We start from the raw sequence: 57,671 nt of genomic DNA on the forward strand, positions 1-57,671 counted from the left end.
AAAAATGGCAACCAAACCAAATCATATTCCAAGCCTTTGGATTTATGGATAGTTACAATCTTCACTAACTGACGTTCGCTTTCTAAACGAATTTGTGCTTCTTGACGACCATCATCTTGAATTTGCTTTTCAAACCAACGCAATAAAGCTGCTTCACTTTCATTTAATGCCGCTGCTTGCTGTAAAATTTCAGCTAAATGTAACAAATCCGTCAGTTTTCGCTCGCCATCAGGCCGAGATAAGAGTTTTTCTGTGATATTTTCAGCTAAAAGTAAATGGTGCAACATCGGCAATACGCCTTGGCGTTGCCAAATTTGTTGATACTCTGCGAATTTTTCAGCCCAACGTTGCCACTGAATTTCATCATTGTGAATTTGGTGAATTTCAGCTGCATTTAAGCCGAAAAGTGCGGTCGCAATGGCATTTAAAATAGGGCGCTCAGTCACACTCAAACAGGCTTGCAAAATCAAGGCCAGTTCTTTTGCTGTGCTACTCTCAAAGACATTTCCTTTATCCGAAAGGTAAACCGAAGCAATACCAAGTGCTTGCAATTCTTTTTTCACCAATTCGGCTTCGGTATAACCACGCACCAAAACAGCAATATTTTCTGCTCGCAATGTTTGATTTTCCGCTTTACTTTCATTTGGAAAAACAACCGGATTTTCAGTCGCACTTTTTAACCATTGCTGAATAGATATTGCGCAAGCTTTCGCATAATCTTGCTGGGTGGATTTGTCTTTATCATTAATATAAAAACGGAAAGCGGGTTCAGGTTGATTATTCAACTGAAAAACAAGATTCTTCTTGGCTGCGCCGACGTTTAAAAATTTAATATTTTTATAAATAAAAGGCGTATTTTTAAAATCAAATAATCGATTTACCCCTTCCACTAAAGTTTGAGAAGAACGGTAGTTTGTACCGAGATTAAAACGCTCGCTTGCTTCGTCTGCTGCTTTTAAATAAGTAAAAATATCGGCACCACGGAAGCGATAAATCGCCTGTTTTGGGTCCCCGATCATCATAAAGCCAACATTACCAGACGCGTTTTTATTGTGATAAATTTTCGAGAAAATTTGATACTGCAATGCATCCGTATCTTGGAACTCGTCAATCATGGCAAAAGGATATTGAAAACGAATTAATTCCGCTAACTGTTCTCCGCCCTCACCATGTAATGCTTCTTTCAATAAGCGTAATAAATCATCAAAGGATTTTTCAGGATGATTCGCTTTGTATTCAAGAAGTTTCTTTTGAATACCTTGACGATAGTGATAGAGAATGATTTTTTTAAATAAATTACTCGGTTGAAGTTGCTCAATTAAAGCTTCAATCTCTTCAAAAGTTGGATGTGTTATTCTCACACCTTTTTTCTTGAAAGGTGCGTTGACAGCGTTATCCAAAGCCGATTGTGTAAATTTTTTTACTAATGTTTCGTTTAAGGTGAGATCTGCTCTATTTTTTGCCCATGAGGTGACTTCATCTACAAGTGATAAAATTGTTTTGCTTGAATGTGTTTTCCCATTTAAACAAGATTTCTCTTTTTTTACGACTTCTTCATCAAAAAGGTCTCGGATTTTAGCCGCATTTTCTAACCAAGTATCTTTAATCTTTTCAATAATTTCCGCATTCTTAGTGATATCTTTTTGCAAAAATTCTTTTAATGGCAGTTCTAACAGTTCTGGTTTATCAAGTTGTACAGAGAAATCATTTCCAATATTTGAGCCTAAATCATTCAATACCTCTTCTGGCGACTTTAATTCTTTTGAGATAAATGCAGCCAAATGGAAAGGCAAATCATAAAAATGCTCCCGCCAAAATTCATTTGCAAATTGTTTGAGTAAATCAGACTGATCTTTGAGAAGTTTTAAATTGAAATGCACGCCTGAATTGAAAGCATGTTGCATCAGCATTCGGCGACAAAAACCGTGAATGGTATAAATGGAGGCTAAATCTAAATTTTGTTCGGCCAGCTTTAAGCGGCGAAGTGCGATCGGGATATCCTCTAAATAAGGCAACAATTCCGCTAAAAATTGATGTTCCCCAGTAAAAATCGCCTTATCTTTTGTCTCATAATATTCAGAAAAAACAGAAATTGCTGCTGTTAAACGTTCCCGAATTTTACGTTTTAAATCTTCTGTCGCCATTTCAGTAAAGGTTACCACCAAAATTTCTTCCACATTTAATGGTCGAGAAAAACAATTCTCACCTGCTTGTAAAAGTAAACGAAGATAGATAGAACCGATAGTATAGGTTTTCCCAGTACCGGCAGAGGCCTCAATTAAATTGACTTGATTTAAGGGTAAAGAAATGGCATTAAGTGCGGTTGATTTTTGGCTCATTTTTTTATTTTTTTGGAAACATTAGTGTGCTTCTATTGTAGGGATTTAGTGGGGGGATTTCCATAAAAAATGCGGTGAAATTTCACCGCACTTTATTCTTTATCTTATTATTTTAGAACGTTAAAACTTTATCCGCCCATAATGTCCACTCAGATACATCATCTAAAGTACCAAGGGTCACGCCATCAATTAATTTAGCATCTAATAAACCACGAGCTTTTACACAGCTGGTGCATAATTTAATTTCAGCACCTTGTGCCGCTAAAATATCGATAAGTTGTTGGATATTGAAACCTTCATTTGGATTTTGCCCCGCAATACCGCATAAAATCGCATCAGAAAAGCAGAATAATTTAATATTCACATCCTTGCTGTGTTCTTCCTTCATATTGATGGCGAAACGAACAGCGTTGAACGTTTTTTCTCCGCTATATGTGGAATCATTGACAATAAAAAGAATATTTTGCATAACTCACTCCTTGTTACAATACTATAAAAATGAAGGCGTAATAATTACGCCTTTATGAAATCAGCCAACCCAAACGAACTTGGCTACAAACAGTAAAGACACTACCCATACAGGGGCATTGACCTCGCGTATTCTACCTGTACAAGCCTTCATAACGCAATAGCTAATAAAACCAAATGCGATACCTTCAGTTATAGAATAGGTAAATGGCATCATCGCTGCGGTGATAAAAGCAGGCGTTGCTTCAGTTAAATCATCCCAGTGTACACGAATAAGACTGGATGCCATTAAAATCCCCACATAAACTAAAGCTCCAGCTGTTGCATAAGCTGGTACGACACTAGCTAGTGGCGAGAAGAAAATAGTAAGTAAGAATAAAACCCCGACTGTTACTGCTGTTAAACCTGTTCTACCACCGACAGAAACACCTGCACCACTTTCAATATAGGTACTGATCGCTGAGGTTCCAATATAGGAACCAACAACGGCACTCACGCTATCCACATAAAGGGCTTGTTTCATTTTCGGGAAGCGACCTTTTTCATCGCTAAAGCCCGCTTTATCAGTCACGCCTAATAAGGTGCCTGATGAGTCAAATAGGTTTACTAATAAGAATGAGAAAATGATGCCGAGTAATGCCGTGTCTAAAGCACCGGTAATATCCACTTTACCCACAACTGCACCTAAACTTGGTGGCATAGAAACAATGCCGTGGAAAGTGACTTGATCATCAACTAAAAGTGCTAATCCAGTCACTACCGCGATAGAAATTAAGACCCCAGAGAAAATATTACGAGCAGCTAAAACTACGATAATGAAGAAACCTAATACGCCAAGCAGAATTTTCGGATCATGTAAATTACCTAATGCCACTAAGGTCGCGGGATTCGCTACAACTAACCCCATATTTTTAAAGCCAATTAACGCAATAAAAAAGCCTATGCCAGCACCAATTCCCACGCGCAGTGAAAGCGGAATAGAAGCCATTAACCAATAACGGATTTGGAATAGGGTGAGAACAAATAAACCAATCGAGCCCCAGAAAATGGTGCCCATGCCCACTTCCCAAGAATAACCAAGCTTGCCAACGACTACATAAGCAAAGAACGCATTGAGTCCCATCGCTGGTGCAAGTGCGATAGGTAAATTACTGAATAACCCCATCGCAATGGTGCCGAGCGCGGCAATTAAACAAGTCGTCACGAAAACAACTTGTTTATCCATTCCCGCATCACCTAATACGGATGGGTTCACAAACACGATGTACACCATGGTAAAGAAGGTGGTGATACCAGCGATAATTTCGGTTTTGGTGGTACTGCCCTTTTCTTTAATGGAAAAAAGACGTTCAAGTAAAGATTGTTGCATGGTTTTTCCCTTAACTTAAATTAATAACCTTGGTGATAAATCGATTCAAGTAATTTCACACCTAATAAGGCGATATTGAAACGTTGCTCATCGGCAACTGTCCAAAATTCGACGCCATTTTCAACCGCACTTTGTTGGCTAAGATGCAATTTTACGCTATCTTCACCATTTTCGTTTTCACCGTTAATCACGGGGGTAACAAGGCTATCGTTTAATTCAATCAATTCGCTTTGTTGTGGTTGGAAATCAAATTCATAATCTGAAAGTGCGGTCACTTTTTGTGCCATGCCGTAGAATACAGGCACTTGAATTTGATGGAAAATGACACAGTCTAACTGTGGGAAGATTTTTTGCAATTGCAGATTTAAATTAGCGGCTTGTTGTGGAAATACATCAAAAGCAAAACGGGTTTCACCTTCTTCCAATGGCATACCATTCAGTAAACGAGCAGTTTGACCCGCAAGTTTATTTACGGTTTCACCATCTGTATAAGAAGCGGGTAAAAGTGACGTTGCAAAGACTTGAGTTAAATTCGTTTGTTGAATGATTGGTAGTAGAGATAAGGCTAATTGACTCACTTGCGGATCGGGTAAACTCACAATGTTACGTTGTCTTAATTCAGTCAGATTTTCTTCATTAATTGTAGGGACCACAACAGGAACATCAGACAATGCTGAGCAAATTCCTTTTAAATCAATCACGACACAGCCACTTTCTGCGGCTTGTGCTAATAAAGGAGCTTGATCAATTTGGCCTGCGAAGAAAAGATAATTAACGCTATTCCACTCAATCTCATCAGTGGCTAATTGAGCAACCGCTTTATTGCGAAAACGTACCGCTTGCTCTTCTTCAAAAGGATAAATTTCTACGATAGAAATCTTGCCAACATCTAGTTCACTTTGTTCAAGGGCTTCGGCAATTTTTTCACATAGATCAAATTCTGCTGCAATAGCAATATTTAGGCTTGCGTCCATTTTTCTCTCCGCTGTAAAATGTTCTGAACCGATTCATTCTACAGAAAAAAGATGCATAAATACATAAGGAAATCAGATGACACCGGCAATTGATTTACTAAAGAAAAATAAAATTCCTTTTACTCTCCATACTTATGATCATGACCCTAACAATACGCATTTTGGCGATGAAGCCGCTGAAAAACTTGGGCTTGATCCGCACCAATCCTTTAAAACACTTTTAGTCGCTGAAAATGGTGATCAGAAAAAATTAGCGTGTTTTGTACTTTCCACGGCAAATATGTTGAGTTTAAAGAAAGCGGCAAAATCCATTGGTGTAAAAAAAGTTGAAATGGCCGATAAAGATGCGGCACAAAAAAGCACGGGATATTTAGTCGGTGGCATTAGCCCATTAGGTCAAAAGAAACGGGTAAAAACAGTAATAAATTCGACCGCACTTGAGTTTGATACGATTTTTGTTTCTGGTGGAAAACGTGGATTAAGTGTTGAATTAGCGCCTCAAGATTTAGCTAAATTACTGAATGCCGAATTTGTCGATATTATTGACGAAGAATAGAAAAAGAAAAGCCCGAATGAATCGGGCTATCTTTTTTATGATGTTGTGTTTATTTAAATTAGAAACTTGATGTATCTTGGAATAAGCCAACTTTTAAATCAGTTGCGGTGTAGATAACGCGACCATCTACTTCCACTTCACCGTCAGCCATTCCCATCACTAATTTGCGATTAATTACGCGTTTCATATTGATGCGGTAAACCACTTTTTTCGCAGTTGGTAAGATTTGTCCGGTAAATTTCACTTCACCAACGCCTAATGCACGGCCTTTACCTTTACCGCCTACCCAGCCAAGGAAAAAACCGACTAATTGCCACATCGCATCTAAACCTAAGCAGCCAGGCATGACTGGGTCACCAATAAAGTGGCAACCGAAAAACGGTAAATCTGGATGAATATCTAATTCCGCTTCAATATACCCTTTACCAAACGCACCGCTGTCTTCGGTCATTTTTACAATACGATCCATCATCAACATCGTTGGTGCTGGAAGTTGCGGGCCTTCTTTACCAAATAATTCACCACGACCAGAAGCTAATAAATCTTCATAGGTGTAGCTGCTTTTAATGTTTGGTGTACAGGTGTTTTCCATTTTTTATTTCCTTGTATATATAGTTTTGCTTGGTTATAACCAATAAGCAAGAATTCTATGGGGATTTATAAGAAATGTAAACAGCGAACACTTGTTAGCTCAACTTGTCGGATCAGTCAGTGAAATTAAGATAAAAGAAAAGCGAACACAAGGTTCGCTTTAAGAAATTAAGATTTAAAGAAATCTAACCAGCTTTTTTTCGGCGTTTCCGAACGGAAAGCAATTCGATTTTGAATTAGACGCGCAATAGGCTCTTTACCCTTCGCATATTCTTCTTTCTCTTCCAATAAATCGCGGCCAAATAGGATTTTAGCTGTTTGATAAATATCCTCGACTTGATAGATAAAGAACTGCTCATTTTTCACCGCCTCAACCACTTCATCAGATAAACTTAATTGCTGAATTGTTGTGGCAGGAATAATCACCCCTTGTTTACCCGTTAAACCACGACGTTGGCAAATGGTGAAAAAGCCTTCAATTTTATCATTGACTCCACCTACCGCATGCACCAAACCAAATTGATCAATGGTACCGGTAATCGCAATATTTTGCGGCAACGGCAAATCAGATAACGCGCTGACTAATACGGAGAAAATGGCTAAAGATGCACTGTCACCATCAATTTCACCATAAGATTGTTCAAATACTAAAGAAGCTGAAAATGGTAATTGTGATGGCAACTCTAAGATACTGGCCAAGCACGCTTCAGAAATCATCATGCCTTTTCCATGGAGATTGCCCGCTAATTCGTTTTTACGCTCCACATCCACGACTTCTCCATCACCAAACTGCACTAAACAACTGATACGAGAAGGTTCACCGAAACAAACCGGTGTACCGGGATATTCAATCACTGATAAGCCATTAATCTGTCCTACAATTTCACCATTGGTTTCCACATAGATTTGTTCGTTGAGAATATCTGCATAAGTGCGTTCACGTAAAAAACCATGCTGTTCGTTCTTTTGTTTAAAAGCTTGCTCAAAATCAACCGCACTTAAGGTTTGTTTTTGTGACAACGTCGCGGCATTAAGCAACATTTCTGTTGTTTTTAACGGTGAAATGTTAATTAAAAAGCGATCTTCACTCTCACGCACCAATAACTGATAGAGTTTATTTAATGCGGTTAAATCTAAATCAAGCTCATATTTTGAGGCTAATGTCAACACATAATTAGCCCAGTTTTCTTGTGATTTAGGTTGTGCAACAGAATAATAGCTTTCAATTTCCGCGTAATCAGCCAAGCTGTAAAGATCTTCTTCTAACTCACCTAAGGTCGCAATTTCAGTGCGATTGCCTAAAATCACCACTTTTAAATTAAGTGGATAACTTGGAATGTCACAAGGCAAAGTTTTAAATGGATGCGCTGAATACCAATCAAAAGTTTGCGTTTGTAAAATATGTTTTAAACGTTGCCATAAATCAAATTGGCTTAGCATCGTTGCCGCACTTAAAATCAAAACACCACCATTGGCTTGATGCACTAAACCTGGCGTAAGCAAAATATCTTGCGAACTTGGGTGAACGCGCACACTACCAAAAAGGCTAAATTGATCGGCATGTAATGCCTTCAACACATCGCCTTGTGCGGCAAAATTATCCGCTAGTGATTGAGCGGGCTCAGTATAAATACGAGGGAAAGAAAAAGAATCTCCCTGCTCAACCACATAATTCACCCCAAAAACTGACCGCTCTTTTGGCTGTTCTTGGCGAATAAGTTCTGCTAATAAATCAGCATATTCTGCTTGATCATCCGCTTTTAAAACCAACAAAGAACGACGAGGTTGTTTTAAGAATAAAGAAATCGCTTTTGCGGCATGTTTTTGTAATGACCAAAAATCAGCCTTTTCAGCTGAAAGTTCAGTAATCGATAATTCTGGTTGTAAGGCTTGCCAATTTAAGGCTTGTTCCGAAGATGTTGGAGTCACGACATATCTCGCTTTAATTAAATTGGTGGTATTATCGCACACTTCACCCTGAGTGAAAATCCGTTATAAAAATCTACTGGAAAATTTTGTTTAAAGCGCGTATATTTATGAGGTTACCACGTCACTAAAAAGTATAATAAAACGATGAAATATCAAAAATTAGAAAACCAAGAAGCAAACTGGAAATGGATTTATCTCATTCGCAAATATCGCGAAGGAGAAAAAATAACCCATTATGAAGAAAAAAGCTTAGAAGAAAGCAAAGTTCAAGAATTAATAGAATGTCAGAATTATCCTGAAAAAATCGAGGAATGGATTAAAAATCACCTTTCTCTTGATTTACCTATTAAGCTTGATCAGGCGATTCGAGCAAGACGTAAACGCTTTTTTAATGCAGAAAAACAAACAACGAAGAAGAAATCTATTGATTTAGAATACGGCGTTTGGCTTCGTTTGTCTAAATATTCACGAAAAATGAAAATGACACTTTCTGAAACCATCACCTATATGATTGATGAACGTGAAAGCAAAGCATTATATGAAAGTCAAATGACGGCGATGAAAGCCGGTTTAAAAAACTTGCTCAATAAATAAAATGAAAAAAAGCCAAGACCGAAATCTTGGCTTTTGATTATGCTAAATAGAGAAGATTTTTGAAACGTTTTAGCGTTTCGCCTATTCCGCAATCGGAATAATTTTTGTGGCGTGAGATCCTTTGTCGCCGTGAATCACTTCAAATTGCACACGTTGCCCTGCTTTCAATGAACGGTAACCATCCATTTCAATTGCTGAATAATGTGCAAAGATGTCTGTATCCACGCCTTCTGCAGAAATAAACCCAAATCCTTTTGCGTTGTTAAACCATTTTACTACACCAATTTCCATAGTAGACCTCTATTAGGCTTCGCCCTTAATACTTAAAAACAATAAGACTCATGCCTTATCACCTCAATTGGAAATATATTCAAACATTTTATTTTTTTATGCAACAAGGAAACTTTAAAAATGATACATTGATCACAAAAATTTTTATTTATTTACTTGCAGAATTCTCTTTTTCATCTTTTTGATGAATTTCACGCAATGCTTTTGCCACAATTTGAATGGCCTCACCGCTGCTAATTCCTTGTGCCATTAATTCCTGAATTTGTTCTACTGCTTTTTGTTGCTGTTCGTGGGTTAAATTAATATCTAACATGATTTTTTCTCATTAAATAGACCAATTAAATAATTCTATCACTTTCATCCATTGCTCATCTAAACCAGCTTTAATTTCTATTCTTGTTGAATAAATAGGATGTTCAAAAATAAGTGTATCGGCATGTAAAAATAAACGCTGACAGCCTGAATGTTCCGTCAATGCACGATTTTGATGTAAATCACCATATTGTGTATCCCCTAAAATAGGATGAAAGATATGTTTCATGTGACGTCGTAACTGATGTTTTCTGCCTGTTTGGGGAGTTAGCTTTACTAAGGAGTATCTGGTGGTTTGATAACGCCCTGCCGCATAAGGCATTTCCACAATGTTTAAGCCTTCATAATCCGTCACAGCATCTTGTGGTGCTTTATCTTCTTGAGCAAACTTATCTGCAATCTTATCTAATTGGATTTTAAGAGGATAATCAATCTGCCCTTTTCCTTGCAAATACCCTCGCACAATCGCCAAATAAGATTTTTGCACTGTTTTCTGTTCAAATTGCTGACACATTAAATTTGCGATTTCACTATTTAAGGCAAATAGCAATACACCTGATGTGGGGCGATCTAATCGATGAATAGGAAAAACGTGTTGCCCGATTTGATCACGTAAAGTTTGCATCACAAATTGCGTTTCGTGTGTATCAAGCCAACTACGATGCACCAACATGCCCGCAGGTTTATTGACGGCGACAAGATATTCGTCTTGATATAAGATTTCTAACATTTATTGATTTTGTAATAAGGCTTCTAATTCACGTAACGGTGTTAATAATTCAACTAAGAAATCTTCTTCCGCTTCTTTAAATGCTTCCTCTAAATAAGGTGATACCGCAATTTTTGAGGGTAACTCAGCGCCACTTTCAAGTAAGGCAAACATTCTTGGGATGAAAATCCATTGCAACCATTCTTCTGGTGACATGGTATCAATAGCAAAAGGCTCTTCACTTAAAAAAGCATCTTGCGAAGGAGGAACGGCTTGCCATAAATCAAGTTTTTGCATGGCGAGTTGTAATTGTTGAAGATGAAGTTTTGTTTGATTACGCATGATTTTTCCTATTTATAAACAAGCGGCGTATTCTACGAGCATCAATTCATACTGTAAAGTGCGGTCAGTTTTCGCGATGAATAATCGAAAAGTCAGAATACTGTTTATCTTCAATATTATCCACTAAGACCCGTTCAACAGTTGCGGTTCTTGGCCCGACTTTTAACCAATTATAAAAATCCTGTAGTTGTTCGTCATTACCTTCGGCAACAATTTCCACGCTGCCATCGACACAATTTCTGACGGTGCCTTTAATGTCAATTCTCTCCGCTTCTTTCCAAGTAAAATAGCGAAATCCTACCCCTTGAACTCGACCATATACGACAAATCGTTTTGCCATGATTTGCTCCTTTATTACAAAAACTTTTTAAAAATTAACCGCACTTTCCTATTTCCATTTTTTAAAATTTAGCATAGCATTACAACCATCTAATTTCATTCAAAAAATAAAAGGAGTAATTATGAAATTATGTAAGTTTGCATTAGGTGTTGTCGCCCTTGCTGTCAGTGCGAGCAGTTTTGCCGGCACGGTAACCACTTCATCAAACCTTGAGTTTCTTGCAATCAACGGCCAAAAAGCCAGTAAATCCCTTCTAAAAGAAAAAAAATCATTCAATGCAGAAGCTGACCAAACACAACAAGTTGTGGTACGTTTAGGTGAGATCGTGGGTACTGGTTCTAGCCAAGGACTTTTTGAATCTAATCCTATTATTGTAACCTTCAAAGGTACGGCTGATGATGTTGTGGTATCTGCAGAAAAAATTCGTTCTCAAGAAGATGGCGAAAAATTTAATGCACAACCACAAATTACCGTTAAAACAAAATCAGGTAATGTGATTGATGCTAAAATCGATACTTTAAAACAAGAAGGTTTATTCCCATCAGCAAATATTGTTAACGATCTTGCTGAGTATAATGCATCTAATGCACCAGCAGCGGTTTCAGCTTTAGCAGCACCGACAGTAGGTATGATGCCTGCAGCGTCAGGAAAAGCAGCGAAAGGCAAAGTCGTTGTACAAGGTGAAAACGTTGCTGAACAACAATTACAATACTGGTTCCAACAAGCTGATAAAGAAACTCAAACTCGTTTCTTAAACTGGGCGAAAAAACAAAAATAAGCGTTTTTTTACCGCACTTTGATAAGGAAGTGAGCTTTCCCGCTCACTTTTTTATCATCCAATTTTTAGTCACACAATAAGCAAGGATATCAACATGAACCAATGGCTTAATGCAAAAGTAATCGCTTCAATACCTATTTTTATTGCAGTGAATATTGCAGCGTTTGGCGTCTGGTTTTTTGATATTTCCACGCAATCCATGCCGTTAATTTTGGGCATTATTGCAGGCGGTTTAGTGGATTTAGATAATCGCCTCACTGGACGATTAAAAAATATCTTTTACACATTAATTGCCTTTTCTATTTCAACCTTCATCGTTCAACTCAATATTGGTAAACCGATTCAATATGTATTGTTGATGACCATCATCACCTTTTTATTTACGATGGTTGGCGCTGTAGGTGAACGTTATCGCACTATTGCATTTGGTACGCTGGTGGTAGCCATTTATACCACCCTCACTTATACACCGGATAATTCTGCGAGCTGGTTTATCAATCCTGTAATGATTTTATTAGGCACTTTGCTCTACAGTATTGTGACCATCATTGTCTATCTCTTTTTCCCAAACCGTCCTGTCCAAGAAAGTGTGGCAAAAGCGTTTTGTGCCTTAGGTAATTATTTAGATGCCAAATCAGAGTTTTTTGATCCTGATGAAATTGATGAAATCGAGAAAAAACATCTTAATTTTGCAATGAAAAACACCAATGTGGTGGATGCCTTTAACCAAGCAAGAACAGCGCTTTTTTATCGTATTCGTGGACAACATCGCCATGCTCGCACACAACGTATGATTCGCTATTATTTTGCCGCACAAGACATTCATGAGCGTGCGAATTCCACACATTTTGATTATCGACAAATTGCGGAACAACTCAAAAATACAGATTTAATTTTCCGTATTCAACGCTTGCTCGAATTACAAGCACAAGCTTGTCATGATATTACCGCTTGTCTGCGTCAGAATACGCCTTATCACTATAATATTCGCGTAGAAAAAGCATTAATGGGGACAATTCAATCCCTTGAGCTTTATAGTAAAGAACATACCAATCAAAACAATGTGTTGCTTGCCCTTCAAACACTTATTGATAACCTGCAAAGCATTAACTGGCAGTTACGTCAGCTTGAGCAAGAAACTACTGAAAATGAGCAAACTGCACAAATCCATACCGAACAAATTACGGGATTAAAAAATATTCTTTCTGTTATTGGAAGTAATTTCACTTTTGAATCACCACTTTTCCGCCATGCTGTACGTTTGTCTATCGTGGTGTTTTTGTGTTGCGCAATTGTTGAATTTTTCCAATTTAATTTGGGTTACTGGATTTTGCTTACCGCGGTCTTTGTGTGTCAACCAAACTATTCCGCAACCAAAGTGCGGTTACGCCAGCGTATTATTGGTACGATTTTAGGGGTGATTATTGGCTCCTTATTACCATATCTCAATCCAACATTAGAGATGAAACTTGGCTTAATGGTGGTGACCAGTACGCTGTTTTTCTTCTTTCGCAGTAATAATTACAGCTTCTCCACGTTCTTTATTACGCTGCAAGTGTTGATCAGCTTCGATGTGATGGGATTTGATACTCAGGCAGCGCTCTTCCCTCGCCTCATTGATACCGTATTAGGTTCAGCCATTGCATGGTTTGCGGTTTCTTATCTATGGCCGGATTGGAAATATCTCCAACTTGATAAAGTGAGCCGTCAAGCGATTCAAAGTGATGCACAATATTTCTTACACATTATTAGCCAACTACAATTTGGTAAAAGCGATAATTTAAAATACCGTATTGCACGCCGTAACGCTCATCAATATGCGGCAGCATTAAGCACAACGCTTTCCAATATGAATAATGAGCCGAAGAAATATCAGGCCTATTTGCAGGAAGGTTTTGACTTGTTAAAAATGAATTATTCCCTATTGAGCTATATTTCTGCTTTAGGGGCATATCGCAATAAAATGGCGCAATTACAACAAACTACCGAGTTTTTGTCAGACTTTTATCCTGTTGCGAAAAAGGTTTTATATGCACTGGAAAATATCGAAAAACTTCGTCCTGAAATTTTTGAAAAGCTCCAAAATAGTATTGAACAAAGCCTTAAAAAAATTCAGTGGGATGAAACCCAAGCCAAAAACAATTCGGTCTTTGCGTTGCCATACCAGCAACTTAACTTGATTTCTCAGTTGCTACCTCAGCTATATCGCTATTTCCAACATAGCCAGGTAGAACCAATGATCAAATAAAAACAAAGGAAAAACTGACCGCACTAACCCAAATTTTTTATTGTTCTCAAGGCGATAAATAGCGATAATACGCCACTTATGTAAAATAAATTTAGACGCAATGACACATTATATTCTACTCGTTATCAGTACTGCATTAATCAATAACTTCGTTTTGGTCAAATTCTTAGGACTTTGTCCATTTATGGGCGTGTCCAAAAAGATTGAAACGGCAATTGGTATGGGGCTTGCTACGACATTCGTATTAACCGTAGCGTCACTGTGTTCTTATTTAGTCGATAATTATATTTTAATGCCGCTAAACGCCACATTCTTGCGCACTTTAGTTTTTATTTTAGTGATTGCCTTCGTAGTTCAATTTACTGAAATGGTAATCAATAAAACAAGCCCATCACTTTATCGATTATTAGGGATTTTCTTACCACTGATTACCACAAACTGCGCGGTACTCGGTGTGGCATTATTAAACGTCAATTTGGCACACAATTTAACTGAATCCGTCATTTATGGTTTTGGCGCCTCTTTAGGTTTTGCACTAGTTTTAGTTTTATTTGCAGCCTTACGTGAACGCCTTGTTGCCGCAGATGTCCCTATTACGTTTCGTGGCTCGTCTATCGCATTAATTACGGCCGGTTTGATGTCTCTCGCCTTTATGGGCTTCGCCGGATTAGTAAAATGATTTATCTCTTAATGTTTATTACTGTGACAGTGATTTTTCTCGGCTTATTTTGGAATAACACTAAAAAATAATGTTTATCTTAATTTCAGTAACCATTCTCGCTTTAATTTTTGGTGCGATTTTAGGTTTTGCTTCGATTAAATTAAAAGTTGAAGCAGATCCTGTCGTCGAAAAAATTGATGCCATCTTACCGCAAAGCCAGTGTGGGCAATGCGGCTATCCTGGCTGTAAGCCTTATGCTGAAGCAATTGCTAATGGTGACGTTATCACAAAATGCGTGCCTGGCGGTCGTCCTACGGTAGTAAAAATTGCCGAAATCATGGGTGTTGATGTACCTGCAATGGATGATGTCGCTGAACCAGAAGAAATGGTTGCCTTTATTAATGAAAATATGTGTATCGGCTGTACTAAATGTATTCAAGCCTGCCCTGTTGATGCCATTATCGGTACAAACAAAGCCATGCATACAATTATTCCCGATCTCTGTACGGGATGTGAACTTTGTGTGGCACCTTGTCCGACAGATTGTATTTCCATGATTAAAGTGAAAAAAGATATTGATAATTGGAACTGGAAATTTGATCCTAAATTAGTCATTCCAGTCGTAAATACCACAGAAATTGAGAAAAAATTAGTGGTTGGGGAGTCGGAGTCACATGGCTGATGTATTAACGAGATTTAAATCCGGCAAGATTTGGGATTTTAAAGGCGGTATTCATCCTCCTGAAATGAAATCTCAATCAAACCAATCCCCTATTCAGCAATCTGAACTTGCTCATGATTTTTACGTGCCGATTAAACAGCATGCTGGTTCAGCGGGTAATGTATTAGTCAAAGAAGGCGATTATGTGCTTAAAGGCCAACCTTTAACACAAGGTGATGGCTTAAGAACCTTGCCTGTTCACGCCCCAACTTCTGGTATCATAAAATTTATCGGGAAACATGTTGCGCCCCATCCTTCGGGTTTAACCGAGGATATGATTCATATTCAAGCGGATGGCTTGGATAAATGGCGTGAACAATTTCCACTTGAAGAATTTTTCACACAACCTGTCGAACAACTCATTGATCGTATTTATCAAGCAGGGGTTGCTGGTTTAGGTGGTGCAGTATTCCCGACTGCAGCGAAAATCCAATCAGCTGAAAAGAAAGTTAAACTCTTAATTATTAACGGTGCGGAATGCGAACCTTATATTACCTGTGATGACCGCTTAATGCGTGATTACACGGATGAAATGCTCGAAGGAATTCGTATCTTACGTTATATCTTACGCCCTGAAAAAGTGGTAATTGCAGTTGAAGATAATAAACCTGAAGCTATTCAAGCTATTCAACAATCACTACATGGCGCAAATGACATTGAATTGCGCGTTATTCCGACTAAATATCCATCTGGTGCAGCCAAACAGCTTATTTATTTGCTTACCGGCATGGAAGTGCCAAGTGGCGGACGTTCTTACGATATTGGCGTATTAATGCATAATGTCGGTACAGCTTTTGCGGTAAAAAGAGCAGTCATTAATGACGAACCTTTAATCGAGCGTGTCGTCACGCTTACTGGCGATAAAATTTCAGAAAAAGGTAACTACTGGGTACGATTAGGTACACCAGTTGACCACTTATTAGCGCAAGTTGGCTACCAATATGACGAACGTTTCCCTGTTTTTGCAGGCGGACCAATGATGGGATTACAACTTTCTGATCTCAACGCACCCGTCACAAAATTAATAAACTGTTTATTAGCACCCGATCATTTTGAATATGGTGAACCAGAACCTGAACAATCTTGTATCCGCTGCTCCGCTTGTTCCGATGCTTGCCCTGTCAATCTAATGCCACAGCAACTTTATTGGTATGCTCGCAGTGAGGATCACCAAAAATCAGAAGAATATTGCTTAAAAGATTGTATTGAATGTGGCGTGTGCGCTTATGTTTGTCCAAGCCATATTCCGCTTATTCAATATTTCCGACAAGAAAAAGCCAAAATTTGGGAAATTAAAGAAAAAGCGAAAAAAGCCGAAGAGGCTAAAATCCGTTTTGAAGCCAAACAAGCTCGTATGGAGCGTGAAGAACAAGAGCGTAAAGCGCGTTCTCAACGTGCGGCAGAAGCTCGCCGTGAAGAACTTGCCAAACAAAAAGGTGAAGACCCTGTTAAAGCAGCATTAGAACGCCTAAAAGCTAAACAAGCGGGTTCAGCTGCAAATAAAGAAACGAAAACTATTGTATCTGAGAAAGGTGAAATCTTACCGGATAACCATGAACTCATGGCGCAACGTAAAGCTCGCCGTCTTGCTAGACAACAAGCACAAGCAGATACTAGCACTGTGGCGGATGCAACAACGTCACAAACCGATGAAAAAGATACGAAGAAAGCAGCTGTTGCTGCAGCTCTAGCAAGAGCGAAAGCTAAGAAAGCCGCCGCTCAAGGTGAAACGGTTGCGACAAATGCAATTGAAAGTGCGGTCGAAAAAACAGATGAAAATCCAACCGCACTTGATCCGAAAAAAGCAGCAGTAGCTGCAGCCATTGCAAGAGCGAAAGCCAAGAAAGCTGCTGCTCAAGGTGAAACAGTTGCGACAAATGAAACTGAAAGTGCGGTCGAAAAAACGGATGAAAATCCAACCGCACTTGATCCTAAAAAAGCTGCAGTAGCCGCGGCCATTGCAAGAGCCAAAGCCAAGAAAGCTGCCGCTCAAAGTGAAGCTGTTACAACAAATGAAACTAAAAGTGCGGTCGAAAAAACAGATGAAAATCCAACCGCACTTGATCCGAAAAAAGCTGCTGTAGCCGCTGCTATTGCAAGAGCTAAAGCGAAGAAAGCCGCAGCTCAAAGTGAAACGGTTACGACAAATGAAACTGAAAGTGCGGTCGAAAAAACGGATGAAAACCCAACCGCACTTGATCCGAAAAAAGCCGCGGTAGCCGCTGCCATTGCAAGAGCAAAAGCGAAGAAAGCTGCTGCTCAAAGTGAAACAGTTACCACAAATGAAACTGAAAGTGCGGTTGAAAAAACGGATGAAAACCCAACCGCACTTGATCCGAAAAAAGCTGCTATCGCAGCAGCCATAGCAAGAGCGAAAGCAAAAAAAGCGGCCGCTGAAGCGGCCAAAAAAACTGAATAACGCAGGAAAAGATTATGTTTAAGAAAATGGTGAGTTCGCCTCATACCCATTCAGGCAAATTAACCGCCCGTATTATGTTATGGGTGATTGCAGCCATGCTGCCTGCCCTGCTCACGCAGATTTATTATTTTGGAATGGGTGTTTTGGTACAATCCGCTTTGGCTATTTCTTTCGCATTATTGCTTGAGTTTATTGTGACCAAATTGCGCAATAAGCCAAATCTTGTCTATATTTCAGATTTTAGTGTGGTGCTTACTGCCTTAATTTTATCCATGGCGATTCCGCCTTATGCGCCTTATTGGGTGATTTTAATCGGTACGCTTTCCGCTGTTATTCTAGGTAAACACGTTTATGGTGGTTTGGGGCAAAATCCTTTTAATCCCGCTATGGTGGGTTATGTGGTGCTATTGATTTCTTTCCCACTACAAATGACAAGTTGGATGCCGCCTATCTCATTATTAAATGAACCACCAACATTTGCGGATTCTCTTTCTTTAATTTTCACAGGCTTAACCACTGATGGTTTTAGCTTAAGCCAACTCGTCCATTCCATTGATGGGATTACACAAGCGACACCATTAGACAGCGCAAAAATCTTCTATAACTTGCATCAAGGCGATGAAAGCGTATTCCATGATTTTGTAAAATTACCAATTTTATTACAAAACGGGACTGACTTTGCTGAAGGTTGGTGGCAAGTTAACCTGGCATTTATGCTTGGTGGAATTATATTAATCTTAAAGAAAAAAATTCACTGGCAAATTCCCGTTTCAATGCTCGTGACATTTGTGACCTTAGCAACAATCACTGCGATGTCAGGCCATCATCATTTAAGTATGATAAGCCAACTCTTTAGCGGTGCCATGATGTTCGGTGCGTTCTTTATTGCGACTGACCCTGTCACAGCCTCTATTACGCCTCGTGGAAAACTTGTATTTGGTACATTAGTCGGATTATTGGTTTACCTCATTCGTTACTTTGGAAACTACCCTGACGGCGTGGCATTTGCGATTTTATTAAGTAATATTTGTGTGCCACTTATCGACTACTACACTCGTCCTCGTGTAGCGGGGCACTTTGCAAAAGGGAGAAATTAATGGGTATTTTTAAAGTCACCTCCCGTTTTGGTTTGTTATTAGGTTTTATTGCGCTTGTATGTACTGCCGTTTCTGCAGGCATTTATATGCTGACAAAAGACAAAATAGATGAAGCCATGGCTGAACAACAAAAAGCGTTATTGCTCCAAGTCATCCCTCAAGAATATTTTAATAATAACTTGCTTGAAAGCGTTGAAACGCCCGAACAAGATAAACTCAAAGGCATTCAAAAAGTCTATTTTGCGATCAAAGATCATGTGCCAACCGCCTATGCTTATGAAACGACAGCACCAGATGGTTATTCAGGGAATATCCGTTTATTAGTAGGCATCACACCAAAAGGTGAAGTTTTAGGTGTTCGAGTGATTGAACACCATGAAACCCCAGGATTAGGCGATAAAATCGAACTTCGCATTTCGGATTGGATTTTAAGTTTTACAAACCAAGTTATCGTACCGGAAAGCCTAAAAGATTGGGCAGTCAAAAAAGATGGCGGTAAATTTGATCAATTTTCTGGCGCAACGATTACGCCACGCGCGATTGTGAATCAAGTAAAACGCTCTGCTCTCGTGATGCTTGAAAATGAGGCATTACTCAACGAGATGGCAAAAAAATACGCGCAATAGGATATTTATTATGACTGATTTAACCGAAAAAACGACCGCACTTAATGAGCAAAATGCGGTTGAAAATTCAGAAGAAATAACGCAAACGCCTTCTGTTTGGAAAGAAATTTTTATTCAGGGCGTATGGAAAAACAACTCTACACTCGTACAATTATTGGGGCTTTGTCCGCTGTTGGCTGTATCGAGTACTGCGACAAATGCATTAGGTTTAGGTTTGGCGACTATGTTGGTTTTAACCTGTACAAACACCGTTGTTTCGCTATTTCGTAAGCAAATTCCTCATGAAATCCGTATTCCGATTTATGTGATGATTATTGCCACCACCGTAACCGTGGTGCAATTATTGATGAATGCTTATACTTATACACTCTATCAGGCGCTAGGGATTTTTATTCCTTTAATCGTGACTAACTGTATTGTGATTGGTCGTGCCGAAGCCTTTGCCTCTAAAAATAGCGTGGCGCATGCTGCCTGGGATGGTTTTTCGATGGGATTAGGTATGGCATTAAGTATCACCGTATTAGGTGCATTACGTGAAATCTTAGGTCAAGGTACCCTTTTTGATGGGATTGAAAACTTGTTCGGTCAATGGGCGAAATTCCTCACATTACATATTTATCACGCTGATAGCAGCTTTTTACTCTTTATTCTTCCGCCAGGTGCATTTATTGGATTAGGCATTCTATTGGCGATTAAAAACCGAATTGAAATGAAAAAATGAACCAAGCTAAACGAATTGAAATCCTCTCTCGACTTCGGGAGCAAAACCCGCATCCCACCACGGAATTAGAATATAATTCGCCTTTCGAATTACTCATTGCCGTGATCTTATCGGCTCAAGCGACCGATAAAGGTGTCAATAAAGCGACGGCAAAATTATTCCCTGTGGCAAATACTCCGCAAGCTATTTTAGATCTCGGCTTAGAGGGTTTAAAAGAATACATTAAAACCATCGGGCTTTATAACAGCAAAGCAGAAAATATCATTAAAACCTGCCGTGATTTAGTTGAGAAACACAACGGCGAAGTACCTGAAAGCCGTGAAGCCTTAGAAGCCCTTGCCGGTGTTGGCAGAAAAACCGCTAATGTAGTATTAAATACCGCTTTCGGTCACCCGACTATTGCAGTGGATACCCATATTTTTCGCGTATGCAACCGCACAAATTTTGCCCCTGGTAAAGATGTGGTGAAAGTGGAAGAAAAACTGCTCAAAGTTGTGCCAAAAGAATTTAAGGTGGATGTGCATCACTGGCTTATTTTGCACGGGCGCTATACTTGTACCGCGCGCAAACCTCGCTGCGGTGCTTGCATTATTGAAGAACTCTGCGAATACAAAGAAAAAACAGAATATTAAACGAATAAAATCAAACGGAATATATTATGACAACAAACAATCAATCTCGCCAAACGTGGTCTAGCCGACTAACTTATGTGCTCACTGTTGCGGGTGCGACAGTTGGCTTTGGGGCAACATGGCGCTTTCCTTATTTAGTGGGTGAAAATGGCGGTGGTGCCTATGTACTCCTCTTTTGTATCGCGATGATTGTGATTGGTATCCCGATGATTTTAGTAGAAAACGTCATCGGTCGCCGTTTGCGAGTGAATTCCATTGATGCCTTTGGCGATAAAATCCAAGATAAAGGTAAAAATATCTCCAAATATTGGAAGATTCTCGGTTATATGGGGCTGCTCGGTGCATTTGGTATCATGGCTTATTACATGGTATTAGGTGGTTGGGTGATGTCTTATATCATCAGTCTAATGAATAATACCCTTGATATTTCCGCACCAATTACAAAAGAAGTGGCCAAAGATTTCTATGATTTACACATCAGCAACAGCCCATGGGAAATCATGCTTTACACCTTCCTATTTGTAGCAGTGAATTACATTATTTTAGCGAAAGGTATCATTGGCGGGATTGAGCGTTCTGTGAAATACTTAATGCCATTACTCTTTATTTTCCTTATTGGTATGGTGATTCGTAACCTTACCTTACCAGGTGCAATGGAAGGTGTGACTTTCTACTTAAAACCAGATTTCAGTAAAATCACACCTAAATTATTTATCTTCGTATTAGGTCAAGTATTCTTCGCATTAAGCCTTGGTTTCGGTGTATTGATTACCCTCTCCAGCTATTTAAACAAGGAAGAAAACCTTATTCACACAGCGGTTATTACAGGTTTCACCAATACCATTATCGCGGTGTTATGTGGTTTTATGATCTTCCCATCATTATTCACATTCGGTATTGAACCTAACGCTGGCCCAACCTTGGTTTTCCAAAGTTTACCGATTGTATTCTCACATTTATGGGCGGGTAAATTCTTTGCTATCGTATTCTTCGGCTTATTGCTTATTGCAGCATTAACCACATCAATTACGATTTATGAAGTCATCATCACCGCATTACAAGAAAAACTCAGAATGCGCCGCGGTAAAGCAATTTTTGTTACCTTAATGGGGATTTTCTTATTAGGTAATGTACCCTCCATTTTAGGTGATAACCTTTGGAAAGATTTCACCATTTTCGGTAAAAGCATTTTCGATGCCTTCGATTTCGTCAGCGGCAATATTCTCTTTATGCTGACCGCACTTGGCTGTGCCATTTTCGTTGGATTCGTATTAAAAGATGACGCAAAAAAAGAGCTATCACCAACGCCAAATTCACTTTTCACTACAATCTGGTTTAACTATGTCAAATTTGTGGTTCCTGTGATTATTTTGGTGATATTCATTAGTAACATGTAATAAAAAACCGAGCTATTTAGCTCGGTTTCTTTTTTTATCTATACCCTATTTTGCTTCAGCTTGAGTCTTTTTCTCTTCAAGCTCTTCCCAACGAAGGAAAGCTGTTTCAAGTTCGGCTTCCGTATCCGCTAATTCCTTAAGCTTAGCATCCGTTACATCATGGGCTTGTTGGAAAAAGTGAGGGTCACCAATTTCAGCTTGCAATGCGGTGATTTTCTCTTCCAATTCTTCCAATAATTGCGGTAGCTGTTCTAACTCACGTTGTTCTTTGTAAGAAAGTTTAACGGATTTTGGCTTTTGAGAAACAACGTCATTTTTAACCGCACTTTCCTGTACTTTGGGTGCTTCTTTTTTAACTTTTTGCGCTTCTTGCTCTGCTTTCATGACAAAGTAATTGGCTTGTTGTCCTTTCGCATCAAAGAAACCGCCCACATATTTATTCAATACGCCATCGCCTTCAAAGAAATAACACTCCGTCGCGACGTTATCAATAAACTGACGATCATGGCTGACAATCAACAAAGTGCCTTGATAATCGGTGAGGATTTCCTCTAACAATTCTAAAGTTTCTACATCCAAATCATTGGTTGGTTCATCGAGAATCAATAGATTATTAGGTTTCAGTAATAATTTAGCCAATAACAAACGGTTACGTTCACCACCTGAAAGGGCTTTGACGGGTGTCATTGCTCGTTTCGGTGGAAATAAGAAATCTTGCAAATAGCCCAACACATGACGTTTTACACCATTGACTTCGATATCCTGCTTGCCATCAGCAACGTTATCCATTACCGTTTTTTCTGGATCAAGATCAGCACGATATTGATCAAAATAAGCGATGTCTAATTTTGTACCGCAATGAATTCGACCGCTGGTTGGCTTAATTTCACCTAATAAAAGTTTAATAAATGTGGTTTTACCGCAACCATTTGGGCCAACCAATGCAATTTTATCGCCACGTAAAATGGTCGTGCTGAAATCTTTGAGCAGCTGCTTGCCTTCAATCTCATAAGACACATCTTCCATTTCAAACACGATTTTGCCTGAACGACTTGAGTTATCTAATTGTAACTTGGCTGTGCCCATCACTTCACGACGTTGGCGACGTTCTTCACGCATGGCTTTTAAGGCGCGTACTCGTCCTTCATTACGCGTACGACGAGCTTTAATACCCTGACGAATCCAAACCTCTTCTTGTGCTAAGCGTTTATCGAAAAGCTCGTTCTGTAATGCTTCGACACGTAAGTTTTCTTCTTTTGTGGTGAGGTATAAATCATAGTTACCTGGATAAGACACTAATTTCCCGCGATCTAAATCGACAATACGAGTCGCCATTTTGCGAATAAAAGAACGGTCGTGGGAAATAAACACAATACTTCCGGTAAATTCTAATAAGAAGTTTTCTAACCATTCGATTGCATCTACGTCCAAATGGTTGGTTGGTTCATCTAATAACAAGACATCAGGATTACACACCAACGCACGAGCAAGAGCGGCTTTACGCAACCAACCACCCGATAAATCCGCTAATTTGGTATCGGGGTTTAACTCGAGCTTTTGCAATACTTCATTAATTTTATTTTCAAATTGCCAACCGTTAGCATGCTCTAATTTGGCTTGCACTTGAGCCAGTTGATTAAGAATTTGTTCACTGTAATTTTGTGTTAATTCTTGCGAAATATGATGATATTCCTTTAATAAATCCGCTAAATGCTCAATGCCTTCTGCTACATAATCAAAGACATTTCCTTCAGCATGGCGCGGCGGATCTTGTTCTAAACGGGAAACCACTAAATCTTTTTCATACTGCACTTTGCCATCATCCATGGTGACTTGTTGTGCAATAATTTTTAATAGCGTAGATTTACCGGCGCCATTACGCCCCACCAAACACACACGCTCATTTGGTTCAATATGCAGTTCTGCGTGATCAAGTAAGGGATGATCACTAAAAGAAAGATAAGCGTTAGTTAAACTAATTAATGCCACAAAATTGTCCTATAAATTCAAAATATCAATAAAAATAACCGCACTTTAAAGCTGATGATAAACCTTTAAGGCATAGGCATCTGACATGCCTGCGATATAGTCACAAATAATGCGTTTTTTGCCCTGTTCTGGTGCATTTCTCCAGCGATTAGCGGTATTCGTTGGCAATAAACGTTCGGGGTCAGACTCAAAAATCTGAAACATTTCTGTGAGAATGCGTTGGCCTTTATATTCAATACGTTGCGTTTCCACATGACGAATCACGTATTTCCATACAAATTTTTTGAATACATTTAATGCCGCAATCACATCTTGCGGTAGTTCCGCGTTATAACGTAACAACGGTTCATCAAAATTGCCGGTGACTTTCCAACGCACATGGGTGATAAAGAAATTCACTAATGCACCAATCGCATTTTTACGCTCAAAATGATGATTGGAGAACAATCGTTGGCTGACTTGTTCTATATTTTTTGCCAACCAATCTGAAGGAATCGTTTTAAGTTCAATCAATGCTTCTTGCCACTGATGTTGATTTACCACGCCTGTCACAATCGCATCTTCTAAATCATGCACGCCATAGGCAATATCGTCTGCTAATTCCATAATGCTGCAATCTAAAGATTTAAATTGTGTTTTTAAAAACTCAGCGGGATTTGACCGCACTTTTTGAAATGAGCCAAACAAAGTGCGGTCATTTTCAGAAAGGTTTTGCAATAGCCAATTAAACATTGTGACGTCATCACGGAATAAGCCTTTTCCTGGTTTCCAATCGCTAATTTTGACATAACGCGGATCTGAGTTTTCAGCATGCGGCAACAGGGCATATTGTGGTGAAGATAGGTCTAAAATATTCGGATATTTCACCACACCTAAAATAGCACGACGCGTTAAATTCATCCCTGCCGTTTCAGTATAAGGTTCCAGTTTAGTAATAATACGAAATGTCTGTGCATTGCCTTCAAAGCCGCCATGATTGCGCATCATATAATTGAGTGCCACTTCCCCACCATGACCAAACGGTGGATGACCAATATCATGCGCAAAGCACAAACTTTCAATTAAATCATTGCTTGGTAATAAAGGTTTGAGTTGTTTCTGTAATTCACTTTTTTCAATATGAAGCTGGTCTGAAATAGCAACATAACTTTCCGCAAATTTTAATTGGGAAACCAGGCTGCTACCGATTTGTGCCACTTCTAGAGAATGCGTTAGGCGTGTACGATAAAAATCATTTTCACCCACCGCGTGAATTTGTGTTTTGGCTTGTAAACAACGGAAAGCGGCAGAATGTAAAATCCGCCCGCGATCACGACGAAATGGTGGTCGATGATCTTTTTCGCGAGGCGGATCAGGAAGGAAACGTTCAATCCAAAAATCAGCTAATTGGGTTCTCATAAAAATAGACGAATAACATGGAATACTAAGGGCGCTAAAATTGAGCTCATAATACCGCAAAGTACCAAAGAAATCGAACTATAACTACCGGCTTTCGGATCGGCTTCCATACAGCTTACCGTGCCTAATGCGTGAGAAACGGCTCCAACAGATAAACCCACCGCTTCTTGTTGTTTAATACCAAGTTTTTTCAAGATGAGATAACCAAAAACCGAACCTTGCAAACCTGCAACAATCACACCTACGGCTGTAACGGCTGGAATACCGCCTAAATGAGAAGACACTTCCATCGCAATTGGCGTGGTAATTGATTTTGGCAATACGGTCGCCACCATTTCAGGGCTCGCCCCTAAAATAATCGCAAAAATGGCACCGGTAAACATGGAAAACAGAGAAGCTAATGTCACCACAGAAAGAATAATTTTCCACTGTTTCGCAATTTGACGAAGTTGTTCATACAACGGTAACGCTAGAGCAACAATACTCACGCCTAATAAATTATTAATCGGCGCATTGCCTGCCATATAATCGTCATAAGGAATATCGCCCACCACTAAAATCAACACAAGAATTGATACTGTGAGCACGAACGTATTGAAAATCATCGATTTCCAACGTTTACTGATTTGTAATGCGAGCCAAAATCCGAAAATCGTTAAAATGGTATAAAGATAAATTGCATACTGCATAATAAAACCTTAGTCAGCTTGAAGATTGCGTCTTTCCAATACTTTTTTACGTTTATGGGTAAAGGATTGTTTATAAAATAAATAGTTTCCTATAAATGCAATAACTAAAAGTGTCAGAACGGTACTGAGAATATTGGGAATAAGTAAAACTTTCCACTGAGCCACGAGTAAATCATAATATTTGATAATGCCCACGCTCACTGGCACAAAAAGCACCGCCATGTAGCGGATCAATAAGCTCGAGCCGAAATAAATCCACTCCAGGTGAATCACATGAGTCGTTAAACCTAAAAAAAGTAATAACAAGCCCCAAATGCTGCCTGGAATCCCCACTGGGATATAGTGAGAAATCAAATTGCCGAATAGTAACATAATGTATAAAATGATGAGCGAACGAGCGAGTTGAACGCCTTTTTGGAGTAACATATTTCCTCTATCAACTTTTTTAATAACAATTAAAATTTATTTTACGCTTTTTTGTTAGAATTACCCATTCATTTTAGCTAAATTTTGCGATGCAGATCAAAGAAATTCCAAATGATTAAAAAATTCTTCTTATTTTTAACCCTAATTTTTACCGCACTTTGGACGCAATTTTCAGTCGCTACTGAACGCCAAATGGCGTGTTGGGTCGTTGGTGTAAGTGATGGCGATACCTTAACTTGCCTCTTACCCACTAAAAAACAATTAAAAGTGCGATTACAAGAAATTGATGCTCCAGAAAAAGGTCAACCATTTGGAAAGAAAGCCAAACAATATCTTTCACAACTGGTTTTCAAACAAAATGTGACGTTGTCGATTTCTGGTTATGATCGCTACCAACGTATTTTGGCAACGGTTTATCTGCAAGAACAAAACATCAACTTAGAAATGGTGAAGAACGGCATGGCGTGGGTTTATCCGCAATTCGCTAAAAATCCACTCTACTTCCAGGCACAAGATTTTGCCCAGCAACAAAAAATTGGATTATGGCGAGATCCCGACCCTGTTGCCCCTTATGAATGGCGTAAACAGAAAAAAACAGTTAAACACGGAGATAATCATGGCTTTTGATTACCAATCATTTAAAAATGAATTTCTTTATTTTAAATCGCCAAATGCCGTGGTTTATTTGGATAATGCAGCGACAGCATTAAAACCTCAAGCACTAATTGATGCAACGAGTACTTTTTATCAATCGGCAGGCTCTGTGCATCGTAGTCAGTATGAAGCGGCACAAACAGCACAATATGAAAATGCACGTCACTTAGTCAAAACCTTAATTAATGCGGAAGATGAAAAAGCGGTGATTTGGACGTCTGGGACAACTCATAGCATTAATTTAGTAGCCAATGGTTTACTCCCCTCTTTGCATACAGATGATGAGATTTTAATTAGCCAAGCAGATCATCATGCTAATTTTGTTACTTGGCATGAAACAGCAAAAAAATGTGGGGCGAAAATTCAAGTGCTACCTATTTTGGATAATTGGCTAATTGATGAAAATGTCTTAATTGCAGCCTTAAATGAGAAAACAAAATTAGTGGCACTCAATTTTGTTTCCAACGTAACGGGAACGGAACAACATATCCAACATTTAATTCGAGTAATCCGTCAACATAGCAATGCGCTCGTTTTAGTCGATGCCGCTCAAGCTATTAGTCATATACAGATTGATTTGCAGGCATTAGATGCGGATTTTATTGCTTTTTCTGCACATAAAATTTATGGTCCCAACGGGATTGGTGTATTAAGCGGAAAATTAAGCTCACTTTCCCTATTGCAACCGCTTTTTTATGGTGGAAAAATGATTGAGCGAGTCTCCCATGAATGTATTACCTTTGCTGATTTACCTTATCGATTAGAGGCGGGCACACCAAATATTGCTGGCGTGATTGGCTTTGGTGCAGTATTAGATTGGCTTAAAAAATGGGATTTTCAGGCAGCTGAGACACATGCTGTTGAGCTTGCCGAGCAAAGTAAAGTGCGATTGAAAAACTATCCGAATTGTCGTTTATTCAATTCACCGCAAGCAAGTTCTGTTGTATGTTTTGTTTTTGATGGGATTGTGGCTTCGGATCTTGCTACCCTATTAAGTGAACAGAAAATTGCGTTGCGTGTTGGCGAACATTGCGCCCAACCTTACTTAGCCCGTCTTGGCGAGCGTACCACATTACGACTTTCTTTTGCGCCTTACAATAGCCCGCAAGATGTGGATGCTTTTTTTGCGGCATTAGATAAATCCTTAGAGTTATTAGCATGCTAGAAAACATTAAACAGGCAAAAAATTGGGAAGATCGCTACCGTTTTATTATTCAAGCCGGTAAACATCTTTCTCAACCTTCTCCAGATGAATTGACTCAAATGCGATCAATTCAAGGCTGTGAAGCTGGGCTTTGGTTTAAGGCCATTCTACAACATGATGGTACGTTTCAATTTAAAGCTTATAGCGAAGCGCGCATTATGAATGGTTTATTATGGTTGTTGCTGCAAAACATCAATGAACAAACCAATAATCAACTACAACAATTTAATATCAGTCAATTTTTTGATGAACTTGGTATTGCCTCTCGCTTAAGTGAAACCCGCTTAAACGGTTTAAAAAAAATTGAAGAAATCTTGCACAATCTGTAATTATGTATCTGATCGAACCTTTTTTTAAATTGACCGCCTTAGAAAATGATATTGGCCAACAAAGCCGTTTGCTCAATGCAATCATCGACCAATGGCGTTATAACGGGCAAATTATCGGTCGTGAAATCCCGCTTTATTTAACGGAGGAAGACGATCAACAAGGTTTTGCAATGCGCGTTATTTGCCCTGAGCAAGATAGTCTTTTGCCCGAGAACAATAACCAAACTGTGAATCTGGCAATGGAAAATGCTGAAAAGTGCGGTCTACATTTTCAAGGTTTTCAAATTATTGCCGATGATTTAAATTCTGACGGCACTGCAGAATCTAGCCAACCAGCATGGCAAATGCTCTACACCACACATTTACAATCTTGCTCGCCGTTACATAGCGGAGATGATTTCTCCCCAATCCCACTTTATAAACAGCTAAAAAATCAACCGCACTTAAGCCAAGATTTGATTAAATGGCAAGAGAATTGGCAGGCCTGCGATCAGTTGCAAATGAATGGTTCGGCTTTAGAAAAAGAAGCATTAAATGAAATCTCCGAGGTTAATAGCACGCTCAGCAAACATGGACGCTACCTTGCTGCTGAAATCGAAAAAGAAAGCGGCATACCGACCTATTATTATTTATACCGTGTCGGTGGTCATTCTTTAGAATCGGAACAACAACGCTGTTGCCCGCAATGTGGTGGCGATTGGGCATTAAACTCGCCACTATTTGATGTAATTTACTTTAAATGCGACCAATGTCGATTAGTCTCGAATGTGTCGTGGAATTTTTTATAACGCTTTCGTCATTTAGGAAAACACATGAACTATCAAGATAAAAGCCTTCAATCCTTAAAACTCGGTCAAGCAACAGAATATGCGGCGAATTATGACCGCACTTTGTTACAACCCGTTCCTCGTAAACTCAATCGTGATGGCTTGGGCATAACTGAACAGCAGCCATTTACCCAAGGTACGGATATTTGGACTGCCTATGAAATTTCTTGGTTAAATCCAAAAGGTTTGCCACAAGTGGCTATTGCCGATGTGGAAATTGATTACCGCAGTGAAAATTTAATTGAATCGAAAAGTTTTAAACTTTACTTAAACAGCTTTAACCAAAGTCAATTTGCTGATTTTGCTAGCGTAGAACGCACTATGCGTGAAGATCTAAGTGCTTGTGCTCAAGGTGAGGTCAAAGTACATTTGCATCCTTTATCCCATTATCAAGGACAAAGTATTGATACGTTAGCCGGCGATTGCATTGATGATCAGGATATCGAAATCCACAGCTACGAATTTAATGCGGATATTTTGCAAAATTGTACGTCTGATAACGTGGTGGAAGAAACCTTAGTAAGCCATTTATTGAAATCTAACTGTCTTATCACGAGTCAGCCGGATTGGGGAACCGTACAAATTCATTATGTGGGTAAACAAATCGATCGCGAAAAACTTCTCCGCTACATCGTGTCTTTCCGTCAACATAATGAGTTTCACGAGCAGTGTGTCGAGCGTATTTTCTGTGATTTGATGCATTACGCCAAACCAGAAAAACTCACCGTCTATGCGCGTTATACGCGTCGTGGTGGATTGGACATCAATCCATTCCGTTCTAACTTTGAGGCAATTCCACAAAATTTACGCTTAGCAAGACAATAAGTTCCAAAACAAAAGTGCGGTAAAAATCAACCGCACTTTTATTTTATACATGTCGTAAATCATGAGCTTGTTGCAATAACTGTCGGCTCTCTTGTAAGAATTGATCGGAATATTCCCCAAACCATTCTCTCACTTGATGGAAAGCATCAATAAATCCTTGGCGATCACCTTTTTCAAAGAATTGTAATGCCTCTTCATAAGTTTGTTTCAAGCTTTCAATCACATCTAAATTTTCTGGCTTATCCATAATAATATCGGCATAAAGTGCCGCATCTTGGGCAAATAGACGACCAATCATGGCTAATTCCAAACGATAAATCGGGGAAGATAATGCCAATAAATTGCTTAAATTGACGGGCTGTTTAGAAAGATGCAGACCATTCGCAAAAGTGGAAAAGTGACGTAATGCTTGAATGTATGTCATATTGTGATCATGCTCTGCTGCATCAATTTGATAAATTTTTGCACCCCAGATTTGAATTTGCTCTAGCAACCATTCATAACGTTCACTAAAACGCCCATCACAACGCACAACTACTTGTTTTGCCATGCTCGCGATATCTGGGCCAAACATTGGATGCAATCCAACTACCGCCCCTTTATGCACCTCTAACATTTTAGCTAATGGAGCACGTTTCACGGAGGTGAGGTCCGCCAGTAGCATATTTTCCGTTAAATAGGGTTTTAAACGTTCTATGGTTTCTAACGTGTGATCAATCGGTACTGAGACAATAACAACATCCGCATTCGTTAAAATACGTTCTGCCACATCCCAATCATCACGATCTAAAATAGAAATGGGATAACCAGAAGCACGTAAATAGCGGGCAAATAATTGCCCCATTTTTCCGTAACCGCCAACAATAACAATTTTGTTAATGGCTGGATTCAGGGTTTTAAAACCAAATTGATTTTCATTGGAGTAAGATTCACGCATGAAACGACGGAGCACATCTTCAATGAGTTGTGGAGAGATTCCTGCTTTAGCCGCTTCTTCTCGGCGTGCTTGTAACATGGCTAATTCACGATCAGGTGCATAAATTGGTAAACCTTTTTCGTGCTTTACTTCGCCGACTTGGGTCACCAATTCGAGGCGTTTAGCAAAAATTTGAATCAGTTCGCGATCGAGCGCATCAATTTCCTGACGTAAATGATTAAGGACATCCATAATTCACCTGTAATATCTTATTTACATAGATTGCAATTAAAAGGTTACAGGTGAGATTACTGGAATTAAAAAAGAAAGGCAAATAGTTAGAGAGATTGCGTAATCAAGCGTTGCGGACGAATTACATTGTTATCATCTACAAAAGCCACGCCTAAAAAGATATTCTCGTCAGAAAACAACCGCACTTGACCATGTAATTTGGCTTCATTAGCAAATTTGACTCGTTGTCCAAAGCCGATACCTTTACTTTGTTCAGCGTTTAACTGTAACGCTGGTAATTTGCTGACTACGGTATCTGTCGGTAAAAGATGTTGATCAAGTTGAGCAAGATCACCTTGCTCTGCAAGCGCCTGCAATGCATCCCATGTCATCATCTTTTCTGTTGGATAATCCGCAACCGCAATTCGACGTAACACGGTCACATGGGCACCACAACCTAACACTTCACCTAAGTCATCCACTAATGTACGGATATAGGTTCCTTTCGAACAATACACTTCTAAGGTTAGAAAAGGGGCTTGATACTCGATAAAGTTTAGCTCAAAAATCGTGATAGGACGTGCTTCACGTTCCACTGTAATGCCTGCGCGAGCATACTCATACAACGGTTTCCCATTGTGCTTTAACGCCGAAAACATGGTTGGCACTTGCAAAATGTCACCACGGAATTGTTCAAGTGTGGTCAAAATTTGTGATGTTTCTACATTGACAGGGCGCGTTTCGACCACTTGTCCTTCTGCATCTGAGGTATCCGTGCGTTCACCTAATTTTGCTGTAACCACATAGCGTTTATCTGCATCTAATAAGAATTGGGAAAACTTTGTCGCTTCGCCTAAGCAAATAGGCAACATACCGGTTGCTAATGGATCGAGCGCACCGGTATGTCCAGCTTTATTCGCTTGGAATACGCGTTTCACTTTTTGCATAATGTCATTCGATGACATGCCTTGTGGCTTATCTAATAAAAATACGCCATCAATATCACGTCCACGCTTACGGGGTCTCGACATTAGTCATTTTCCTCAACGTGTTTTTTCTCGTCTTCACGAATCACGTTTGTCACTAAATTAGACATACGCATCCCTTCAACTAAGGATTGATCGTAGAAGAAACGAATTTCTGGCACAATGCGTAAGCGCATCGCTTTACCCACTAATGAACGGATATAAGGTGCTGCTTTTTCTAACCCTTTCATGCCTTGTGCAATCGCCACTTCATCATGATCAAACAAAAATGTGACAAACACTTTTGCATAAGCTAAATCGCTTGAGACTTCCACATCAGACACGGTTACCATGCCAATACGGGGATCTTTCACTTCACGTTGCAAAATGATGGCGATTTCTTTTTGTAATTCTTGTGCAACACGATCGCTGCGTTTAAATTCTCTTGCCATAATATTTCTCTTATTAAAAAGCGGTCAAAAATACGTTGAATTTTGACCGCTCTTTTTATCGATTAGATTGAACGTTTAACTTCAACGACTTCAAACACCTCGATTTGGTCGCCGACTTTCACGTCATTGTAGTTTTTAACGCCGATACCACATTCCATACCATTACGGACTTCAGAAACGTCATCTTTAAAGCGACGGAGAGATTCCAATTCACCTTCAAAAATTACCACGTTATCACGTAATACACGGATTGGGTTGTTGCGTTTTACTACACCTTCGGTCACCATACAACCGGCGATTGCACCAAATTTCGGATGTTTAAACACATCACGCACTTCAGCCAAGCCGATGATTTCTTGTTTGAATTCAGGTTGTAACATACCGCTCATCGCGGCTTTCACATCATTTAATAGTTCATAAATGATGGAGTAATAACGAAGGTCAATGTTTTCTGCTTCGATAATACGACGAGCAGAAGCATCCGCACGAACGTTAAAGCCGACCATAATCGCATTAGAGGCTGCCGCTAAGGTTGCATCAGTTTCAGAAATACCACCTACGCCTGAGCCCACTACTTTCACTTTCACTTCATCAGTAGAAAGATCTTGTAACGATTGAATAATCGCCTCCACAGAACCCTGTACGTCCGCTTTCACAATAACATTAAGCTCAGCCACATCACCTTCAGTCATATTGCTAAACATATTTTCAAGTTTCGCTTTTTGCTGACGAGCGAGTTTCACTTCACGGAACTTACCTTGACGGTGTAACGCCACTTCACGTGCTTTTTTCTCATCACGTACTACAGTTGCTTCATCACCCGCTGCTGGTACACCAGAAAGACCTAACACCTCAACAGGGATAGATGGGCCTGCTTCATCGATTTCTTTACCGTTTTCATCGCGCATTGCACGAACACGACCGTATTCAAAACCGCAAAGTACGATATCACCTTTACGTAAAGTACCAGATTGAACAAGAATTGTCGCAACCGGACCACGACCTTTATCAAGGTAAGATTCAATCACCACACCACTTGCCATGCCATCTTTTACAGCCGTTAATTCAAGTACTTCTGATTGAAGCAAGATGGCATCTAATAAGTCATCAACACCGGTACCTTTCTTCGCAGAAACAGGAACGAATTGTACATCACCACCGAATTTTTCAGAAATCACTTCGTGTTGAAGTAATTCTTGTTCTACTCGGTCTGGATTTGCTTCTGGTTTATCAATTTTGTTCACCGCAACCACTAAAGGCGCACCTGCTGCTTTCGCGTGTTGAATCGCTTCAATGGTTTGAGGCATCACACCATCATCTGCAGCAACAACAAGAACGACGATATCCGTTGCTTTTGCACCACGTGCACGCATTGAGGTAAATGCAGCGTGTCCCGGTGTATCTAAGAAGGTGATCATTTTGCCATCATCCATTTCTACGTGGTACGCACCGATGTGCTGAGTAATACCACCCGCCTCACCTGCTGCGACTTTCGCTTTACGAATGTAGTCAAGTAATGAGGTTTTACCATGGTCAACGTGACCCATAATCGTTACAACCGGTGCACGAGTCACTTTTTCTGCATTAACATCACGATCGCCTAATACTTCTTCTTCGAGTTCATTTTCATTGCGAAGAATCACTTTGTGACCTAATTCTTCAGCCACTAATTGTGCCGTCTCTTGGTCAAGTACTTGGTTAATGGTTACCATTTCGCCCATTTTCATCATTGCTTTGATGATTTCAGTCGCTTTGGTTGCCATTTTATTTGCTAATTCTGCAACAGTAATGGTTTCGCCAATAACAACATCTTGTTTTACAACTTGAACAGGTTTTGTGAAGGCTTGTTGTAATGCGGCACCTTTTTTACCATTTTTACCTTTACCGAATTTACCATCTTTTTGATTTTTACGATTCGATTCGCGCTCATTTTTATTGCCGCTCTTCACGTCATCCCGTTCTTTTTTCGCTTTAGCGACTTTATTTTTGCCACGACCACGATTTTCGTTACGACGTTCTTCTTCGTCTTCTGCTTCTAAAGCATAACGAGAGCTTAAATTATAATCCGTGTAATCTTCTGATGAACTATCATTACTTGAAGAGTCAGACTCAGCATAACGTTTAGCTTCTTCAGCTGCTTTACGCGCTTGCTCTTCTGCTTTTTGGCGAGCAAGTTCTTCCGCTTTACGACGAAGTTCTGCTTCTTCTGCTTTACGTTTTTCTTTTTCTGGATCAATAGATTTAGGTTTATTTTCAACCGCACTTTGTGCTGGTTTCGCTGCCTTTTCTGCTTCAAGCTTAGCTTTTTCGGCTTTCGCTTTCTCAGCAGCTAAACGTGCTTTTTCTTCTGCTGCTTTCTTCTCTGCTTCTTGCTGTGCTTTTAATTTTGCTGCTTCTTCCGCTTTTTTAGCAGCATCTGTTGGCACTGTGCGTTTTTTACGAACTTCAACTTGTACCGCTTTTGCTTTGCCGCCAGCAGTTGTGCTGCTTACGGTTGTTTTTGTTCTGCGTTGAATACTTAGTTTTTTCGGTGCATTCGCATCCGCATTTTTTACATCTTCAGTCATTATTAAACTCCTTACTCTTCGCTAAACCAGCAAATATTACGAGCAGCCATAATGAAATCAGCGGCCTGCTCTGCGGTTAATTCTTCAATATCAGCTAAATCATCTACACCTTGCTCTGCAAGTTCTTCAAGTGTAGTAATTTGTTTTTCAGCTAATTTAAAAGCAATATGACGGTTCATGCCTTCAAGATTTAATAAACGATCTTCGATATTCGCTTTTTTCAAGGCTTCTTCTTCTGCTGCAGCGGCTGCAGTAATCGCATCTTTTGCACGACCTTGTAACTCTTCGATAAGATCTTCATCTTCTAAACCATCAATTGCAGTCAGTTCACTCACAGGAACATAAGCCACTTCTTCTAATGAAGTAAAACCTTCATCCACTAAGATTTGAGCAAACTCTTCATCAAGACCTAATTTATCCATAAATAAATTCAATACCTTAATATCTTCCGCTTGATGTTTTTCATTTAATTGTTCAGTGGTCATTACGTTTAATGTCCAACCGGTTAATTGTGTCGCTAAACGTACATTTTGACCGTTACGACCAATTGCTTGTGCTAGGTTATCAGCATTAACTGCGATATCCATTGAGTGGTTATCTTCATCCACAATGATTGATGTCACATCAGCTGGCGCCATCGCATTGATTACATACTGTGCTGGATTATCATCCCAAAGTACGATATCCACACGTTCCCCACCTAATTCATTGGTAATCGCTTGAACGCGTGCACCACGCATACCCACACATGCACCAACTGGGTCAATACGTTTATCGTTAGATTTCACCGCAATTTTCGCGCGAGAACCAGGATCACGAGCTGCACCACGGATTTCAAGCATTTCTTCGCCGATTTCTGGTACTTCAATACGGAATAACTCGATTAACATTTCAGGTTTTGCACGAGTCACAAATAATTGTGCGGTTTTGCTTTCTGGATTCACTTTATAAAGCACACCACGTACACGATCGCCTGGACGGAAATTTTCACGTGGAAGCATATCTTCACGCATAATCACGGCTTCAGCTTTATTGCCTAAATCTAAAATAATGCTTTCACGATTTACTTTTTTCACTGTACCAGTAACAATCTTACCTTCTTCAGAACGGAATTGCTCAACCACTTTTGCACGCTCTGCTTCACGGATTTTAGTGCTGATTACTTGGCGAGCGGTTTGCATTGCAATGCGGTCAAATGCGATAGACTCAATTTGGTCTTCAACATAATCACCAAGTTGAATATTAGGATCTTCAAATTGTGCCGCTTCTAATGTCATTTCTTTTGTTGGCACTTTAACTTCATCCACAACCAACCAGCGACGGAATGTATCAAACTCCCCTGTTTTGGTGTTGATAGACACACGAATATCGGTTTCATAGTCATATTTTTTCTTCGTTGAAAGCGCAATTGCACTCTCTAACGCTTCAAAAATCTTTTCACGTGGTAATAACTTCTCGTTAGATACTGCTTCAGCAGCTAACAAAATTTCTTTACTCATTTTCCTTTTTCTCCTTTAAAATTTTGCGATTACATTGGCTTTTTGAATGTTGCCAAAAATAAGAACTTGTTCCTGACCATCAACAATAAGTGTCAACATGTCATTTTCAATTTTTTCCAATTTACCTTGCCATTTACGATGATCTAAAACGGGAATACGTAAATGTACGGCGATATCCTCGCCTACATAACGTTGGAATTGTTCAAGCGTAAATAATGGACGATCGAGACCTGGTGATGATACTTCTAGGTTATATTTATCCGCAATTGGATCTTCCACATCTAAAATCGCGCTCACTTGACGACTTACATCAGCACAATCATCAACGCCTACGCCACCGTCTTTATCAATGAATAAACGCACGGTCATAAAACGACCTGCACGTTGGCATTCAATCCCCCAAAGTTCGCAGCCTAAGTCTTCTACTGCACCTTGCAGCATCTCTTGCAATTTTTGTTCTAATGTTGCCAATTTTTGCTCCTAATCTTAAAATTCAGACATAAAAAAAGGGTTAGGTTCGTCAATGAACCTAAGCCCAGTTTCTAAATTTCTCGTACAAAAAAACCCCAAATTTGGGGTTCTTTTTACTGAACTTGTTATTGGTTGCGGGGGCCGGATTTGAACCGACGGCCTTCGGGTTATGAGCCCGACGAGCTACCAAGCTGCTCCACCCCGCGTCCGAAATATGGGGTGTATTATAGTGATCTAAATCAAAAGATCAAGCGATTTCTACTAATTTTCTTGAAAACCTAAGATTTTTGACCGCACTTTGCTTTATCTGAAGTGATAGTTAGAATCCAAAGCCAGTACCAAGGCCTACACCAACGCCTACACCATTACTGCCGCCACCGGCGCCAACACCAACAGAACAAGCGCTTACCAAAGCACTTAATACAGCCACTAAAAATAATTTTTTCATAGATTTTCCTTTGTTAAATGTTCAAATAACCGATAAACGGCCAATAAGTCCGTTCGTGCAATCGGTTTGAACGGAAGTAAAAGATAATAAAGCCAACGAAATCTTCTCACATATGACAACATATCAACCCAATAAGTTGTCGGACAGTGAGATTTATAATAATCAAATAATTCATTAAGCTTTTCATCATCTAAGCCTTTCACACGACATAAACTGTCTAAAAATGCTAGCATATCACGTGTAAGCAACCAATGTTCATTATGGCTTTTTGAATGAGATTCAAAGTCCATAAAACTAATTTTACCATCTTTCCATGCGATATCTCGTATAGCTGGACGACCGTGAATAATGCCTTGTTGATGAAGATTAATCAATATTTCTATCGCTGAATGCAAAATATGTGATTTTTCTGCCCAAGACAATGTTTCATCATTCAGCCAGATGTTTAATGTTGGCCCCGCATCTTCCAATACTAAATAATCATCTCCGAAATCACATAATTTAGGTACTGGTGCACCAATATTATTCAGGTGCTGAAGAATCTCACATTCTTCTTTAAAATGTTGCTTTGGATGCGGTTTTAATAATAACCATATCCCTTTTAATTGCTCGGGTTGTTTTAACCAATAATGTTTCCCTAAATATTCAAATTGGAAAACACGTTCCCCACGGTGTTTTTCAAGAAGCTTCTGCACATGCTCTTTAAATGACGAAGTCATAATCTCTACTTAAATTTTTATTGTATAGTGAAAAGATAAGCGATACATTCTACAAAATTTTTATTCTTTTTCAATCAAGGAGAAAATATGCATTTTTTGAAAAAAGTACTCACCATACTGACATTAGGTTTCTTCACACTATCTGTACAAGCTTCCCCTTTTAGCATCAGCGAACAACAAATTAACCAGTATTTAAGTGAAAAAGGCACGATTAATGACAAACTCGGTATTCCAGGATTGTTTTCTGTGGATTATGCGCTGAAAGATTTAGTGACTCAAATCGGGCAAACTGAAAGTAATCGTGTTGAAATGAGTGGTTTGGCTGATACGCTTATTCGTTTATCTGGTAAAACCTACCCAGCTAAGTTGCATTTAACCTTTGATGCGATTCCTGAATATAACGCAGAAGAGGGGGCACTTTATTTAAAAAATCTGCGGATTTTACGCTGGTCTGGTGAACCTAATAGTGTGATGGATCAACTCCAAGATGTTATGCCGCTATTAAGCGATGGTGTGGCAGCACTATTAAGTCGGATGCCAGTTTATACCTTGGATGAAAGTGACATGAAACAAATGCTGATTAAGAAATTCGCCAAAGAAATTAAAGTTGAGAAAGGTCGATTAGAATTAATTGGTGGAATGTTTTAACAATAAGGGCGTATTAAACGCCCTTTTTTATAACGCAATGATAGCTCGCAAACCTTGAATTTGCCCGTTATCTTCAATATTTTCTAATCGGAAACGATAGTGATGCAATTCTGCTATTCTTGCCACAATAGACAATCCAAGCCCACTCCCTTTTTCATTTTGTCCTGCAGGACGATAAAAACGCTGCCCTAATTTTGCTAATTCTTCTGGCGCAACACCACCGCCATTATCTTCAATAAGAATTTTACGCGGCTGTAAAATCACACGAACCTGAGTGCCTTGCGGACAATATTTTATGGCATTATCCAATAAGTTTCGTAGCATTTGTGCAAGTAATAATGACTGCCCTTGCTTAACGGTAGGATCTCCCTGATGCTCAAACTGCAATTCGATTTGGCGTTGCTGCGCACTGAAATATAACTCACCGATAAGTGAAGTTATCATTTCTGACCAATGAATCGGTTCCTGATGATTTAATTCTTTAAGATTATCTAATCGGGAAAGCGTAAGAAGCTGTTCAATTAATTGGGTTGCTCGGTCGATACCTTGGGTTAAATGTGCTAAGGCCGTTTCACGAGTTTGTGCATCATCGCCAGCTAGCTGTGCGACTTCTGTTTGAATACGTAATGCCGCTAATGGGCTACGTAATTCATGCGCGGCATCAGAAACAAAGCGGCGCTCCCGTTCCAACTGCTCACGGGTACGTATGAAAAATTGATTTAAGTTTTGGACTAACGGTAAAATCTCCGTTGGTACGTCATCGGTTTCTAATAACGATACATCACCTGGTCGGCGAGCTTGTACGTTTCGACTCAATCGATTAATTGGTTTTAATGCACGATAAATCACAATAAACGCGACCAATAAGAGTACTGGCAATCCGGCAAACCAAATTCCTGTTTGGCTGAAAACCATTTTATTGACTAACTCTTCGCGATATTCTAACTCTTGACCTACAGCGATCACCAATTCACCATTACCAACAGGTTGCCAATAAATCAACCATTCATCGTCATCATCTAAAATATGCGCTTTACTAAATCCGGTTTTATTTTGAAAAATAAATTTGTCGCCATTATCACCATCAGTTAATAATCTTTCACCTTTGTTAGAAAATATGGCAAAGGCCAATGCATCATTATCATAATGACGTTTCTGTGGTTTAAATCCACCACGTGGAAAGTTAGCATTTTCATCTAATAATACATTTTTCAAATCAGAGGTTGCCAAACGCTCGGCAAAAAGCACCTGCTGTGCATTAAACACATCTTTGACTTCTTTTTTGACAACCGTCCAGGCAACAGTTGTGGCAATGCACCACACGCAAAGTGCGGTCACACTTAAACCGATTAAGAGACGAAAACTCAGTCGTTTATTTTTCATTAATTTGTCCTAAAGCATAGCCTACGCCATGTACCGTACGAATAAATTGCTTACCTAATTTTTGACGCAAATTATAAATATGTACGTCCAATGCACCACTACTTAATTCTTCATCCCAATTTGACAATTTTTCTTCAATGGTCGCACGTGAAAGCACTCGTTCTTTATTCAGCATAAAAAGCTCGAGTAATTTATATTCACGTCCGGTTAATGTAATTTCATCCTCATTCAACCAAGCCTTACGCTGAGCAGGATCGAGTTTAACATTACCATGCTCAATTTGTGGTTTAACTTGCCCATAACGACGACGAATTAATGCTTGTAATCGTACCACCACTTCAGCCAAGGCAAAGGGTTTGCAAAGATAATCATCAGCACCTTGTTGAATGCCTTTAATGCGTTCATCTAATGTATCACGTGCAGTTAAGATCAACACTGGTACATCTTGATTATTTGAACGCCATTGTTTTAACACATCCAAACCATCTAGTTTAGGCAGGGTTAAATCCAATACCACCGCATCATAAGGCGCGCCGATTAAGGCGTTTAATCCACTTTGACCATCGGTAAACCAATCTACAATAAAGCCTGATTTTGTTAAACCAATTTGCAGACCATTGCCGATGAGAGGATCGTCTTCTACTAATAAAACTCGCATAATATTGACCGCACTTTTATCTTTCTCAAAACGAAAAAATGGCGGGCATTTACCCACCACTTCAAATTATATGAATTATTGCGCTTTTTCAACGCTAATGACTTCAAGCTCTGGTTTTTCAAACATTTCATTGTCTAGTTTACCGTAAACGCGGATTTTATCCTGAGGTCCCACATTTAAGCCATTCCAAACGCGGTTTTTAATTTCCAATTTGATTTGGTCTGTACCATCGGTAAAAAGATATTTATCACCTTTAATTTGTTGAGTGATATTACCGACTAAGGTAATCATAGAATTATCTTTCGCAGATAATGCTTGTTGAACAGTAAGTTGTTGACCTTGGTCACCACCATGGAAACCACCTTGTGCAGTGTTGCCATTAAAACCAGCAAATGCCACTGAAGTAGATAAAGCTAAAAGAGTCGCTAAAGCAAATTTTTTCATCATGTTCTCCTAAATAGAATTAAGCATAAATTAATCATGTTTCAAAGCGAAGGATTATTACCCTAATTGCCGCCTTGTTGATGCTTATTAAACACAACAAATCTTAATGAAATCTTAAGCAACCTTAAGATTTTTAAATTTTTTTAAAATCACCAACAAAATCGCTCATTCACCAAGTTATCTTGGCGTTCTTTTTCCCATTTCGCTTTATTTTCAGGATTAGCAAAATAGTGGTCTTGCTCAACTAAACGCGCATCAAGTTTTGCTTCAGCTTCTTTTAACGCTTGTTTTCTATCTGGATGCTTGCTTGGTAATTGAGGTAAAAATACAGTCTGATACGGGTGATTTTTCACCCACTCAATCGCCTCTTGCGCCGCCTTGTGTTGCTTATTCAAATCACAGAACGCATAGGGATTAACATGTTGCCCGACTAATTGCCCAAATGCTGTGTTATTCGATACTGTTAATTTATCTAAATCCAACACATATAAAGCAGTGATTAAACGATTTTGCCCACGATAAAACCATTTTACTGCTTCATCACGTAAGCCAAAATCATAAGCACGAGCAGAAAGTGCAAACATTGTCATCGGAGAAACAAAATCCACTTTTTTCTCAATAATATTGACCGCACTTTCAAAATCTTTTTGTGTATTTTTCAGTAATAATGCATCAATATCTTTGTTCACATTAATCTGTTCGAGTCGCCCATCTCTGGCATCATAATAAGGCTTTACATACATATCAATATGCTTAACTGGCTCTTTTGAAATGGTGCTACAAGCCGTTAATAAAAGCGCGGTTGAAATTAACGTTAATTTTAGAAAGGTTTGCATATTCTTCCCTTATGATGAATATTAGCTCGCTATATTACAACAAAAGAGCCGTGAGTTTTACTTCTCTTTCTTCTATAATGAGCAAAATTTTGTTTTATTTTGTTTCATGAAAATCCATCTTATTCAGCGCCAAATCAGCTTAGATTTCGATAACCAAACTTCCCTGCTTAACTTTTTAGAACAACATCATATTCACCATGAATATCAATGTCGTTCAGGTTATTGTGGTTCTTGTCGCGTGAAGATCAAAAAAGGCAAAGTATCTTACGCCGAAGCGCCCCTTGCCTTTATTCAACCAGATGAGATTTTGCTGTGTTGTTGTAGGGTGGAAAGTGATATTGAATTGGAACTGTAATTCATTAAAACTTAACGAACTCTGCCCGTATGCAATTTTACTATTTTTTAGGTGCCATTAAATAACTAAAAAATATAATTACAAAAAATATAAATACTGAAGGTTTAAAAGTGTCTTCAAAGATAAACCTGTAGTTTATATTAGGTGCCTCTAAAACAATTCCACCAACTATAATCGCTATAGATATACCCAAATAAATAGCTAAAAAAGCAATAAGTAAGGAGAAAATATTCTTCATCTTTGTCCTGTCTAAATCAAAGATTCATCATACAAAAACATAACGATCCACACATAACATGTACGGATCGTTATTTAATACGTGAATTAAAAATCCTATCTACTCTTTATAAATTATTCAAATCCAACACGTCTGTCATATCAAACAATCCGTGAGATTGTTTTTCTAACCATTTACCTGCACGAACTGCACCATTGGCAAAGGTCATACGACTTGATGCTTTGTGAGCAATTTCAACGCGCTCACCGATATCAGCAAACCAGACACTATGCTCACCCACCACATCAGAGGCACGAATGGTAGAAAAACCAATTTCATCGCGTTTGCGTTCGCCTGTAATACCTTCACGACAAAATACGCCATGTGTTTTCAAATCACGACCAAGGGTTTTCGCAATGTGTTCGCCCATAGAAAGCGCCGTACCCGATGGTGCATCCACTTTGTGGCGGTGGTGTGCTTCAATGATTTCGATATCGCAATAATCGCCCATCACTTTGGCGGCTTTCTCTAATAGTTTAAATACCAGATTCACCCCTACGCTAAAGTTTGAGGCAAATACAATGGCGATTTTTTCTGATGCGGCTTGAATTGCGGCTTTGCCTGCATCATCAAAACCTGTGGTACCAATTACCATTTTTTTATTATTAGCGACACAAAATGCGATATGTTCAAGCGTGCCTTCTGGACGCGTGAAATCAATCAGCAAATCAAAGTTGTCTTTTTCTGCATTTAAATCATCTGAGACTTTAATACCTAATGAATCAATGCCCGCAAGCTCACCGGCATCTGCACCGACTAAAGAGGAACCTTTACGTTCAAAAGCTGCACCTAATTCTGCCCCTTCTATATTATGTACGGCTTGAATTAATTGACGCCCCATTCTTCCGCCAGCACCGGCGATCGCAATTTTTAATGTCATGTTTTGTCCTTTTTTAATCAAATTAAAGCGTGTCGAACGCCACTATAAATTAAATAGATTCCGAAGAAAATAAAAATCAGCCCTGCTACATTATCAATATAGCGACTATATTGGCTATAAAACTGTTTTGCAACAGAACGAGAGAAAAGCACCGAAATGATATAGAAATATAAAAAGGTTTCTACGGTAATCACGGCAAGTGCGGTCAAAATTTGTGATGTTTCGGTAATATTCACTAGAACCAATGACATCACACTGCTGAAATAAATCACAACTTTAGCATTAGATAAATTGACTAATAAGCCTTTCATAATGCTCGTTAAGGTTGATTGATTTGGCACATTTGCATTCTGCTTTTCATCAAAAACCGCATTGTTTTTTACTTTTGCCATTTTAATGCCGAGATAAACTAAATAGGCTCCACCAAGCATCATCACAATGCCTTGAAGAATTGGCATAGTGGCAAAAATAATGGCGAGCCCTAAAACAGCAGCCGTCGCCCAGATTAATACCCCAATGGTAATCCCAATCACGCCACCAATGGCTTCTCGACGAGAACTCATCGCTGAAACTCGACTGACATAGAAAAAATCAGGGCCAGGCGAAAGTAAGCCAACAAGATGAATAATCATCAAATTTAGCATGGCAAGCCTACGATACGTAATATCGCAATCACGATAACAGCATAGACTGCCGCTAAAACATCATCCACCATAATCCCAAAACCGCTTTCCAGTTTTTGGTCAAAATAACGGATGGGATAAGGTTTTAAAATATCGAAGAAACGGAAAAGTATAAAGGCAATGACAATCCAAGGTAATGATAAAGTTGGAATCGAGGCTAACACAATAAATACGCCAACAAATTCATCCCAAACAATGGAACCGTGATCATGAACGCCCATATCATCTGCGGTTTTTTGACATAGATAACAGCCAAGCGCAAAGCAAAGTGCGGTCAAAATTAAGAAGATTTTTAGTCCAAGACAAGCTAATAATGTGGAGCCTAACATCGTTCCGGCTAAACTTCCCCATGTACCCGGTGCAGGACGAATGAGTCCTGAACCAAAGCCTAATGCCAGTAAATGAACTGGATTTTTTAAGCTAACTCTATCAAGAGGTGAACTATTCATTATTTATCCTTAAAATGATCGAAACCAGAGGGCGCTTGATAATTGATGATACGTCCATCTTTAAAAAAAGTAATCGGATTGTTATTTTGCGGAACGATTTTCCCGATACAAGTACAAGGTACATTTAATAATTGGGACAACTTTTCAATCTCGGCCTTTTTATTTGCAGGAACCGTAAAGCAAAGCTCATAATCTTCCCCGCCACTTAATGCAAACGCTTCTGCCTTTTCTAAGCGATATGTTTTTTTGAGTGGAGTGGATAAAGGCAAGGTAGATAACTCAATCTCTGCAGAACATTGGCTTCTCGTTAAAATATGTCCTAAATCGGCAACAAGACCATCTGAAATATCAATGCATGAATGCGCAATTTCCCCTAAAGCTTGGCCCAATTCAACGCGTGGCGTTGGGTGAAAATGACGTTTTACTAAAAATTCAGTATCAAAATCGACCGCACTTTTACCCTGTAAGATCCAATTTAAACCCGCTGCGCTATCACCTAACGTACCCGATACATAAATTAAATCTCCAACCTTCGCCTTATGTCGGAATAAAGCCTTTCCTTTTGGTACGAAACCTTGTGCTGTAATGGTTACAGAAAGTGGGCCTTTCGTTGTATCGCCACCAATTAACGTCACATCATATTGATTTAATGTATCAAACAGACTTTGACTAAATTGGCTTAGCCAGTTTTCATCAACTTCAGGTAATGTCAGTGCAAGAGAAATCCAAGCAGGTTTCGCGCCCATAGCAGCTAAATCACTTAGATTTGTCGCGATAGCTTTATACGCTAAATCTTTTGGAGAAATGGAAGATAAAAAATGCGTTCCCTCGACCATAGTATCAGTGGTGATCGCAAGCTGATAGCCTTCTGGAATATGAGTGATCGCACAATCATCCCCAATACTGAAATCAACAAAGTGTTGATTGCCTTTTTGTATTGAGAAATATCGCCCTATAAGATCAAATTCACCCGTACTCATTTTATCTGCGCACCAAAAAACAAAGGGCAGACATTTGTCTACCCTACATTTGAATAATTATTTGCGACCTAATGCAGGAGCGACTTTATCCAATACACCGTTAATGTATTTATGGCTTTCATCTGCACCAAACACTTTCGCCACTTCAATTGCCTCGTTAATCGCCACTTTATACGGCACATCTGGCTCAAATTGAAGTTCATAAACCGCTAAACGTAAAATCGCTTTTTCAATCGGATCTAATTCATCCAATGTACGATCTAAATAATGGCTCATTGAAAAATCAACGGCTTCTACATTCGCTACAGTTTGACGGAAAAGGCGGCTAAAATAAGGTTTATCCACACCTTTTAAATCTTGATCCACCACAAAAGTGAGTTCCACTTGTTCTGGTGCGTTACCAGAGAGCGCCCAAGAATATAATGCTTGGACTGCACATTCTCTCGCTCTACGACGTGGCGATACTTTTTTTACAGGTTCTTTTTTCTCTGTCATTTGAATTATGCCGCATCAATTTGTTGTAAAAGATTTACCATTTCAAGTGCAGTTAATGCTGCTTCTGCACCTTTATTACCTGCTTTAGTACCTGCACGCTCGATAGCTTGTTCAATGTTTTCAGTTGTTAAAACACCGAATGCTACTGGAATTTCAGCTTGCATTGCTACTTGACCTAAACCGCTACTTGCTTCACCCGCTACATATTCAAAGTGAGCTGTACCACCACGGATTACCGTACCCAATGCCACGATTGCATCAAATTTTTTGCTTTCAGCTAAACGACGTGCTACTAATGGAAGTTCATAGGCACCTGGTGCACGAACGATAGTAATATTCTCATCTTTCACTTGGCCGATACGTTTTAATGCATCTACCGCACCTTCTAATAAACTTTCATTAATAAAACTGTTAAAACGGGCAATCACCACTGCGATTTTAGCATTTGGCGCAGCTACCGCACCTTCTAAAACTTTCATACTTTTTCCTAATCTGAATGAACAATAAATTTGACGGTGGATTTTAGCATAAAAAGAAACCCTGTGGAAATAATCCGACAGGGTTTTCTATGAGTGGAAAAGAACTTACTTCTCGAGTTTTAACGGTTCAATTTTCCAGATATTTTTCGCATATTCAAGAATTGTACGGTCTGATGAGAAGAAGCCCATGTTCACCATATTTTGAATGGTACTTGCTATCCATACGTCACGATCTTGATATTTTTTATCTACTGCTTTTTGCGCTTCCACATAACTGCGGAAATCAGCAAAAGATTGATAATAATCGTGGTATTGTAAACCTTGAATGAGAGAGTGATAACGGTTCGGTTCTTCCGGCGAGAAATCACCACGGATAATTTGGTCAATAACTTCACGTAATTGCTCGTCATTTTGATAATAATCAAACGGACGATAACCTTCGCGACGTAACGCTTCCACTTGTTCAACCGTATTACCAAAGATAAAGATGTGGTCTTCACCGACATTATCTAAAATCTCAACGTTCGCTCCATCAAGCGTACCCAATGTTAACGCACCATTTAAGGCAAACTTCATGTTACTGGTACCTGATGCTTCTGTTCCTGCAAGAGATATTTGCTCAGAAATATCTGCCGCTGGAATGATTAATTGTGCAAGACTTACGCTATAATTCGGGATAAATACAACTTTTAAACGACCTTTTAAGCGCTCATCGTTATTGATGACATTCGCTACATCGTTAATTAAACGAATGGTTTGTTTTGCCGCATAGTAAGCCGAAGCCGCTTTACCCGCTAAAATAAATACGCGTGGCTGCCAATCTTTTTCTGGGTGAGCCAACATTTCGTTGTAACGAGCAATAATGTGTAACACATTAAGCATTTGACGTTTGTATTCGTGAATACGTTTTACTTGTACATCAAATAAAGCATGTGGATCTAAATCGATATCAAGTGTTTTCTTCACATATTGTGCTAATTTCACTTTGTTATCGTATTTAATATCCGCAACTGCACGCTTAAATTCACCTTTATCTGCAAACGCTTTAAGTTTTTCAATTTGGCTTAAATCGCAACGCCATTCAGAACCAATATATTGATCAAATAAAGCCGCTAATTTCGGGTTTGCTACAGCAAGCCAACGACGTGGTGTCACACCGTTTGTTACGTTAGTAAAACGTTCTGGGTAGATGCGAGCAAAATCAGCAAAGGTTGATGTCACCATAAGATCTGAGTGAATTGCCGCAACACCGTTCACTTTATGCGAACCCACAACAGACAACCATCCCATGCGCACTTTACGTTGATATCCTTCTTCGATAAGTGAAACGCGACGGATAAAATCCATATCAGTCGTGACATACGTTTTCACATATTCAAGGAAATGATCATTAATTTCAAAAATCATTTGTAAGTGACGAGGTAAGATCTTCGCCATCATTTCTACCGGCCAGGTTTCTAATGCTTCTGACATTAACGTATGGCAAGTATAAGAGAAGATTCGACGAGTCACATCCCAAGCGTTTTGCCATGAGTAACCGTGTAAATCGATTAAAATACGCATCAACTCAGGAATGGCTAATGCTGGGTGGGTATCATTCAAGTGAATTGCCACTTTATCTGCAAGATTATCCAATGTACCGTGAGTTCTTAAATGGCGACGTAGAATATCTTGCAAAGATGCAGATACCAAGAAGTACTCTTGACGTAAACGTAACTCACGACCATTCCAGGTAGAATCATCTGGATAAAGTACGCGAGAAAGGTTTTGGTTAGCGGAACGCGTTGCCACCGCTGCTAAATGATCACCACGGTTAAATTCAGCTAAATCAAATAACTCTCCACCATGAGCAGACCATAAACGTAAGGTCGATGCCGAATCATTCTTATAGCCTGGGATCATTTGATCGTATGCAAGTGCGGTCACTTTTTCAGCCGGATTCCAGATACATTTTTTATCTTCAAAATAGATATGACCACCAAAATCAATACTGAAACGTTTTGATGGACGCATAAATTCCCAAGGTGCACCTTTTTCCAACCAATCATCTGGACGTTCAACCTGTTGACCATTTTCAATTTTTTGGCGGAACATACCGTATTCATAACGAATACCATAACCCATCGCAGGAATGGCTAATGTTGCCAATGAATCCATAAAGCAAGCAGCAAGGCGACCTAACCCCCCATTACCTAAACCAGGATCCACTTCTTTTTCAATAATCTCTTCTAAATTAACATTTAATTCAGCCAGGGCTTTTTCTGCCACGTCATAAACACCTTCTGCGATCATTGCATTAGAAAGTGTACGGCCGATTAAGAATTCCATAGAAAGGTAATAAACACGACGAGTTTCTTCTGCACGAGATTGACGAGCGGTGGTAATCCAGCCTTCAGTCACTAAATCACGTACCGCATGAAGGGTCGCATTTAGCCAGTCGCGTTGACTCGCCTCTTTTGGTGAACGACCAATTAAGAAAATTAATTTATAAACAATTGCTTTTTTCACGCCTTCAACATCAAGACTTGGTCGATTGTAGAGAAATGGCGAATCAAAATTGTCCATGATCATAGAAAATAAAACCTCAATAAAAAAATCGCGCAAATTTTAAGCTTTTTTACGAAAAAAACAACAAAAATTCCCCCTTCAAAGGCGATTATTTCGAAGAGGGAGTCAATCCATTGAATTATGAGTTTAAAATGCTTAAATAGAGCTGCTCATATTGAGTGGCTGCATTTTTCCAACTAAAGTCCTGTGCCATGGCATTATTACGAACCATCGCCCAAACACGTTGTTTTTGCCACAAGGCAAAGGCATGCTGGATAGCACTTCGTAAATCATCTGCTTCGGCTTTTTGGAATACAAAACCTGTTGCAGTACGCGCTTTAATGCTTTCACTTGTACTGTTCGTGACAGTATCTGCTAATCCTCCCGTTGCACGAACAAGCGGCAATGTGCCATATTGCAAACCATATAGTTGAGTTAATCCACAAGGTTCAAAGCGACTTGGTACTAAAATGACATCACCACCGGCAACCATTAAATGTGAAAGTGCTTCATCATAGCCAATTTTTACTGCAATATTTTCTGGGTAACGTTGTGCTAATTGGCAAATACCCTCTTCCAAATGTTTTGCACCAGAACCGAGAATGGTTAATTGACCACCTTGTTTAACAATTTCATCCGCTGTGGAAATCAGTAAATCTACGCCTTTTTGTTCGGTTAAGCGAGTCACCATCACAAATAAGAGTGCATCAGGTTGTTGTGGTAAATTGAAGTAAGCTTGTAAATCAGCTTTATTTTTCTTCTTGCCTGCGATGGATTTTAATTTGTAGTGATGCTGAATATACGCATCACAACTTGGATGCCAAATTTCTTGATCTACACCATTTAAAATCCCCACCAACTTACCTGCCTCACGTAAACCTGTTAGCAAGCCTTGCAAGCCATAAGCAAAATCTGGTGTCGTGATTTCTTTCGCATAAGTTGGACTCACAGCTGTCACCATATCAGAATAATAGAGACCTGCTTTCAAATATGAAATTTGGCCAAATAACTCTAAACCATCAACATGGAACATACCTTCCGGCAATCCAATTTCATGTAAATGGCGATGAGCGAATTGTCCCTGATAAGCCAAGTTATGAATCGTAAATACCGATTTTGCTGGACGGCCTTTATTGAAGAGATAAGCGGCGGCTAAGCCCGCATGCCAATCGTGGGCATGAATCACTTCAGCTCGCCACCAACTATCTAAGCCTGTCGCAAGCTCGGCTCCCACCCAGCCTAATAAAGCAAAGCGTTTATAGTTATCAGCATAATCGTTGTAATCGGTATCATGATAAGGATTCCCTTCCCGCCAATAGAGATGTGGTGCATCAATCAGATAAATCCCTACGCCATTGTATTCGCCATAACGCAATACAACATGACCAGCAAAATTATCAAATTCTGTGACGACATGCGTATTCTCAATGCCAGCTGAAATTTTTGGATAAGCCGGCAACAAAATACGTGCATCAATACCAATTTCTTTTTGTGCAAAAGGCAATGCCCCTAAAACATCGGCAAGTCCGCCAGTTTTGAGTAAGGGATACAGCTCCGAGCAAACATGTAAAACTCTCATAATTTTCCTTTTATACTTAAAATTGTGCTGTCATTGATAACAGCACAATCTTTTTACTTCACTTAAAATACTGTCAAAATTGACCGCACTTTAATCCAAATGTTCTTCGTTAGTGACTTCTTCACCTTGCAGTTTTTTCAACATTGTTGAGGTTACAAGTACGACTTTACCGGTAGAACTCACACGGAAGCGTTTACTATCAAGGGCTTTGTCCACACCGATTTCCATGCCATCTGGAATAATACAATGGCGATCAATAATACAATCTTTCAATGTACAATTTTTACCAATTTGTACTTGCGGTAACACGACACTGTGATCAACAGAAGAGCCTTCATCAATTTTGACTCTATCAAACAATACAGAATTACTAATAGATGCATCTGTAATGACACAGCCCCCACCAATAAGCGAATTATCTACCGGTTTAATATTCGGTTTTTTATAGAAAAATTTAGACGGATAAGCCTGTACTGGATTACCACGAATTGGCCAACTTTGATCGTAAAGATCTAATTGTGGATGCTCTGAAACTAAATCAATATTTGCTTGCCAGAAGCTATCGAGTGTCCCTACATCACGCCAATAAATTTCACCTTCAGTGTTACGCCCCATACAAGAACGGCTGAATGGATGCGCATAAAGCACGCCTTCTTCTAAGCATTTTGGCAAGACATCTTTACCAAAGTCATGAGATGTGCAAGGTGTGTTCACTTCTCTATCTAGCATTTTATAGAGATACTCAGCATCAAACACGTAGATCCCCATAGAGGCTAGCGACGTATCCGGTTTACCCACCATGGCAGGTGGATCTTTTGGTTTTTCAACGAAGGCTTTCACTTTAAGGTTTTCGTTTACCGCCATGACACCAAATTCACTGGCTTCAGAACGTGGTACCTCAATACAGCCTACTGTGCATTTTGCCCCACTTCTCACGTGATCCATCAACATGACACTGTAATCTTGTTTATAAATATGGTCGCCGGCAAGAATCAAAATGTATTTTGGACGATAGTGATTACGGATAATCGCCATATTTTGATACACCGCATCCGCTGTGCCACGGTACCACGTAGAATCATCAATTTGTTGACGGGCAGGTAACATATCAACGAATTCACCACGTTCTTGAGGTAAGAATGACCAACCTGTTTGTAAATGGCGTAATAAAGAGTGAGCGGCATACTGGGTCACAACCCCAATGCGATTCAGACCTGAGTTAATACAGTTGGAAAGCGCAAAATCAATAATCCGACGATTACCGCCAAAATATAACGCAGGTTTAGCACGTTTATCGGTTAATTCATGTAAACGGGAACCACGACCACCAGCCAAAATAAGCACTAAAGTATCTTTAACTAATTCATATTTATTAAGATCACTTTTCATAACAAACTCCATCGTTTTCATCATCCATATGTTCCAACACTTCAAATGCTATACCGCTCACATCACATTGTTGAATCACGCTATTTTCAGTTTCGGCAATCTTTTTCCATTTACCCTTTGGCAAATAAAAAGATTGCGGTTCAGTTTTTGCATTAATTAAGAAAAGATATTTGCCGTCCAACATGACTTGTAGGGCTTTGCTTTCCCGATTATGCCAATCGTCTAGGGTCATCGGGTTTCCCCCAGTATTCAACCACTCGACATTTTCATCCGACCACCAAGCCTCCTGTTGCAAACTTTGAATTTTTTTTCGTAATGCAATGGTTTGCTTAGTAAAGTCAAATAAGGTTTGGTTAAAATCATTCCACTTTAACCACGTAATTTCGTTATCTTGGCAATAGGCGTTATTATTGCCATATTGGGTGTTACCGAACTCATCCCCAGCAAGTAACATCGGTACACCATTTGATAATAGTAACGAGCCTAACAAGCCTTTTTCTGATAAAACACGGTTATTTTCGACCGCACTTTGCCATTCATCGGCTAAATCGAGTTGAGAACCTTCAATTCCATGATTGTAGCTATAATTTTCATTGCGTCCGTCACGGTTCTCTTCACCATTAGCTTCATTGTGTTTATGGTTATAGCTCACTAAATCTCGCAACGTAAAACCATCATGAGCAGTAATAAAGTTCAAGCTACCATGCGGTAATCTTCCTTCTCGTTTAAAAATATCGCTAGAGCCAGCAAAACGTTCTGCAAAAGCCCCCACTTCACCACTTTGCCATAACCAAAAACGGCACATATCATCACGGAAACGATCATTCCATTGAGAAAAATAGGCTGGGAAATAACCAACTTGGTAACCGTAATGGCCTATATCCCAAGGTTCTGCGATTAATTTAATTTGTTGTAGAACATCATCCTGTTCCATTTCCGCAAATAATTTTGCATTTGGATTGAAATCAGGCGTTTCACGACCAAGTACCGTGGCTAAATCAAAACGGAAACCATCCACATGACATTCTGTTACCCAGTAACGTAAACAATCTAATACCCATTTGCGAGTGACGTCGTTAGCAAGATTGAGCATATTGCCGCACCCCGTCCAGTTGAGGTAATCACCATGCTCGTTTTGCCAGTAATAGGTTTTGTCATCAATACCACGCTGGCAAAATGTTGGAAATGATTTTTCGGATTCAGCCGTATGGTTAAACACCACATCTAAAATCACTTCGATACCAACTTGATGCAAGGCTTTCACCATGCTTTTAAATTCGTTCAATGGTTGTGTTTGATCCGCCGCATAACTTGGCTCTAAAGCAAACATAGCTAATGGGTTATAGCCCCAATAATTGCGTAATCCTTTTTCTTGTAAATGTGGTTCATCAATGAAGAAATTCACTGGGAGCAATTCAAGGCTGGTAATACCCAATGATTTAAAGTACGCAATATTTTCAGGATGTGCTAAAGCTGCATAAGTGCCCCGGATATTTTCTGGAATACGGGAATTTAATTGGCTAAATCCTTTAACATTTAATTCATACACAATGGTTTTAGCCCAAGGAATAGATGGCTTGCAATCCCCAGACCAATCAAAATGCTCATCCACAATACGACCTTTAGGTGCAACGGCGGCATTATCTCGTTCATCATTTAACAAGAAAATTGAACGAGATTCTGGTGAGCTTAAATCCGGTTTATGGCTTACTGCTTTCGCATAAGGATCAAGCATTAACTTTTGTGGATTGGCTAAAGTGCGGTCATTTTTGCCTGTGATTCTGAACGCATACTCATCATTTAACTCAACGCCTTCAATTGCCACATGCCAAATATCATCAGTTCTGCTCATGGCAAAACGGCTTTCTTTGCCCTCACGGAACAAGCAAAGTTCAACACCATCCGCCGCACTAGAAAACAGCGCAAAATTCGAAATTTTTAGGCCGTTTTCCAGCGTTTGCGAATATCCGATTGGGGAAGGTTTACCATTGTTATAAATATTAAACATTGTGCCCTTCACTATTGTTATGCTTTATACTTCAAATAGATCGTTGCGAGTGGCGGAATGGTCACGCTAATCGAATTATCTCGTCCGTGACTTGCGATCGCTTCGCTTTCTACCAAGCCAAAATTACCCACGTTTGAACCTTGATAATACATTGAGTCAGTATTCAAAATTTCTTCGTATTCACCCGCTACATTTACACCGATACGGTAGCCTTCGCGTGGCACAGGTGTGAAGTTACTGATCACAATAATGCGTTCGCCATTACTGCTTTTACGTTCAAAAGCAAAGACTGAATTTTCTGCATCATCTACCACTAACCAATCAAAGCCTTCCGGTTCACCGTCTAATTCAAAGAGCGGTGCATTTTTTTGATAAATTCCATTCAAATCTTTGACTAATTGCAATACGCCTTTATGCCATAAGCCACCATGGTTTTCGTCAAGTAAGAACCAATCCAAACTTTCTTCATAATTCCATTCGCGACCTTGAGCAAATTCATTGCCCATGAATAATAATTTCTTGCCTGGATAACCCCACATATAACCGTAGTAAGCACGCAAGTTAGCGAATTTTTGCCATGCATCGCCTGGCATTTTGCCGAGTAACGAACATTTGCCGTGTACGACTTCATCATGAGAAAGCGGTAATACAAAGTTTTCGCTGTATTGATAAATCATCCCGAAGGTCATTTTGTCGTGATGATAACGACGATAAACGGGATCGAGTTTCATATAACTTAGGGTGTCATTCATCCAGCCCATGTTCCATTTGAAATTAAATCCAAGACCACCGTTTTCTGTCGGATGGGTTACGCCACCGAAAGAAGTGGATTCTTCCGCAATCGAAATCGCGCCAGACACTTCAGAATGGATTTTCCAGTTGGTATGTTTTAAGAATTCAATGGCTTCTAAGTTTTCACGACCGCCATATTGATTCGGAATCCATTCGCCTTCAGCTCGGCTATAATCGCGATAAATCATTGATGCGACCGCATCTACACGGATACCATCAACACCAAATCGTTCAAGCCAATACAGTGCATTACTGGATAAGAAGTTTCTTACTTCATTACGACCATAGTTATAAATTAAGGTATTCCAGTCTTGATGATAGCCTTCACGTGGGTCAGCATGTTCATATAAGGCTGTACCATCAAATGCCACTAAACCGTGTGTATCACTAGGGAAATGCCCCGGTACCCAGTCTAAAATCACATTAATACCTGCTTTGTGCGCTTTTTCGACTAAGCCTTTAAAGCCTTCTGGTGTACCAAAACGACTCGTTGGAGAATACAAACCAATCGGTTGATATCCCCAAGATCCATCGAATGGGAATTCGGAAATTGGTAAAAACTCAATATGGGTAAAGCCCATATGTTTTACATAAGGAATAAGCTCATCGGCAATTTGGTCGTAATCAAGCCAGAAATTATTCTCTAAATTACGACGCCATGAGCCCAAATGTACTTCGTAAATCGAGATAGGTTGATTACGTTGATTCGCTTTACGACGTTGCTCCGTCATTTCGACTACATCCGGCAACATACTAATTTCTGATGCAGTATCTGGGCGCAATTCCGATCTGAATGCATAAGGGTCAGCTTTTAAACGAAGGTTGCCGTTGCAATCAATCAATTCAAATTTATAGCGTTGCCCCAGACTAGCTTTTGGCAAGAATAATTCCCATACCCCACTTGCCGGATGGAAACGCATTGGATGACGACGACCGTCCCAATAATTAAAATCACCTACCAACGAAACGCGCTTAGCATTTGGCGCCCATACACGGAAATTTACGCCCGGTACACTGTCACATTCAGTAAAATGCGCACCTAATACTTCATAAGGACGCAATAACGAACCTTCCGCCAATAGCCATTGATCCAAGTCATTAATCATCGGATGGAAACGGTACGGATCTTCAATAATTTGAGCTTCTACGCCCCAATACACTTTTAATTGGTAGGTAAAGAAATGGTGAATCTCTGGCACAATAGCAGCAAAAAATCCGCGGTCATCCAGTTTTTCTAGTTCAACAACGATGGATTGACTTTCTTTGTCAATCACTTCGACTTTATCTGCATCGGGTAATAAAGCACGAATCTCAATACCATTGTGAGTTTCATGCATGCCTAATACAGCAAAAGGATCGACATGTTTGCCATCAAAAAATGAATTAATTACTGATTGAGCGACTAATTTCGTCATGACATACTCCTTTATGCTTTGCAAGCTTGATTATTTACAACCGATTGTATTTTCTCGTTTTTTGAGCGGCAAAAAGCATTAAACGATAATAGATAAAAGGCAAAGCAGGCAATGAATGAAAGTGCGGTTGAATATGGAATTGTTTTTTCAAACTGAATTTGGTTTTGCTCGTCGAGCAATTGATAACGCAAAGAAGCATCAGGAGGAGAAGAAAACGCGATTAAATCATCATGAATGGGTTCATTTTCAAAGGCACATATGACATTTTGGAACGGCTGATTTTGTCCAATATTTGGCGGAAATTGCAACTGCTCGATAAAATAATCAATACTGGTTGGCGATGCATCAATCAAATGCCCATCAATATCATAATGGGAAAACGAAATGCCAAGTTTTTCAGCAGATTGTTTAAGTGATAAGGACATTTGCATACAACGAATGATACATCTATATAATACTTATTAAGTATTATAAGTAAGCACAATTGAAATACAATTGCCAATCTTGCAAATTGTGACCTAAATCAAAAAACAAAGTTTAAAGAGAATAAAAAAACAGCGAAATTTAAATTATTCAGTTTCAATGACAAATTCAAACCAATCAATGACATCTTCTTCATGTACGCCATCTTGAATTAAAACACCTGCATTT

59 protein-coding genes and 1 tRNA gene (2 of these 60 only partly in view) are annotated in these 57,671 nt (G+C 39.3%); 19 read left to right on the forward strand and 41 right to left on the reverse strand.

Translation table 11 applies throughout. The features are described 5' to 3' along the window. The 4 genes from recB to INP93_RS07640 all read right to left on the reverse strand — a co-directional run. Window positions 1-2,339, reverse strand: partial view of an exodeoxyribonuclease V subunit beta gene (gene recB, locus INP93_RS07625; RefSeq protein ID WP_197544566.1) — the 5' portion only. 1,303 nt of this gene lie to the left of the window's left edge; only the first 2,339 of its 3,642 coding nucleotides appear in the window; it begins with the start codon at window positions 2,337-2,339; the stop codon falls past the left edge of the window. Between the two features lie 112 nt (window positions 2,340-2,451). Further along, window positions 2,452-2,808 carry a DsrE/DsrF/TusD sulfur relay family protein gene (locus INP93_RS07630; protein WP_005696059.1) on the reverse strand — a complete coding sequence of 119 codons (357 nt, stop codon included), beginning with the start codon at window positions 2,806-2,808 and terminating at the stop codon, window positions 2,452-2,454. A 60-nt stretch (window positions 2,809-2,868) separates the two neighbouring features. Next, window positions 2,869-4,176, reverse strand: a complete 1,308-nt coding sequence (locus INP93_RS07635) for an NCS2 family permease (protein WP_197544567.1) — start codon at window positions 4,174-4,176, stop codon at window positions 2,869-2,871. Between the two features lie 20 nt (window positions 4,177-4,196). Continuing rightward, complete coding sequence (locus INP93_RS07640; protein ID WP_197544568.1) at window positions 4,197-5,150, reverse strand: oxidoreductase; 954 nt, start codon at window positions 5,148-5,150, stop codon at window positions 4,197-4,199. A 76-nt stretch (window positions 5,151-5,226) separates the two neighbouring features. On the opposite strand from INP93_RS07640, the gene ybaK reads away from it, so the two are divergent. Beyond that, the gene (gene ybaK, locus INP93_RS07645) at window positions 5,227-5,706 is read left to right on the forward strand and encodes a Cys-tRNA(Pro) deacylase (RefSeq protein ID WP_005696054.1); all 480 of its coding nucleotides are present in this window, start codon (window positions 5,227-5,229) and stop codon (window positions 5,704-5,706) included. Window positions 5,707-5,764: 58 nt separating this feature from the next. Here the strand turns inward: ybaK and fabA are convergent, their stop codons facing one another. Together fabA and INP93_RS07655 are read right to left on the reverse strand one after the other, a co-directional pair. Beyond that, window positions 5,765-6,298 (reverse strand): bifunctional 3-hydroxydecanoyl-ACP dehydratase/trans-2-decenoyl-ACP isomerase, encoded by a 534-nt coding sequence (fabA, locus tag INP93_RS07650; protein WP_197544569.1) that lies wholly within the window; start codon window positions 6,296-6,298, stop codon window positions 5,765-5,767. Between the two features lie 167 nt (window positions 6,299-6,465). After that, window positions 6,466-8,268: an AAA family ATPase gene (locus INP93_RS07655; protein WP_197544570.1), complete on the reverse strand. Its 1,803-nt coding sequence runs from the start codon at window positions 8,266-8,268 to the stop codon at window positions 6,466-6,468. A gap of 102 nt (window positions 8,269-8,370) precedes the next feature. Here INP93_RS07655 and matP point away from each other — a divergent pair, with 102 nt between their 5' ends. Continuing rightward, window positions 8,371-8,820, forward strand: a complete 450-nt coding sequence (matP, locus tag INP93_RS07660; RefSeq protein WP_197544571.1) for a macrodomain Ter protein MatP — start codon at window positions 8,371-8,373, stop codon at window positions 8,818-8,820. 81 nt (window positions 8,821-8,901) lie between these two features. On the opposite strand, the gene cspD is transcribed toward matP, so the two are convergent. The 5 genes from cspD to INP93_RS07680 form a co-directional block, all read right to left on the reverse strand. Further along, window positions 8,902-9,111, reverse strand: coding sequence for a cold shock domain-containing protein CspD (gene cspD, locus INP93_RS07665; protein ID WP_005696050.1), 210 nt, complete (start codon window positions 9,109-9,111; stop codon window positions 8,902-8,904). Between the two features lie 148 nt (window positions 9,112-9,259). Beyond that, on the reverse strand, window positions 9,260-9,424 hold the full coding sequence (locus INP93_RS07670; protein WP_197544572.1) for a YoaH family protein: 165 nt from the start codon (window positions 9,422-9,424) through the stop codon (window positions 9,260-9,262). A gap of 12 nt (window positions 9,425-9,436) precedes the next feature. Further along, entirely contained in the window at window positions 9,437-10,153 is a 717-nt protein-coding gene (truC, locus tag INP93_RS07675) for a tRNA pseudouridine(65) synthase TruC (RefSeq protein ID WP_232087605.1), read from the reverse strand. Further along, window positions 10,154-10,474 (reverse strand): YqcC family protein, encoded by a 321-nt coding sequence (locus INP93_RS09720; RefSeq protein ID WP_005696046.1) that lies wholly within the window; start codon window positions 10,472-10,474, stop codon window positions 10,154-10,156. It lies immediately after the preceding gene. 64 nt (window positions 10,475-10,538) lie between these two features. After that, the gene (locus INP93_RS07680) at window positions 10,539-10,814 is read right to left on the reverse strand and encodes an acylphosphatase (RefSeq protein ID WP_197544573.1); all 276 of its coding nucleotides are present in this window, start codon (window positions 10,812-10,814) and stop codon (window positions 10,539-10,541) included. Between the two features lie 121 nt (window positions 10,815-10,935). Here INP93_RS07680 and INP93_RS07685 point away from each other — a divergent pair, with 121 nt between their 5' ends. From INP93_RS07685 to INP93_RS07730, 10 genes are all read left to right on the forward strand, one after another. Further along, on the forward strand, window positions 10,936-11,592 hold the full coding sequence (locus INP93_RS07685; protein ID WP_197544574.1) for a curli polymerization inhibitor CsgI-related protein: 657 nt from the start codon (window positions 10,936-10,938) through the stop codon (window positions 11,590-11,592). 94 nt (window positions 11,593-11,686) lie between these two features. Next, window positions 11,687-13,840, forward strand: a complete 2,154-nt coding sequence (yccS, locus tag INP93_RS07690) for a YccS family putative transporter (RefSeq protein ID WP_197544575.1) — start codon at window positions 11,687-11,689, stop codon at window positions 13,838-13,840. A 100-nt stretch (window positions 13,841-13,940) separates the two neighbouring features. Further along, the gene (gene rsxA / locus INP93_RS07695; RefSeq protein WP_070582398.1) at window positions 13,941-14,519 is read left to right on the forward strand and encodes an electron transport complex subunit RsxA; all 579 of its coding nucleotides are present in this window, start codon (window positions 13,941-13,943) and stop codon (window positions 14,517-14,519) included. Window positions 14,520-14,589: 70 nt separating this feature from the next. Next, window positions 14,590-15,183, forward strand: coding sequence for an electron transport complex subunit RsxB (gene rsxB / locus INP93_RS07700; protein ID WP_049368788.1), 594 nt, complete (start codon window positions 14,590-14,592; stop codon window positions 15,181-15,183). Continuing rightward, a complete protein-coding gene (gene rsxC, locus INP93_RS07705; protein ID WP_197544576.1) occupies window positions 15,176-17,641 on the forward strand; it encodes an electron transport complex subunit RsxC in 2,466 nt (821 codons plus the stop codon). Before rsxB ends, rsxC begins: the two co-directional genes overlap by 8 nt. 14 nt (window positions 17,642-17,655) lie before the next feature. Beyond that, window positions 17,656-18,738: an electron transport complex subunit RsxD gene (gene rsxD, locus INP93_RS07710; RefSeq protein WP_197544577.1), complete on the forward strand. Its 1,083-nt coding sequence runs from the start codon at window positions 17,656-17,658 to the stop codon at window positions 18,736-18,738. Beyond that, window positions 18,738-19,364, forward strand: coding sequence for an electron transport complex subunit RsxG (rsxG, locus tag INP93_RS07715; protein ID WP_197544578.1), 627 nt, complete (start codon window positions 18,738-18,740; stop codon window positions 19,362-19,364). The genes rsxD and rsxG overlap by 1 nt, the downstream gene beginning before the upstream one ends. A 10-nt stretch (window positions 19,365-19,374) precedes the next feature. After that, window positions 19,375-20,085: an electron transport complex subunit E gene (locus INP93_RS07720; protein ID WP_197544579.1), complete on the forward strand. Its 711-nt coding sequence runs from the start codon at window positions 19,375-19,377 to the stop codon at window positions 20,083-20,085. Beyond that, window positions 20,082-20,717, forward strand: coding sequence for an endonuclease III (nth, locus tag INP93_RS07725; protein ID WP_197544580.1), 636 nt, complete (start codon window positions 20,082-20,084; stop codon window positions 20,715-20,717). Before INP93_RS07720 ends, nth begins: the two co-directional genes overlap by 4 nt. Window positions 20,718-20,743: 26 nt before the next feature. Then, the gene (locus tag INP93_RS07730) at window positions 20,744-22,114 is read left to right on the forward strand and encodes a sodium-dependent transporter (RefSeq protein ID WP_049373473.1); all 1,371 of its coding nucleotides are present in this window, start codon (window positions 20,744-20,746) and stop codon (window positions 22,112-22,114) included. 45 nt (window positions 22,115-22,159) lie between these two features. Here the strand turns inward: INP93_RS07730 and INP93_RS07735 are convergent, their stop codons facing one another. From INP93_RS07735 to INP93_RS07750, 4 genes are read right to left on the reverse strand one after another with little or no spacing between them, the layout of a single operon-like run. Further along, complete coding sequence (locus INP93_RS07735) at window positions 22,160-24,103, reverse strand: ABC transporter ATP-binding protein (protein ID WP_197544581.1); 1,944 nt, start codon at window positions 24,101-24,103, stop codon at window positions 22,160-22,162. A 45-nt stretch (window positions 24,104-24,148) separates the two neighbouring features. Then, the gene (locus INP93_RS07740) at window positions 24,149-25,501 is read right to left on the reverse strand and encodes an anti-phage deoxyguanosine triphosphatase (RefSeq protein WP_197544582.1); all 1,353 of its coding nucleotides are present in this window, start codon (window positions 25,499-25,501) and stop codon (window positions 24,149-24,151) included. After that, the gene (locus tag INP93_RS07745; protein WP_054419462.1) at window positions 25,498-26,193 is read right to left on the reverse strand and encodes a CidB/LrgB family autolysis modulator; all 696 of its coding nucleotides are present in this window, start codon (window positions 26,191-26,193) and stop codon (window positions 25,498-25,500) included. The genes INP93_RS07740 and INP93_RS07745 overlap by 4 nt, the downstream gene beginning before the upstream one ends. Window positions 26,194-26,199: 6 nt before the next feature. Continuing rightward, entirely contained in the window at window positions 26,200-26,616 is a 417-nt protein-coding gene (locus INP93_RS07750) for a CidA/LrgA family protein (protein WP_197544583.1), read from the reverse strand. 111 nt (window positions 26,617-26,727) lie between these two features. On the opposite strand from INP93_RS07750, the gene INP93_RS07755 reads away from it, so the two are divergent. The 5 genes from INP93_RS07755 to queF are packed head-to-tail and all read left to right on the forward strand — an operon-like array spanning window position 26,728 to window position 30,455. Continuing rightward, complete coding sequence (locus INP93_RS07755; protein WP_197544584.1) at window positions 26,728-27,243, forward strand: thermonuclease family protein; 516 nt, start codon at window positions 26,728-26,730, stop codon at window positions 27,241-27,243. Further along, window positions 27,233-28,435 (forward strand): cysteine desulfurase, encoded by a 1,203-nt coding sequence (locus INP93_RS07760; RefSeq protein WP_197544585.1) that lies wholly within the window; start codon window positions 27,233-27,235, stop codon window positions 28,433-28,435. The genes INP93_RS07755 and INP93_RS07760 overlap by 11 nt, the downstream gene beginning before the upstream one ends. Continuing rightward, window positions 28,429-28,803 carry a SufE family protein gene (locus INP93_RS07765; protein ID WP_197544586.1) on the forward strand — a complete coding sequence of 125 codons (375 nt, stop codon included), beginning with the start codon at window positions 28,429-28,431 and terminating at the stop codon, window positions 28,801-28,803. The genes INP93_RS07760 and INP93_RS07765 overlap by 7 nt, the downstream gene beginning before the upstream one ends. Window positions 28,804-28,805: 2 nt before the next feature. Then, window positions 28,806-29,591, forward strand: a complete 786-nt coding sequence (locus tag INP93_RS07770; protein ID WP_197544587.1) for a Zn-ribbon-containing protein — start codon at window positions 28,806-28,808, stop codon at window positions 29,589-29,591. A 24-nt stretch (window positions 29,592-29,615) separates the two neighbouring features. Then, the gene (queF, locus tag INP93_RS07775) at window positions 29,616-30,455 is read left to right on the forward strand and encodes an NADPH-dependent 7-cyano-7-deazaguanine reductase QueF (RefSeq protein WP_197544588.1); all 840 of its coding nucleotides are present in this window, start codon (window positions 29,616-29,618) and stop codon (window positions 30,453-30,455) included. A 43-nt stretch (window positions 30,456-30,498) separates the two neighbouring features. Here queF and tyrA read toward each other — a convergent pair whose 3' ends face one another. The 9 genes from tyrA to INP93_RS07815 all read right to left on the reverse strand — a co-directional run bounded on the left by tyrA (window position 30,499) and on the right by INP93_RS07815 (window position 38,723). Beyond that, on the reverse strand, window positions 30,499-31,623 hold the full coding sequence (gene tyrA / locus INP93_RS07780; protein WP_197544589.1) for a bifunctional chorismate mutase/prephenate dehydrogenase: 1,125 nt from the start codon (window positions 31,621-31,623) through the stop codon (window positions 30,499-30,501). Between the two features lie 86 nt (window positions 31,624-31,709). Then, window positions 31,710-32,633, reverse strand: a complete 924-nt coding sequence (gene truB, locus INP93_RS07785) for a tRNA pseudouridine(55) synthase TruB (RefSeq protein ID WP_197544590.1) — start codon at window positions 32,631-32,633, stop codon at window positions 31,710-31,712. Then, entirely contained in the window at window positions 32,633-33,019 is a 387-nt protein-coding gene (gene rbfA, locus INP93_RS07790) for a 30S ribosome-binding factor RbfA (RefSeq protein WP_005699364.1), read from the reverse strand. The genes truB and rbfA overlap by 1 nt, the downstream gene beginning before the upstream one ends. 62 nt (window positions 33,020-33,081) lie before the next feature. Beyond that, window positions 33,082-35,586, reverse strand: coding sequence for a translation initiation factor IF-2 (gene infB, locus INP93_RS07795; protein ID WP_197544591.1), 2,505 nt, complete (start codon window positions 35,584-35,586; stop codon window positions 33,082-33,084). Window positions 35,587-35,597: 11 nt separating this feature from the next. Beyond that, window positions 35,598-37,085, reverse strand: a complete 1,488-nt coding sequence (gene nusA / locus INP93_RS07800; RefSeq protein WP_049368807.1) for a transcription termination factor NusA — start codon at window positions 37,083-37,085, stop codon at window positions 35,598-35,600. A 15-nt stretch (window positions 37,086-37,100) separates the two neighbouring features. Beyond that, window positions 37,101-37,556 (reverse strand): ribosome maturation factor RimP, encoded by a 456-nt coding sequence (rimP, locus tag INP93_RS07805; protein ID WP_070582381.1) that lies wholly within the window; start codon window positions 37,554-37,556, stop codon window positions 37,101-37,103. A 129-nt stretch (window positions 37,557-37,685) separates the two neighbouring features. Beyond that, window positions 37,686-37,762: transfer RNA gene (locus tag INP93_RS07810), tRNA-Met, on the reverse strand. Window positions 37,763-37,875: 113 nt separating this feature from the next. Beyond that, window positions 37,876-38,004 carry a hypothetical protein gene (locus INP93_RS09735; RefSeq protein WP_005696016.1) on the reverse strand — a complete coding sequence of 43 codons (129 nt, stop codon included), beginning with the start codon at window positions 38,002-38,004 and terminating at the stop codon, window positions 37,876-37,878. Beyond that, window positions 38,001-38,723: an RIO1 family regulatory kinase/ATPase domain-containing protein gene (locus INP93_RS07815; protein WP_197544592.1), complete on the reverse strand. Its 723-nt coding sequence runs from the start codon at window positions 38,721-38,723 to the stop codon at window positions 38,001-38,003. The genes INP93_RS09735 and INP93_RS07815 overlap by 4 nt, the downstream gene beginning before the upstream one ends. 87 nt (window positions 38,724-38,810) lie before the next feature. Between INP93_RS07815 and INP93_RS07820 the strand changes: the two genes are divergently transcribed. Next, on the forward strand, window positions 38,811-39,371 hold the full coding sequence (locus INP93_RS07820) for a YceB family lipoprotein (protein ID WP_049372569.1): 561 nt from the start codon (window positions 38,811-38,813) through the stop codon (window positions 39,369-39,371). Between the two features lie 27 nt (window positions 39,372-39,398). On the opposite strand, the gene qseC is transcribed toward INP93_RS07820, so the two are convergent. From qseC to INP93_RS07840, 4 genes are all read right to left on the reverse strand, one after another. Beyond that, window positions 39,399-40,754 (reverse strand): quorum sensing histidine kinase QseC, encoded by a 1,356-nt coding sequence (gene qseC / locus INP93_RS07825; RefSeq protein ID WP_197544593.1) that lies wholly within the window; start codon window positions 40,752-40,754, stop codon window positions 39,399-39,401. Further along, window positions 40,744-41,412: a response regulator gene (locus INP93_RS07830; RefSeq protein WP_197544594.1), complete on the reverse strand. Its 669-nt coding sequence runs from the start codon at window positions 41,410-41,412 to the stop codon at window positions 40,744-40,746. The genes qseC and INP93_RS07830 overlap by 11 nt, the downstream gene beginning before the upstream one ends. Window positions 41,413-41,487: 75 nt before the next feature. Then, window positions 41,488-41,856, reverse strand: coding sequence for a YgiW/YdeI family stress tolerance OB fold protein (locus INP93_RS07835; RefSeq protein WP_197545330.1), 369 nt, complete (start codon window positions 41,854-41,856; stop codon window positions 41,488-41,490). 149 nt (window positions 41,857-42,005) lie between these two features. Next, a complete protein-coding gene (locus INP93_RS07840) occupies window positions 42,006-42,692 on the reverse strand; it encodes a hypothetical protein (protein WP_197544595.1) in 687 nt (228 codons plus the stop codon). Window positions 42,693-42,798: 106 nt separating this feature from the next. Between INP93_RS07840 and yfaE the strand changes: the two genes are divergently transcribed. Beyond that, a complete protein-coding gene (gene yfaE / locus INP93_RS07845; protein ID WP_197544596.1) occupies window positions 42,799-43,047 on the forward strand; it encodes a class I ribonucleotide reductase maintenance protein YfaE in 249 nt (82 codons plus the stop codon). A 344-nt stretch (window positions 43,048-43,391) separates the two neighbouring features. On the opposite strand, the gene dapB is transcribed toward yfaE, so the two are convergent. The 13 genes from dapB to INP93_RS07910 all read right to left on the reverse strand — a co-directional run. Next, window positions 43,392-44,204 (reverse strand): 4-hydroxy-tetrahydrodipicolinate reductase, encoded by an 813-nt coding sequence (gene dapB, locus INP93_RS07850; protein WP_197544597.1) that lies wholly within the window; start codon window positions 44,202-44,204, stop codon window positions 43,392-43,394. Window positions 44,205-44,221: 17 nt separating this feature from the next. Next, window positions 44,222-44,848 (reverse strand): LysE family transporter, encoded by a 627-nt coding sequence (locus INP93_RS07855; RefSeq protein WP_197544598.1) that lies wholly within the window; start codon window positions 44,846-44,848, stop codon window positions 44,222-44,224. After that, window positions 44,842-45,336 (reverse strand): phosphatidylglycerophosphatase A family protein, encoded by a 495-nt coding sequence (locus tag INP93_RS07860; RefSeq protein WP_420026355.1) that lies wholly within the window; start codon window positions 45,334-45,336, stop codon window positions 44,842-44,844. The genes INP93_RS07855 and INP93_RS07860 overlap by 7 nt, the downstream gene beginning before the upstream one ends. Further along, window positions 45,336-46,316, reverse strand: coding sequence for a thiamine-phosphate kinase (gene thiL / locus INP93_RS07865; RefSeq protein ID WP_197544599.1), 981 nt, complete (start codon window positions 46,314-46,316; stop codon window positions 45,336-45,338). Before thiL ends, INP93_RS07860 begins: the two co-directional genes overlap by 1 nt. A 57-nt stretch (window positions 46,317-46,373) precedes the next feature. Continuing rightward, window positions 46,374-46,811: a transcription antitermination factor NusB gene (gene nusB, locus INP93_RS07870; protein ID WP_049364133.1), complete on the reverse strand. Its 438-nt coding sequence runs from the start codon at window positions 46,809-46,811 to the stop codon at window positions 46,374-46,376. A gap of 5 nt (window positions 46,812-46,816) precedes the next feature. Then, window positions 46,817-47,290, reverse strand: a complete 474-nt coding sequence (ribH, locus tag INP93_RS07875; protein ID WP_005695997.1) for a 6,7-dimethyl-8-ribityllumazine synthase — start codon at window positions 47,288-47,290, stop codon at window positions 46,817-46,819. 105 nt (window positions 47,291-47,395) lie between these two features. Continuing rightward, window positions 47,396-49,861, reverse strand: a complete 2,466-nt coding sequence (locus INP93_RS07880) for a glycogen/starch/alpha-glucan phosphorylase (protein ID WP_070592181.1) — start codon at window positions 49,859-49,861, stop codon at window positions 47,396-47,398. A gap of 115 nt (window positions 49,862-49,976) precedes the next feature. Continuing rightward, window positions 49,977-51,416 (reverse strand): glycogen synthase GlgA, encoded by a 1,440-nt coding sequence (gene glgA / locus INP93_RS07885; RefSeq protein WP_197544600.1) that lies wholly within the window; start codon window positions 51,414-51,416, stop codon window positions 49,977-49,979. 90 nt (window positions 51,417-51,506) lie between these two features. After that, window positions 51,507-52,805, reverse strand: a complete 1,299-nt coding sequence (gene glgC / locus INP93_RS07890) for a glucose-1-phosphate adenylyltransferase (RefSeq protein ID WP_197544601.1) — start codon at window positions 52,803-52,805, stop codon at window positions 51,507-51,509. Continuing rightward, entirely contained in the window at window positions 52,795-54,813 is a 2,019-nt protein-coding gene (gene glgX, locus INP93_RS07895; protein WP_197544602.1) for a glycogen debranching protein GlgX, read from the reverse strand. Before glgX ends, glgC begins: the two co-directional genes overlap by 11 nt. Before the next feature lie 17 nt (window positions 54,814-54,830). Then, the gene (gene glgB, locus INP93_RS07900) at window positions 54,831-57,020 is read right to left on the reverse strand and encodes a 1,4-alpha-glucan branching protein GlgB (protein WP_197544603.1); all 2,190 of its coding nucleotides are present in this window, start codon (window positions 57,018-57,020) and stop codon (window positions 54,831-54,833) included. Window positions 57,021-57,031: 11 nt separating this feature from the next. Then, window positions 57,032-57,445: a 4-alpha-glucanotransferase gene (locus INP93_RS07905; protein ID WP_232087606.1), complete on the reverse strand. Its 414-nt coding sequence runs from the start codon at window positions 57,443-57,445 to the stop codon at window positions 57,032-57,034. A gap of 144 nt (window positions 57,446-57,589) precedes the next feature. After that, window positions 57,590-57,671, reverse strand: the 3' portion of a protein-coding gene (locus tag INP93_RS07910) for a YcgN family cysteine cluster protein (RefSeq protein WP_065244775.1). 359 nt of this gene lie beyond the right edge of the window; the window shows 82 of its 441 coding nt (coding positions 360-441); its start codon lies beyond the right edge, outside the window — the gene reads right to left on this strand; its stop codon occupies window positions 57,590-57,592.

Source organism: Haemophilus parainfluenzae (genome assembly GCF_014931415.1).
In the GTDB taxonomy this organism is placed as follows: domain Bacteria; phylum Pseudomonadota; class Gammaproteobacteria; order Enterobacterales; family Pasteurellaceae; genus Haemophilus_D; species Haemophilus_D parainfluenzae_AF.

What these genes read in the sequence shown, in the direction of transcription:
- INP93_RS07630 (WP_005696059.1), bottom strand. Translation starts at nt 2,808, where the DNA reads ATGCAAAATATTCTTTTTATTGTCAATGATTCCACATATAGCGGAGAA.
- INP93_RS07635 (WP_197544567.1), bottom strand. Translation starts at nt 4,176, where the DNA reads ATGCAACAATCTTTACTTGAACGTCTTTTTTCCATTAAAGAAAAGGGC.
- INP93_RS07640 (WP_197544568.1), bottom strand. Translation starts at nt 5,150, where the DNA reads ATGGACGCAAGCCTAAATATTGCTATTGCAGCAGAATTTGATCTATGT.
- ybaK (WP_005696054.1), top strand. Translation starts at nt 5,227, where the DNA reads ATGACACCGGCAATTGATTTACTAAAGAAAAATAAAATTCCTTTTACT.
- fabA (WP_197544569.1), bottom strand. Translation starts at nt 6,298, where the DNA reads ATGGAAAACACCTGTACACCAAACATTAAAAGCAGCTACACCTATGAA.
- matP (WP_197544571.1), top strand. Translation starts at nt 8,371, where the DNA reads ATGAAATATCAAAAATTAGAAAACCAAGAAGCAAACTGGAAATGGATT.
- cspD (WP_005696050.1), bottom strand. Translation starts at nt 9,111, where the DNA reads ATGGAAATTGGTGTAGTAAAATGGTTTAACAACGCAAAAGGATTTGGG.
- INP93_RS07670 (WP_197544572.1), bottom strand. Translation starts at nt 9,424, where the DNA reads ATGTTAGATATTAATTTAACCCACGAACAGCAACAAAAAGCAGTAGAA.
- truC (WP_232087605.1), bottom strand. Translation starts at nt 10,153, where the DNA reads ATGTTAGAAATCTTATATCAAGACGAATATCTTGTCGCCGTCAATAAA.
- INP93_RS09720 (WP_005696046.1), bottom strand. Translation starts at nt 10,474, where the DNA reads ATGCGTAATCAAACAAAACTTCATCTTCAACAATTACAACTCGCCATG.
- INP93_RS07680 (WP_197544573.1), bottom strand. Translation starts at nt 10,814, where the DNA reads ATGGCAAAACGATTTGTCGTATATGGTCGAGTTCAAGGGGTAGGATTT.
- INP93_RS07685 (WP_197544574.1), top strand. Translation starts at nt 10,936, where the DNA reads ATGAAATTATGTAAGTTTGCATTAGGTGTTGTCGCCCTTGCTGTCAGT.
- yccS (WP_197544575.1), top strand. Translation starts at nt 11,687, where the DNA reads ATGAACCAATGGCTTAATGCAAAAGTAATCGCTTCAATACCTATTTTT.
- rsxA (WP_070582398.1), top strand. Translation starts at nt 13,941, where the DNA reads ATGACACATTATATTCTACTCGTTATCAGTACTGCATTAATCAATAAC.
- rsxB (WP_049368788.1), top strand. Translation starts at nt 14,590, where the DNA reads ATGTTTATCTTAATTTCAGTAACCATTCTCGCTTTAATTTTTGGTGCG.
- rsxC (WP_197544576.1), top strand. Translation starts at nt 15,176, where the DNA reads ATGGCTGATGTATTAACGAGATTTAAATCCGGCAAGATTTGGGATTTT.
- rsxD (WP_197544577.1), top strand. Translation starts at nt 17,656, where the DNA reads ATGTTTAAGAAAATGGTGAGTTCGCCTCATACCCATTCAGGCAAATTA.
- rsxG (WP_197544578.1), top strand. Translation starts at nt 18,738, where the DNA reads ATGGGTATTTTTAAAGTCACCTCCCGTTTTGGTTTGTTATTAGGTTTT.
- INP93_RS07720 (WP_197544579.1), top strand. Translation starts at nt 19,375, where the DNA reads ATGACTGATTTAACCGAAAAAACGACCGCACTTAATGAGCAAAATGCG.
- nth (WP_197544580.1), top strand. Translation starts at nt 20,082, where the DNA reads ATGAACCAAGCTAAACGAATTGAAATCCTCTCTCGACTTCGGGAGCAA.
- INP93_RS07730 (WP_049373473.1), top strand. Translation starts at nt 20,744, where the DNA reads ATGACAACAAACAATCAATCTCGCCAAACGTGGTCTAGCCGACTAACT.
- INP93_RS07740 (WP_197544582.1), bottom strand. Translation starts at nt 25,501, where the DNA reads ATGAGAACCCAATTAGCTGATTTTTGGATTGAACGTTTCCTTCCTGAT.
- INP93_RS07750 (WP_197544583.1), bottom strand. Translation starts at nt 26,616, where the DNA reads ATGTTACTCCAAAAAGGCGTTCAACTCGCTCGTTCGCTCATCATTTTA.
- INP93_RS07755 (WP_197544584.1), top strand. Translation starts at nt 26,728, where the DNA reads ATGATTAAAAAATTCTTCTTATTTTTAACCCTAATTTTTACCGCACTT.
- INP93_RS07760 (WP_197544585.1), top strand. Translation starts at nt 27,233, where the DNA reads ATGGCTTTTGATTACCAATCATTTAAAAATGAATTTCTTTATTTTAAA.
- INP93_RS07765 (WP_197544586.1), top strand. Translation starts at nt 28,429, where the DNA reads ATGCTAGAAAACATTAAACAGGCAAAAAATTGGGAAGATCGCTACCGT.
- INP93_RS07770 (WP_197544587.1), top strand. Translation starts at nt 28,806, where the DNA reads ATGTATCTGATCGAACCTTTTTTTAAATTGACCGCCTTAGAAAATGAT.
- queF (WP_197544588.1), top strand. Translation starts at nt 29,616, where the DNA reads ATGAACTATCAAGATAAAAGCCTTCAATCCTTAAAACTCGGTCAAGCA.
- tyrA (WP_197544589.1), bottom strand. Translation starts at nt 31,623, where the DNA reads ATGGATGTCCTTAATCATTTACGTCAGGAAATTGATGCGCTCGATCGC.
- truB (WP_197544590.1), bottom strand. Translation starts at nt 32,633, where the DNA reads ATGTCGAGACCCCGTAAGCGTGGACGTGATATTGATGGCGTATTTTTA.
- rbfA (WP_005699364.1), bottom strand. Translation starts at nt 33,019, where the DNA reads ATGGCAAGAGAATTTAAACGCAGCGATCGTGTTGCACAAGAATTACAA.
- infB (WP_197544591.1), bottom strand. Translation starts at nt 35,586, where the DNA reads ATGACTGAAGATGTAAAAAATGCGGATGCGAATGCACCGAAAAAACTA.
- nusA (WP_049368807.1), bottom strand. Translation starts at nt 37,085, where the DNA reads ATGAGTAAAGAAATTTTGTTAGCTGCTGAAGCAGTATCTAACGAGAAG.
- INP93_RS09735 (WP_005696016.1), bottom strand. Translation starts at nt 38,004, where the DNA reads ATGAAAAAATTATTTTTAGTGGCTGTATTAAGTGCTTTGGTAAGCGCT.
- INP93_RS07815 (WP_197544592.1), bottom strand. Translation starts at nt 38,723, where the DNA reads ATGACTTCGTCATTTAAAGAGCATGTGCAGAAGCTTCTTGAAAAACAC.
- INP93_RS07820 (WP_049372569.1), top strand. Translation starts at nt 38,811, where the DNA reads ATGCATTTTTTGAAAAAAGTACTCACCATACTGACATTAGGTTTCTTC.
- qseC (WP_197544593.1), bottom strand. Translation starts at nt 40,754, where the DNA reads ATGAAAAATAAACGACTGAGTTTTCGTCTCTTAATCGGTTTAAGTGTG.
- INP93_RS07830 (WP_197544594.1), bottom strand. Translation starts at nt 41,412, where the DNA reads ATGCGAGTTTTATTAGTAGAAGACGATCCTCTCATCGGCAATGGTCTG.
- INP93_RS07835 (WP_197545330.1), bottom strand. Translation starts at nt 41,856, where the DNA reads ATGAAAAAATTTGCTTTAGCGACTCTTTTAGCTTTATCTACTTCAGTG.
- INP93_RS07840 (WP_197544595.1), bottom strand. Translation starts at nt 42,692, where the DNA reads ATGCAAACCTTTCTAAAATTAACGTTAATTTCAACCGCGCTTTTATTA.
- yfaE (WP_197544596.1), top strand. Translation starts at nt 42,799, where the DNA reads ATGAAAATCCATCTTATTCAGCGCCAAATCAGCTTAGATTTCGATAAC.
- dapB (WP_197544597.1), bottom strand. Translation starts at nt 44,204, where the DNA reads ATGACATTAAAAATTGCGATCGCCGGTGCTGGCGGAAGAATGGGGCGT.
- INP93_RS07855 (WP_197544598.1), bottom strand. Translation starts at nt 44,848, where the DNA reads ATGCTAAATTTGATGATTATTCATCTTGTTGGCTTACTTTCGCCTGGC.
- INP93_RS07860 (WP_420026355.1), bottom strand. Translation starts at nt 45,336, where the DNA reads ATGAATAGTTCACCTCTTGATAGAGTTAGCTTAAAAAATCCAGTTCAT.
- thiL (WP_197544599.1), bottom strand. Translation starts at nt 46,316, where the DNA reads ATGAGTACGGGTGAATTTGATCTTATAGGGCGATATTTCTCAATACAA.
- nusB (WP_049364133.1), bottom strand. Translation starts at nt 46,811, where the DNA reads ATGACAGAGAAAAAAGAACCTGTAAAAAAAGTATCGCCACGTCGTAGA.
- ribH (WP_005695997.1), bottom strand. Translation starts at nt 47,290, where the DNA reads ATGAAAGTTTTAGAAGGTGCGGTAGCTGCGCCAAATGCTAAAATCGCA.
- INP93_RS07880 (WP_070592181.1), bottom strand. Translation starts at nt 49,861, where the DNA reads ATGATCATGGACAATTTTGATTCGCCATTTCTCTACAATCGACCAAGT.
- glgA (WP_197544600.1), bottom strand. Translation starts at nt 51,416, where the DNA reads ATGAGAGTTTTACATGTTTGCTCGGAGCTGTATCCCTTACTCAAAACT.
- glgC (WP_197544601.1), bottom strand. Translation starts at nt 52,805, where the DNA reads ATGAAAAGTGATCTTAATAAATATGAATTAGTTAAAGATACTTTAGTG.
- glgX (WP_197544602.1), bottom strand. Translation starts at nt 54,813, where the DNA reads ATGTTTAATATTTATAACAATGGTAAACCTTCCCCAATCGGATATTCG.
- glgB (WP_197544603.1), bottom strand. Translation starts at nt 57,020, where the DNA reads ATGACGAAATTAGTCGCTCAATCAGTAATTAATTCATTTTTTGATGGC.
- INP93_RS07905 (WP_232087606.1), bottom strand. Translation starts at nt 57,445, where the DNA reads ATGTCCTTATCACTTAAACAATCTGCTGAAAAACTTGGCATTTCGTTT.